The sequence below is a fragment of the Streptomyces sp. NPDC043896 genome (genome assembly GCF_056435605.1).
This window is the reverse complement of sequence record NZ_JBWKEE010000003.1, coordinates 226,520-284,190: the sequence shown is the minus strand read 5'-3', so window position 1 is coordinate 284,190 and position 57,671 is coordinate 226,520. Positions and strand designations below refer to the sequence as shown.

The window sequence follows — 57,671 nt, the reverse complement described above, 5'->3', positions numbered from 1 at the left end:
CGTCCGCCGCGCGCACCTCCCGCGCCCGCTCCGCCGTGCCGAGGCCGTCGAAGTACGGGTGGCTGTACGAGTGATTGCCCAGCCCGTGCCCCGCGTCGGCCATCGCCCGCACCGCCGCCGGACGGGCCTGCGCGAACCGGCCCGTGGGGAAGAAGGTGGCGGCCGCCCTCCGCCGGCGCAGCTCCGCCAGGACGGCGTCGAGCCCGCTCTCGTCCCACGCCGCGTTGAAGGTCAGCGCCACCACCCCGCGCGACGTGGGCAGCCTCCGGACCTCCCGCCCCAGCAGCGACGCCGGCGGCCGCGGCCCCGCCGCCCGGGCGGGCGTCGCCACCGCGCCCGCACCGGGGGCGAGCCCCGCGGCCAGCAGCGCCGCCAGCGCGGCGCGTCGTCCCACATCCACCACGGTCACTCCCTCGGACACCGCACCGCCCCGTGCGGCGCTCCCACGAGTGTGCGAGCGCACCGGGGCGGTGGCCGTGCGGCCGTGCCGGGCACCCGGGTGATCTCCGCGCGCCGCGCCGACCGGGCCCGGTGCGCCCGGGCTGACGCCGCCCGGCAGGCCCGTACAGTCCGCTGCGGGCACCTCCGCCCCCGTCACCGCGGGGCCCGCACCGGCAAGGGAGACAGCAGTGAACTCGACCGACCAGGACCACTTCCCCCCGGACCCGGCCCGCCCCCAGGACGGGGTGCTCACCGGACGGGCTTCGCTGCACGTGCTCGTCCTGTCGGGCTCCTCCCGGACCGGGTCGGTCAACGCCCGCCTGGCCGCGCTCGTCGCGAGCCTGGTCGTACGGGCCGGCGCCACCGCCGAGCCCGCCATGCTCGGCGACTTCCCCATGCCGCTGTACGACGGTGACCTGGAGGCCGACGAGGGGGTGCCGCCGGGCGCACTGGCCCTGCGCGAACGCATCGAGGCCGCCCAGGCCCTGGTGATCGCCTCGCCCGAGTACAACGCCTCCGTCCCCGGCGTCGTCAAGAACGCCGTCGACTGGGTCTCCCGCGTCCGGCCGCAGCCCTTCAAGGACAAGCAGGTGCTCCTGGTGTCGGCCTCGCCGTCGATGGTCGGCGGCAACCGGGGCCTGTGGGCGCTGCGCGTCCCGCTGGAACACCTCGGGGCGCGGGTCTACCCCGACATGTTCAGCCTGGCGATGGCCCATCAGGAGTTCACCGAGGACGGCGCGCTCACCGACCGGGGGCTCGGCGAGCGCCTGACGTCGACGGTCGACTCGTTCCTGGACCTCGCCGAGGCCGACACCCGCTACCTGTGCCTCCAGCGCCGCTGGTACGAGTTCCTCGGCGACCGGACCGACGCCCCGGTCACCGCCCGCGCCCAGGACTGAGCCCCCGCCCGGGGGGGTGTCCGGCACGGGTCACGACAGGCCCTGGGGCCTGTCGTCTCAACCTCCCGTCTGCCCCGCGCCGCCCGGCACGCCGAGAGCACGCACCGGACACCGCGGGGCCGCCCTGCGGGCTTCGGACCGCTGCGGCCGCCCAACGACGCGAACGCGTACGCATCCGCAGCGAACGGCGTGTCCGTCGGGGCGGAAGACCACTGCCGGCAGCAGCCTGACCACCCGAGCCGGCAACCCTCCCAGGGCACAGCCCTACATGTCGAAGGGTTCGTGGCGGGCGTCGTCACCGGGCCAGGCGCGGTCCATGAACGGCGCCCGGTCGAGGCCGTCGAAGCAGCGCATCAGGAAGTCGGTGAAGCTGCCACTGGTGCGGTACCACTCCGCGCACTCGCTGCCGACCACGATCTCCCACGTGCCCGGATCCGGGTCGCCGGCCAGGAAGTAGTACTCGCTGCCGTGCTCGTCGTGGCCCCAGCGGATGAGTCCACCAGGGTCGGGGTGGAAGGGGAAGGGGTAGAGGTCCTCCGACCCCCTCCGTGCTTCGCGCCAGCCCTCCAGGGACCAGAAGTCCTCGAGTTGGGCAGGTGTCATGAGACCGGTCGGCCGGTCGAGGTGGAGGTACCCGCCGAGGGTTCCGGGCCCGTACACGTCCATGAAGGCCTTGTAGTCCGCGGGCAGCGTGACACCGAGGTGCTGTTCGGAGGCCTCCCAGACCTCTCGCCGCGGCCGGCCCCACGCCTCCTCCGGCTCACCGAGCAGTGCCTGGAGGCGTTCCCATGGCGATGGCATGTCTTCCCTCGTCCCTGATGTGCGACTGTCCGGGAACATCATCAGGCCACCCTCTGACAACCCAGAGGGGCCCAGCGTCCTCGACCCGGCGAACCTTCCCGGTCCCAGCCCTAGGGCCTGTCGTCAAACTGCCGTCGTCGCCCGGAGGGCGGCCCCGCGGCGTCTGGTGCGTGCTCTCGGCGTGCCGGGCGGCAGCCCTCGTACTGGACGTACTCGGGCTTCCGCCCGGTGCGGCGAGAGCGCGTGCAAGGCGTCGCGGGGCAGACGGAAGTTTGACGACAGGCCCTAGCGCTGGGACAGCTCCGAGGGCGCTTCCTGGACCGTCCAGCCGTTGCCGTCCGGGTCGCGGAACGTCAGGAACGAGTTCCAGGTGCCGCCCTTGCCCTCCTCCCAGCCCGCCGCCCCGAGGTGGCGCACCGGGGAGACGTCCACGCCCCGCCCCACCAGTTCCGCGCGCGCGGCCTCGATGTCGCCGACGCACAGCTGGAGCCCGTGCAGCGTGCCCGGCGCCATCACGGCCGTACCGGGCGCCGGAGGCATGCCCTGGAGCAGGGCGATCGAGCACCGCGAGCCGGGCGGGGTCAGCTGGATGATGCGTACGCCCGGGGCGACCTCGTCGTCGAGGTCCACCCCGAAGCCGACCGCGTCGGCGTAGAACTGCTTGGCCCGGTCCATGTCGGTGACGGGGACGGGGACGACTTCGAGCGTCCAGTTCACGGAGAGCCTCCTCGGGAGCGCCGGGTCACCCGGCGGGACAGTGCGACCGCGGCCGAGTCTTCCGCACGGGGCGCCGCCGGGCCCGCAGGCGCGGGGTCACGGCCCGGCGCGGGGGCGCTCGCCCACCCGCGGGGGCGCGTGCACGTGCGCCGGGGGCGCGCAGGGGGGCCGGCACCACTCTTCCGGAATATTTCCGGGACCGGCTTGCACGATCGGGCGCGATTTCCGATGGGGTGGTGATGGGGGGCGCATGCCGCTCCACGGCTGCCGCACACGGGGGCGGTCAGCCGGTCACCCCACACGCCACTTGGAAGGTTCCGCGCCGAAGTGAATGTTGCCGAGATCGTCTTCCTCCCGCTGATAGACGCCACCACGGTCCGTGTTTTCTCGAGCGATGTGACACCCACCGCCCAGGAGGGCGGCGACGAGCAACGGTGGGGGAGTGCATGAGCGAAGGCGAGTTCGACCCAGCGGGGGACCAGACGGTCTCCAGTGAACTGGCGGGCGTCCTGCCCGTGGAGTTCACCGCGTTCCACTCCCAGCAGCACCGCGCGTACCTGCGCTACGCCCACCTCCAGCTGGGCAACGCCAAGGACGCCCAGGAAGTCGTCGACGACGTGTTCACCTTCCTGCTGAAGGTGTGGCGCCAGGCCCTCAAGGAGGCGAGCCTGCACGGCTTCGCCTGGGCCGTCCTCCGTGAACACGTCGAACGCCGGCTGGCGGTACTCGGCCGCCAGGTCGCCATGGTGGAGACGGCGTGGTTCTCGGCCCTGCGCCGCTCGTCGAGGGAACGGCTCGAACTGCTGGAATCCAAGCTCGGCCTCTACGCGGCCATCGCGGAGCTGTCCGAGCGGCAGTACGACGTGGTGCTGCTGGCGTTCCTGCTGGGCAACGACTCCGACACGGTCGCCCGGATGATGGGGATCTCCCCCGCGACGGTCCGTTCGCACGTACGAGGCGCACGCCGAACCCTGTCCCGCAAGCTCGGGGTGGACTGGATCCCCGGAGAGGAGAAGGACCAGTGAGCGACATGCCCGCTGACCGTGACATGCCGCTGTGCGAACTGGACGCGGCCCTGAAGAACGCCGCGGTGCTCGCGGAGGAGTACGCCGGCTACGACGAGGGCGCCGCCCGGCGCCGCATCGCCCGCCGGATCGTCGCCGACCGGGCCCGCTCGGCCATCGGCGGCACCCTCGGGACCGACCCGCCGGGGCGGGGGCAGGCAGCCCCCGCCGAGTACGACGACCTGGTTCTCGACGCCGCCTGCCACGTGCGCGCGGCCCGCGTGCTGGACGACGTCACCTGGTCCCTGGTGGAGAGCCGCGACTTCGCGGAACTCGCCCTGCACGCCGAATCCTGGCCCCACGGGGTGGACTCGGCCCTGCTGTTCGGCTGTCTGCTCCACCTGACGGAGCGCACCGAGGGCGCCCGGTTCTGGTTCCAGTACGCCGCGGGGGCGGGCTCCCGCACCGCCGCGCACTGCCTCTACCTCCACCACCTCGCCCGCGCGGAGGTCCGTACCGCCCGCCACTGGAAGCAGCAGGCCCGGGTCCTCCCCGCCGAGGAACACCTGCCGCACCTGCCGCAGATCCCGGAGGACCTCGAGGACGCCCTGGCGGCCTCCGTGATCTGGACCTCCCCGCCCATCACCACCCAGGACCTCAGCTCCCTCACCAGCGGGCCCGGCCGGGCCGCCCGGCCGCCCTACCGGCTGCCCGCCCGGCTCCGCCAGGCCGTCACGGCGCGCCCCAACAACGAGGACCCGGACCTCGGGGACGTCTTCACCCCCAGCCCGCCGGTCGCCGTCGCCGTGGCCCACCACGCCCGCCTCAACCCCCTCCACCTGACGGGCGAGGCCAACGCCTGGGCGCTGGAAGCCCTCAAGCAGCCCCACCTGACGCACGCCGCCCGCAAGAGCCCCGAAGGACAGCCGGCCCCCGCCGCACTGGCCTCCGTGCACCAGGCGCTGCGCGTCCTGGAGGTCGTCAACAGGTACTCGGGCGGGGTCAGCCTCACCCAGATCGCCCGCGAGACGAAACTGCCCCAACTGGTGATCGCCCGGGCCGTGGAACAGCTCGTCCGGGCCAACCTGGCCGCCCCCACCGGGCCGGACGCCTACGTCGCGGGCAACGCCCTGCTGCTGGCCGACGCGGCCGGCGGCGACGGGCGCGGACACCTGAAGGAGACCCTCGCCTGGGTACGGGACGCCGTCGGCGCCGCCGTGTACGTGGCCCGCTACACCGACGGCGAGGTCTCCATCACGCAGTACGCCGACGGCCCGGGCGCACCCGTCGTCGAGGAGTGGGTCGACTTCCGGTCGGCCGCCCACGCCTCCGCCGTCGGCAAGGCCCTGCTCACCCAGCTCGACTACGACGAACGGAAGGACCATCTGGACCGTCACCGGATGTCCAGGTTCACCCCGCACACCCTCGCCGAAGAGAAGGAGCTCTTCCACCAGCTCGACACGCGCAGGCCCAACGCCCCGCTGCTCGACCTCCAGGAGTACGCCCTCGGCACGGTCTGCGCGGCGGTCCCGATCACCTCGGGGCCGAACGCGGAATGTGTGGCCCTGTCCATCCCCGTCCCCGATCCCGGCCGGCTGAGGCAGGCCGCCCGCATCCTGCAGAGCGAGGCCGCCGCGGTCTTACTGGCGCTCATCGTGGCCGGCAGCGCCCAGCCCGCCCCGGGAGCGGTCCGCAGCGAACCCGCCCCCCGGGTTCCGCTGCGCTTCCTCGCCGGGGCGGCGGGAGCGGCGGCCTCCGCCGGACTGCACGCGCCCTTCCTCTCCACCACCGTCTAGCGCTCTGACCGGCCCCGCCCACGGGGCCGGCCCCCGTGCGGACCCGAACGCACCGGAGCGGGGGGGGGGGACCCCCCCCCCCCCCCCCCCCCCCTCCCACCCCCACCCCCCCCCCCCCCCCCCCCCCCCCCCCCCCCCCCATCCCCCCCCCCAACCCCCCCCCCCCCCCCCCCCCCCCCCCCCCCCTCCGCCGTGCCTCAAGCCGTCCGCCGGCCGAGACCGACCGCCACGAGCAGCCCCGCGGCGACCACGACGGCCGCGTCGATCGCCAGGACCGTCCGCACCCCGTCGAAGAGGGCGCCCTGGGTGGTCGCCAGGACCCCGAGCAGCGGGATGCCGATGGTCAGGCCGACCTGCTGGGTGGTGGTCACCAGACCGGCGGCGAGCCCCTGCTCCTCGTCCGGCACCCCGCTCGTCACGATCACCCCGTACGCGATGATCGAGCCGAGGTGGCCCATGCTGGCCACCGACACGGCGAGGGCGACGAGCAGGGCCCCCGACTCCGTGCCCATGCCAAGCAGCACGGCGGTGAAGGCGCCCTGGCCGAGCAGCGACCAGACCAGCGTGCGGCGGGCGCCGAACCGGCCGATGAAGCGGGGCGCGTAGGCGCCGGCGAGGGCGGAGGTCACGCCCTGTACGCCGAAGACCAGCCCGGTCATGAAGGAGGACAGCCGCAGCGTCTCCTGGAGGTAGAGCGTCAGGACGAAGACGACCGTCGACATCATCGAGAAGGTCACCAGTCCTCCGATGTTGCCCCAGGCCACCGTGCGCCGCTTCAGCATCGGCAGCGAGACCAGCGGGGCCGGGGACTTCGACTCCACCACCACGAACGCCGCCAGCAGGAGGAGCCCCGCCAGCAGGGTGGCGCGTACGTCCACGCCGCCGAAGCCCCGCTGGGCCGCCGTCGACAGGGCGTAGATCAGCGCGAGCAGACCGCCGGTGACGGTGACGGCCCCCGGCACGTCGAGGCGCGGGAGCTCCGGCGTGCGCGACTCGGACAGCAGACCGGGCGCGAGGAACAGGACCAGCAGCCCCGCGACCGCGAGCAGGCCCATCGTGGAACGCCAGCCCAGCGTGTCGGTCATCACCCCGCCGAGCACCATGCCGACGGTGAAGCCGAGCGACAGCAGGGTGCCGGAGATGCCGAGCGCCTTGTCGCGCAGCGGGCCCTCCGGGAACGTCGTGGTCAGCAGCGACATGCCGGTCGGCACGATGACGGCGGCGCCCAGGCCCTGGAGGGCGCGCCCGGCGAGGAAGGAGGCGGGGTCCCAGGCGAAGGTGGCGAGCAGGGAGGCCGCGGCGAAGAGCACGAGCCCGGTCACGAACAGCCGCTTGCGTCCGTACAGGTCGGCGATCCGGCTGAACAGGAGCAGGAAGCCGCCGGAGGGCAGGGTGAACGCGGTGACCGCCCACTGGAGGGCGGACTGGCCGAGGCCCAGGTCCTTGCCGAGCGCGGGCAGGGCCACGTTCAGGACGGAGAAGTCGAGCGCCACCATGAACTGGGCGGCGCAGAGCACGAAGAGGACCAGCTTGGTCCGGCCGGTGAGCCGGGTGGTGTCCTCGGGGGCCGCGGAGTGCGCCGCGGTGACCGTCGGGGTCCGGGTGTCTGTCGTCATGACCCCACCCTCACCGGGCGGGAATGCCCGTGAAGAGTGGGAACTTATCCTGTTGGTGGCACCACCAGGGTGCCGAACAGGGGGAATTCGTGGCCACGCCGATCGACCAGCACCGCCGGACGGAACTGCGGGAGTTCCTGATGAGCCGGCGTGCGCGGATCTCGCCGACGGAGGCCGGGCTGCCGGACGGCGGGGCCCGCCGCCGCACCCCCGGGCTGCGCCGTGAGGAGGTCGCCGTGCTGGCGGGGGTCGGCGTGTCCTGGTACCAGTGGCTCGAACAGGGCCGCGACATCACCGTCTCCGCGCAGGTCCTGGACGCCGTGAGCCGGGTGCTGAAACTGTCCAGCGCCGAGCGCCGGCACCTGTACGTGCTCGCCGGGCTCAACCCGCCGGCCCTGGAAGTCGCCCCGGGGGACCGGAACATGTGCGACGGCCTCACACGGCTGATCGACGCGTGGATGCCCTTCCCCGCGCACATCATGGACACCTACTGGAACACCGTGATGTACAACGACGCGGCGGCGCTGGTGTTCGGGATGCGGCCCGAGACCGTGCAGAACTGCCTGATCGCCTTCTTCACCGACCCGATCTACCGGGACCGCTCTCCGCACTGGGAGCGCAACGCGTGCGACGTCGTGGCCCAGTTCCGGGCGGCCTGCTCCGAGCACCCGAACGACGAGGGCTTCCGGGCGGTGGTCGAGCAGGCGCTGCAACTCAGCCCGGAATTCACCGCGTTGTGGGAGCGCCGCGACGTCCGGCCCGGCGGCCAGCTCCAGAAGCAGATGCGGCACCCGGTGGTGGGCGCGCTGCACGTGGAGTCGACGCAGCTGCGGGTCCCGGCGCGGCCCGACCTGTCGGTCGTGCTGCACACGCCGCTGCCGGGCACGGACACGGCCGAGAAGCTGGAGTGGCTGGCCTCTCCCGAGGGGCGGCGCGGGCTGATGTACCCGGTCGCGGGCTGACGGGGGATCAGCCGGGGTGTGAGCCGAGCGCGGCCACGGCTGCGACCATGCGGTCCCAGAACCGGTCCGCGTCCAGGGTCGTGGCGACCCGGGCGTTCACGGGGCGGCCCGTGTAGTCGTGGAGGTCCACGACGGTGGCCCCGCGGGTGTAGCGGCCCTGGAGCTCCACCACCACGTTGGCGTCGGCGCAGCCCACGACGGCCGGGTCGATGACCCGGGCCACGGCCACCGGGTCGTGCAGCGGCGGGTGGGGCATGCCCCACAGCCGGCGGTACGTGGAGGCGTAGAAGCTGAGCAGTTCCACGCAGACGGAGCCGAGTCCGGTGCCGAGGGCCTCGAAGCGGGCCAGCACCTCGGGCGTGGCCAGCGCCTGGTGGGTGACGTCGAGCCCGCACATGGTCACCGGTACGCCGCTGCCGAAGACGACGGCGGCGGCCTCCGGGTCGGTGTAGACGTTGAACTCGGCCGCCGGCGTGCGGTTGCCCGGCCCCGCGGAACCCCCCATCAGCACGATCTCGCGGATGCGGGCCGCGCTCTCGGGGTGGCGGGTCAGAAGCAGCGCGATGTTGGTCAGCGGGGCGGTGGGCACCAGCGTCACCGGCTCGGGGTGCTCCATGAGAATCCGGTGGATGAGGTCCACGGCGTGCTCGGGCACCACGTCCACCGTGGGCGGCGGGAACCGCGGTCCGTCCAGGCCCGATTCACCGTGCACGTCGGCCGCCACGCCCAGCGGCTGGAGGAGCGGCCGGTCGCATCCGGCGGCGAGGGGCACGTCCGTGACACCGGCGAGGGTCAGGACCCGGCGGGCGTTGAGGGTGGTCTTGTCGAGGGTCTGGTTCCCGGCGACGGTGGTGACGGCGAGGAGGTCGACGCCGGGGTCCCCCGCGGCGAGCATGAGTGCCAGCGCGTCGTCGTGTCCGGGGTCGCAGTCGATGATGATCGGGACGGGCACGCGCGGATCCTCCTCATGGGGCCTGGGCTGGGGCCCAGTCTGCCGCCGCGGGCCCGCGCGGGCCGCCTCTTACGAGCCAAAACGCGCGGGCCGTGGCGGACATCGCCCCCCGGCGCGGTGTGATGGTCGGATGACTGCCCCGGACGGGGGGCGCCGGCGGGGTGGCGGGGGCGGCGACTGCCGCGCCTGCGCCGAAGGCCGCGGGGAGTGTGGAACGGTTCGTGCCGATCACGCACAGCAGCGATCGGAAGGACTCCCCATGCTCAGAACGGTGTTCACTGCCGGCGCGGCCGCCGCGCTCGCCGCTGCCGCCCTCACGCCCTCCGCGGGCGCCGCCCCCGCCGGCCCGGTCCCCGCCCCGACCGGGAAGATCGCCACCGTCCCGGTCCCGGCGCCCGCCGGCCAGATCACCATCGACGTCGTCCAGGTCAACGGATCCGGCTGCCGCCCCGGCACCGCGAACGTCGCGGTGTCCCCGGACAACACGGCGTTCACGGTGACGTACAGCGAGTACCTCGCCCAGGTCGGCAAGGACGCCAAGGCGACCGACTTCCGCAAGAACTGCCAGCTCGGCCTCAGCGTGAACGTGCCCCAGGGCTACACCTACGCCATCGCCAAGGCCGACTACCGCGGATTCGCCAGCCTCGCGCCCGGGGCGAGCGCCACGCAGAACGCCACGTACTACTTCCAGGGCATGAGCCAGTCCGCCTACCGCAGCCACTCCCTGATCGGCCCCTCCGAGGGCAACTGGCAGGTGTCGGACGCCGTGCCCGTCGAGGCCCTCGTCTTCCACCCCTGCGGTGCCAAGCGCAACCTGAACATCAACACCGAGCTGCGGGCGCAGGCGGGCACCTCCGACACGGCGAACACCACCAGCTTCGTCGCGATGGACTCGACCGACGGCAGCTTCAACACGGTCTACCACTTCTCCTGGAAGACCTGCCCGCAGCGGCGCTGACGCCGGCCGGACACCACGGGGCCGGGGGGGGGGGGGGGGGGGGGGGGGGGGGGGGGGGAGAGGGGGGGGGGGGGCGGGGGGGGGGGGGGGGGGGGGGGGGGGGGGGGGGGGGGGGGGGGGGGGAGGGGGGACTAGTTGTCACCGTTCTCGTGGGAAAACCTTCTTGCGGGGGTGCGGGCTGCGGCGGGACACCGTGGGGTGGGTCGGGGGGGTTCCCCCCCGGCCCCGGCCCCGCAGTATGTCTGGATCTGATGTGAAGAGCTGTCATAGGGGGCGTTCGAGTGGGAATCTCCCACCCCGGAACCGAAAGCGGAGAGTAGTCAGTCATAACGGTCAGTGATGACTCCACGTCCAGGAGGTCCGATGAGCACGAAGAACACCGCACCGACGTACGGACTTTCCTCGGGGACCCCGCAGTGGGTGCTCGACCCCTACCGCTTCCCCGGCCTCCAGGACCTGGACGAGCCGGAAGCCTCCGCGTCGGCCGCCGGGGAGCCGGCCGACGGCTCCCGCTCCTCCGCGCGCTGAGCCCCCGCGTCCGGCGCGGTCTCCCTCTCGGACGGGGGGTGCGGCGGCCGGGGGCCCGGTAACCGCCCGGTGTGCGCGGCCCGCCCCGCCCGCCCCGGCGGGCGGGACCCGAGCTGGACCGAGAGTTCGTGCAACAGCCTGTTTCCATGGCGCAGACGTGTCACGCCCTTCGCCTTCCCGGGCCCGGGAGTGTCGGGCGTGGAGGGCGAGAGGAATGCCGCTCGACTCGTGGTCGAATTCCGGCCGCTCCGGCCTGTTGCGGCCGGAGGGATATCCCCGCACGAATGGCGGTCGCGGGCGGCCGGGGAAGTGAGGATGTGTCGGCATATGGGGGAATCCGCGTCCCCGCCCTGATCCGACACGAGGTCCACAGCCGCGACATGTGTTCCGCCCCACGCCACGAAGGCCGAGGCGGCCTCCGCGACCACCGTTTCGGGCGGAGGCAGGGCTCCCATCTGCGCTTTGTTTCCGGACCGGGTGAACGGCCCGCCGGGAACCGCCCGGTCTTGTCGACGAACCATTGGCGGGAAGGCGGCGCGGAGGCCGCACGCCCTTCGTCTCCGGTACTTCTTCCCGCCGGTGTACCCGTACGGCAGGACGCTTCGCGCCGCATCGCCCAGGGTCCCTTCCCGGCGTGCCGACGGGGCTTACGATCTCGACGGACGGTCTCCCCCTCGACCGCCGCTCCCCCCGCACCCGTGGAGGTCAACCGTGTTCCGGACGGCCGAAGGACACCGCAGTCACCGCGACGGCGGTCACCACCCCTCCCGCCGGCGCGTACGCGCCCTGGCCGGAGCCGCCGCCGCGACGGGCGTGTTCCTCGCCGTGGGCTGCTCCTCCGGCGACAGCGGCCCGGGGGAGGCCGCGGGAGGCGTGAGCGTCGTCGAGAAGGGCAAGCTGACCACCTGCACCCACCTGCCCTACCCGCCGTTCCAGTTCGAGCAGAACGGCAAGGTCGTCGGCTTCGACGTGGCCCTGATCGACCTCGTCGCGAAGAAGCTCGAAGTCGAACAGAAGATCCTCGACACGCCGTTCGAGAACTTCAAGACGGGTGCCTTCCTCAACTCCGGCCAGTGCGACCTCGCCGCGGCCGGCATGACCATCACCGACGAGCGCAAGAAGAACGTCGACTTCTCCGTCCCCTACTTCGACGCGACCCAGGCACTGCTGGTGACGAAGAAGAGCGGTCTCACCTCCCTCGCCGACGTCAAGGCCAAGGGGAGCAAACTGGGCGCGCAGGCCGAGACCACCGGCGAGAGCCACGCCAAGGCCCAGGGCTTCAACCCCGTCGCCTTCGAGAGCTCGGACGCGGTGCTCAACGGACTGCGCACCGGCCAGGTCGACGCCGTCGTCATCGACTACCCCGTCGTCCAGGGCTGGCTCAAGGACCCGAAGAACGCCTCGGAGTTCGTCCTCGGGCAGAACATCGAGACCGGGGAGAAGTACGGCTTCTCGGTGAAGAAGGGCAACACCGCCCTGCTCGCCGCGATCGACAAGGCCGTCACCGACGCGAAGGCCGACGGCACCTACAAGAAGATCTACGAACAGTGGATCGGCCCGCTGCCCCAGGCGACGCCGTGACCTCACGGCTGACCCGGCGGCAGCGGCGCCGCGTCTGGCAGGGCGTGCAGTACGCGGTCTTCGTCGCCGTGCTGGTCCTGGTCGGCGTACTCGCCGACTGGGGCCGGCTGCAGAACCAGTTCGCGCAGACGGACCTGGCCGCGAGGCTCTTCCCGGAGATCATCACGATCGCCCTGCGGAACACGGTGGTGTACACCCTCTCCGGGTTCGTCTTCGGGCTGGTCCTCGGTCTGGTCATCGCGCTGATGCGGCTCTCCTCGGTGGCCCCCTACCGCTGGGTCGCCAGCGTCTACATCGAACTCTTCCGGGGCCTGCCGGCCCTGCTGATCTTCATCTTCGTCGGCGTGGCCGTCCCCCTGGCCTTCCCCGGCACCGCCATTCCGGGCGGCGTCTACGGCAAGGTCGCGCTCGGCCTCGGCCTGGTCGCCGCCGCATACATGGCGGAGACGATCCGGGCCGGCATCCAGGCCGTGCCCAAGGGGCAGATGGAGGCGGCCCGCTCGCTGGGCTTCTCGCACGGCCGTGCCATGGTGTCCGTGATCATCCCGCAGGCGTTCCGGATCGTCATCCCCCCGCTCACCAACGAACTGGTCCTCCTCTTCAAGGACTCCTCGCTGGTGCTGTTCCTGGGCGTGACGCTGGAGGAGCGGGAACTGACCAAGTTCGGCCGGGACCTCGCCAGCGAGACCGCCAACTCCACCCCCATCCTCGTCGCGGGCCTGTGCTACCTCCTCGTCACCGTGCCGCTGAGCTTCGTGGTGCGCCGGCTAGAGGCCCGTGCCGACAAGGCCACGTGAGGAACCGATGCCACAGACGACGGGAACGGGGGACACCACGGGGGCCGCGGCCGCCGAGCACCCCGAGATCGAGATCCGGGGACTGCACAAGTCCTTCGGCGACAACCACGTCCTGCGCGGCATCGACCTGGACGTCGCCCGCGGCGAGGTGGTCTGCGTCATCGGCCCCTCCGGCTCCGGCAAGTCCACCCTGCTGCGCTGCGTCAACCTGCTGGAGGAGCCAAGCCGCGGCCGGGTGACCGTCGGCGGTACGGAGCTCACCGACCCCGACGTCGACATCGACGCCGCACGCCGCCGCATCGGCATGGTCTTCCAGCAGTTCAACCTCTTCCCGCACGTCGACGTCACCGCCAACCTCACCCTCCCGCAGCGCCGGGTCCTCGGCACCGGCAAGGAGGAGGCCGCCGCCGTCGCCCGCGCGAACCTGGAACGGGTCGGCCTCGCGGCGAAGGCGGACGCCTACCCGGCCCAGCTGTCCGGCGGCCAGCAGCAGCGCGTGGCGATCGCCCGCGCCCTGTCCATGGGCCCCGAGGTCATGCTGTTCGACGAGCCGACCTCGGCCCTCGACCCGGAACTCGTCGGCGAGGTGCTGTCCGTCATGCGCGTCCTGGCGGGGGAGGGGATGACGATGATGGTCGTCACCCACGAGATGAGCTTCGCCCGGGAGGTCGCGGACCGCGTCGTGTTCATGGACGGCGGCGTGATCGTCGAACAGGGCCCCGCGGAGCAGGTCGTCACCCGCCCCCGCCACGAACGCACCCGCAACTTCCTGAACCGGGTCCTCGATCCGGCGGCGGCCCCGCCACCGGCGGGCGAGGGGACGCCGCCGGACGCCTGACCACCCACCTCACCCGTGCGAACGCCGCACCAGATAGGCCCCGGCGGCCGACACCAGGACCGCCATGCAGGCGATGAACACCAGCCCCGCCCCCTCCAGCCCGATCGGCTCCACCAGCAGCCCCACGCCGATCACCGGCACCGAGATGCCCGTGTACGCCACCACGAAGAGGGTCGAGATCACCGCGGCCCGCCGGTCCGCCGGTGAGGCCTGCGCCACGACGGACAACGCCCCCCGGAAGGCCAGGCCCTGACCGGCGCCGCCGACGAGCGCGCTCAGCACCACCAGCACCAGCAGGTCCCAGTGCAGGGCGCTCGCCAGCAGCGCGAGCCCGGCCAGCAGCCCCGCACAGCCCAGCGGCAGCGACCGGCGCGCACCGACCCGGCCCACCGCCAGCTGCCCCGCCGTCGACGCGAAGAAGGCCAGCGCGACCACCAGCCCGCTCACGGCGTGGTCGTGCACGCCCAGCGACTGCGCCAGGAACGCCGGGCTGACCGAGGTGAACACCCCGAACAGCGCGAACCCCACGAACGAGGCGATCGCCGCCGGCCCGAACACCGCCCGCACCGGCGGTGGCAGCGCCGGCCGCTGGGGCCGTACGGTCGCCGCCGGCCGCCGCTGGCGTACTGTCTCCCCGAGCCCCAGCAGGACGAGCACCGACACCGCCACCAGCGCGAGGTGCACCTCGAACGGCAGGTACAGGGGCCGGGGGGCGTACTGCGCGAGCAGCCCCGCCAGCAGCGGACCGCAGCCCAGCCCGCCCATGTTCGCCGCGGTGGCCACGAACGTGGCGCGGCCGCCGCCGCCCGGCGGCGCCGACTCGATCACGTACGCCGTGGCCGCCCCGGTGAACAGGCCGGCCGACAGCCCTGACAGCAGCCGCCCGGCGTACAGCCACTCCAGTCCCGTGGCGAGCAGGAAGCACCCGGCGCTCGCCGCCGCGAACCCCAGCCCCGCCAGCAGCACCGGCCGCCGGCCCACGGCGTCGGACGCGTTGCCGGCCAGCAGCAGCACGCCGATGACCCCGAAGGCGTACACCGCGTACACCACGGTGACGGTCAGCTCGGAGAAGCCGAACTTCTCCTGGTACAGGCCGTAGAGCGGGGTCGGCAGCGTGGTGCCCGCCATGCACACGGCGAACACCGCCCCGCCGAGCACGCACTGCCGCCACCCCCGGCGCATCCGGTCCATGCCGCCGACCGTAGCCCCGCACACCGCCCCGCCCGCGTCCCGCGCCGCCGAATCGCCGGGGCTTCGCCCGCCCGCCCCACGCCGCGCACCGCACGGGCCCGCGCCGCGCCGCTCAGGCTTCCGGCGGGGCGTCCCCCGAGCCGAGGCCCGCGTCCCGGGCGCGGGCGACGGCCTCCGCCCGGGTGGCGACGCCGAGCTTCTCGAAGATGTGGGTGAGGTGGTTGCGTACGGTCTTCTCCGCCAGGAACAGCTCCCGCGACACGCGCCGGTTGTCGTGGCCGCGGGCGACCAGGTCGAGCACCTCGACCTCGCGCGCGGTCAGGGCGGGGAAGAGCCGCCCGGCGTCGCGCCGGCCGCCCCCGGTGGCCAGTACGGCGATCCGCGCGGCGACCTCCGGCCCGAACACCGCGCCCCCGGCGGCCACCGTGCGGACCGCGTGCAGGACCTCCTGCCGTCCGGCGCCCTTGAGCAGATAGCCGCGGGCCCCGGCGTGGAGGGCCGCCAGGAGCGTGCCGTCGTCATCGGCCATCGTCAGCACCAGCACCGACACCTCGGGATGCTCGCCGGTCAGCCGGCGGGTGGCTTCGAGCCCCGACCCGTCGGGCAGCGACAGGTCCATCACCACCACCTGCGGACACCCGGCCGCCACCGCCGCCGCCAGCTCCGCGAGCGTCTCGGCCTCGGCCACCACCTCGATGTCCTCGGCGCTCTCCAGGGCCGACCTCAGTCCCTTGCGGAACAGCGGGTGGTCCTCGACGAGCACCACGCGGACCGGGGTCTTCTCGGACTGCATGCCACCCACTATGCGCGCGAAGACCTGCGACTCCGGTCACGCGACACGCCGCCCCGGGTGACGGACGAACAGATTCCGTTCAAAACGGAATCTTGCTTCCGAAAGGGCCGACCCGCCAGCGGATGTGGCGGATCGTCACTTTACCGTCCGGATCAACGCGCTTACAGCCCGTTGCAGTTGACTCGGGCAACATACGGTTTCAGTAACCGAGACGAACTCCTGGGTAATCGACCGGCGGCTCGAGTGTTCGTATAGCTTCAGTCCGTCGCCGCCGCACCCGGGACACGGGGTCCGCGCGGGGAATCGCGGCGACAGGGATGCGACCACTCCCATGACAACAGCCACTCGAACCAGTGCCTTCCGTGTCGATGCGTACACACCGCACTGCCAGGTCATCGCAGACGAAGGCGACCACGCCGTCATCGGGATCTCCCCCGGTAACTCCTACTTCTCGGCCGGCCGGGTGCACGCACTCGCAGAGTGGGCGCTCGACAACTTCGCGCAGGCCGACCTCATCTACACGGACCTGCACGTGGCCGAGATGTACGAGGCGATGGGCTATCCCCCCGACGAGGCACGCCGCAAGACCGTCAAGAACCTGCGCGGCGTACGTGCCAAGGTGACCAACGCGGTCGCCGACATCGACCCGTCCGGCACCCGGCTCCGCGGCAGACCGATGTCCTCGCTGCGCGGCATCCCCGCGTACGACACCATGCACGCCGACCTGCTGGACCGGCTGCACACCGACCCGGCGTTCGCGCAGACCTGCAACGAACTCGTCGACATCTTCCTGTCGTCCAAGGTCCTCGGGGGCCAGCAGCCCACCGAGCACCAGCGGGCGGTCTGCCTGGACTACGTGTGCGCCGAGGCCCCGCTCTTCCTCGACACGCCCGCGATCCTCGGCGTCCCCTCGTCGCTGAACTGCTACCACCAGGCGCTGCCGATGGCGGACCTGCTCTACTCGCGCGGCGCCGGACTGCGGGCCTCCCGCAACCAGGGCCACGCCATCGTCACCCCCGCCACCGAAGGAGACCAGCTGTGACCACCCACGCGGAGCCGATCCTCGAATTCCCCTTCACGTGGGACGGAACGCACCTGCCGACCCAGGTCGACGAACTGCCCCCGGTCGTCAAGGTCCGCACCATCGCCGGGGCCGAGGCCTGGCTCGTCTCCTCCTACGAACTGGTCAAGCAGGTCCTGGAGGACGACCGCTTCAGCCTCAAGAACACCTCCGACCCGGGTGTGCCCCGCCAGTACGCGCTGACGATCCCCCCGGAGGTCGTCAACAACATGGGCAACATCACCGGCGCCGGTCTGCGCAAGGCCGTGATGAAGGCCATCAACCCCAAGTCCCCCGGCCTCCAGCAGTGGATGGACGGGTACGCCGCCGAACTGGTCGAGCGGATGCTCCAGCACGGCGCCCCCGTCGACGTGCGGGCCATGTTCACCGACCCCTTCTCCGAGGCGATGCACTGCCAGATCCTCGGCATCCCGCACGAGGCGGCCCCGCTCCTCGCGGAGTCGCTGCCGATCGCCTTCATGAACAGCCCCCGCGAGATCCCGGCCGCCCGGCTGAACTGGGACCGCGACATCGCGTACATGACCGCCCGGCTCGACGACACCGAGCAGGGCCTCATCGGCGACCTCGCGAAGCTGCGCGGCACCGAGGGCTACGAGCACGTCAGCGACGAGATGTTCGCGACCGTCGGCGTCACCCTCTTCGGCGCGGGCGTCATCTCCACCGCCGGCTTCCTCGCCATGGCGCTGGTCACCCTGCTCACCCACCCGGAGGAGGCCGACCACCTCGCCGACCACCCCGAACTGATGCCGCAGGCCGTGGACGAGCTGCTGCGCATCAACCTGTCCATCGGCGACGGCCTGCCGCGCCTGGTCATGGAGGACATGACCCTGGGCGACGTCCAGGTCAAGGCCGGCGAGCTGGTGCTCGTCCTGCCCGAGGGCGCCAACTTCGACCCCTCCGTATTCCCGGACCCGCACCGCCTCGACTTCACCCGCGCCAACTCCTCGGCGCACTTCTCCTTCGGCGGCGGCTCGCACTACTGCCCCGCCACCGCCCTCGGCAAGAAGCACGCCGAGACCGCCCTGCTCGCCCTCCTCAAGGCCATGCCCCGCATGCGGCTCGCCGTCCCGGTCGAGCAGCTCGTGTGGCGCACGGGCTTCATGAAGCGCCTGCCCGAGCGCCTGCCGGTGATGTGGTGACCGGCATCTGACCGGCCGCGCCGGCCGGCCGGACCCCCGCTCCCACGGCCCAGGCCTCACGGGAGCGGGGGTCCCGCCGTCTCCGGCCGTATCCCCGTCCTCCGGCCGCGTCGCTCAGCGCCGGCAGTGGCCGAAGGTCACCACGTACGTTCCGGCTCCGCTCGCGTTGGCCCCGGCCGGGTCGGCCGCGCCGGCCTGCGCCCAGCCGCCGAAGTCGCGCAGCGAGGGGTCGAGGATGACCGCGCGGTGACCCGGGCTGTTCATCCACCACTTGACGGCGGCGTTCGGGGTGCCCGAGCCGCCCCAGCCGTTGTAGGTGATCTCGGAGACGCCCCAGGAACGGGGGTTGGGGCAGTAGCCCGCGCCCATGATGCGGCTCTGCGGGGTGGAGCCGGTGCGCGGGTTGGTGTGCGAATCCTTCCAGGGGCCCCACCACTTGAGCTGCACGGACGCCACGGCGTGCTGCCGGGCCGCGTCGGTCAGGGACTGATGGGCCGTCAGGGCGGGCAGCCCGCGCTGGGCGCGCTGGGCGTTGATCAGGCAGAGCACGGCGTCGCGTTCCCGGACGCCGGCGCCCGGGGGCCGGGAGGCCGCCGCCGTGTCGCAGGTGACCGCCGCCGCGGAGGGCGCGGTCACGGGGACGAGTACGGCGGACAGGACCGCCGCCACGGCGAGGGAGACCGCCGTGCGGGGCGCGCGTGCCGTGCGTGAGGTGCGTGGCGTGCGTGAAGTGCGGCTCCTCATGGGCTTCCACCTCCTGCGGACTCGAACAGGGGTCGGGGAGCCTCAGCTGTGGCTGCTCCCTCCAGCCTGCCATCCGCCCCCGCTGATCGCCATCCGGCCTGCCGGACAGGGCCGTTCAACCGCCCGGCGGCCGTTCCCCGGCCTCGCCGGTGATCCGCTCCAGGTCCGTCAGCAGCGAGTCCAGCCACAGCACGGCCGCGTAGTACACCCGCGGCGCCCCCGGCGGCTCTGCCGCGAACCCGTCACGGGCCGGGTCCCGCAGCGCGGCCGGCGCCCGCGGGGTGTCGCCGCCCGGGTCCAGCCACGCCGACACCAGCAGCATCCGTCCCGCCACCCGGTCCCCGAGCCGGGTCACCTCGGCCGCCGGCTCCCGCTCCAGGGGAGGTACGAGGACCCGCGCGGGCGCCGCCAGCAGCCGTTCGGCACCCCACAGGGTGTGGTGGCCGGCCAGCAGTGCGGCCTGCCAGTCCCGCCCGCCCGCGCCCTGCGCCGGCCCGGCCCCGGCCGGCCCGTGCGGCTCGCTCTGGTACTGGGCGTACGCCGACTCGGCCAGGATCAGCGAGTGCTGGAGCGACCGGTGCCCCGGCGCACCGGCCACCGGCTCCCGCGGTCCGCCCGCCGCCAGCCGGGCCGTCGTGGCCACCACGATCTCGGCGGCGCCCCGCATCAGCACCGCCGCCGACCGCCGCAGCTCGTCCTGCGCACCCCGGGGCCAGGCCAGCAGCCCGAACACCGCGCCGATCGCGCTGCCGGTCAGCACGTCCAGCAGCCGGAACTCGGCGAGCTGCCAGGTCGCGGGTGCCAGCTGCGCGAACACCAGGGCGATGACCACCGTGAACAGCGCCTGCGCCCAGCCCACCCCCTTCACCGGGCCGAGGGTGAACGCGGCCAGCATCAGCGGCGGCAGGGCCGCCGCGTACACGACGGTGTGCGGCCCCGCCAGTGTCAGCAGCCCCGCCGCGACGAGCGCGCCGACCAGGGTCCCCGTCAGCGCGATCCGTACGGTCGAGCGGGTCTCGCGCACCGTCGTCCGGGTCAGCGTCAGCGTCGCCAGCAGCACCCAGAACCCGTGCGGCAGGCTGTCCTCCCCGGCGATCACCCGTGCCGCCGCCAGGGCGAGGCTGAGCCGCACCGCGTTCTGGAAGAACACCGACCGCCGCCCCGCGTGCCCCGCCAGCCGGTGCCACCACAGCCGCGCCGAGCCCATCCGCGCGTACCAGAACCGCCCCGGCGCCGCCCGCACCGCGGCAGCCCGGCCCCGTACCGCGAGCCCGGCCGCGGTCGACATCGCCAGCGCGGCGTCCGCCACCTCCAGCACCGCCGCCCGCCGGCGCAGCACCGCCGGCGGGCGTGCCCCGTCCGGTTCCGCCGCCAGGGCCGTACGGGCGCGCAGCAGTTCCGCGTGCGCCTCCCCGGCCGGCCCCCGGCCCCGCAGCAGGCCGGCCGCCTCGCGCGCGGTGTCCCGTACCGCGCCCAGCACCTCCAGGCCCGCCTCCCCCGGGGAGCCCGCCACCGGCGGCAGCCCGGCCAGCCGGACCAGCAGGGTGCGGGCGGCCAGCCCGGTGTGGGCCAGCGCCCGGTCCCGCAGCCCCGGCCCGGCCGGCCGCTCCGCCTCCGGCACGCGCACGGGCCGCAGCGCCGGTCCGGCTTCCCCCGCCCACGCCTCCGTCGCCCCGGACAGCGCGTACGGCGGCCCCGCCAGCTCGGCCGCGCCCCGCTCCGCGCACTCCGCGGCGCGCGCGGCCAGCTCCCGGTACGCGACGGCCGGCGGGTCGGGCAGCAGGAAGGCCTCCGCGAGGATCAGCAGCGCCAGGCCGGTCGTCGCACCGGCGAGCCGCTCGCCGAGCGAGCCGGGATCGTACGGCGGGAACGACGGCAGGATGTACATCAGCTGGAGCCCGGGCCCCGCCCCCGCCGCCCTCGGCCCGCCCACCGCGACGAACGCCAGCGCGAAGCCGGCCACCAGCATCCCCAGGACGGCGCTCCAGGTCCGCACCGACAGGTACGTGCCGACCGCGATCAGCACCCAGCAGGCCGGCACCAGCCGCAGCAGCACGGCGGCGCGCTGCCGGCCCGTACCGGGGATGTGCGACAGGCCCGCCAGCGCCACCGCGGCGAACAGCGCGTACGTCGCGGCGACGGCCGAGCCGAAGCCGTACAGGAACAGGTAGAACCCCGCGCCGCCGGCCAGCGTCACCCGCACCGAGCGCCGCGCAGCCGCCGCCCATCGGGCCGGCAGCCGCCCCCGGGGAACGCCACCCATGCCACCAGCATCACCCGCGACCGTACGCCCGGCACCCCGCGACCGTACGCCCGCCGCCCCGCGGGCATCCCTGGAGCGACCCTCCGCCGGGGCCCTAGCCGCAGTCCAGCACCGCATCGGTTCGAGCTGACACGGTTACGACCAGGACGCGGGCCGGACCGCCCCGCTCGAAGCACCCCGGTGCCCCGGCCGACGCGCAGCGAGGCCCGCACGGCGGCCGGCGGCGACCCGGGGGCCCGGAACGCAGGCACGAGCCTCGACCAGTCGAAGGCCTGCCGCCCGGAAAGGCTGAGGAGAAGGAGTTCCACCAGTGAAGACCGTTCTGATATCCGGCAGCACCCGCGGCGACTCGGTGAACACCGCCGTACTGGCCACCGTGCGCCACATCCTCGACAACCTGCCCGGCGACCACGAGAGCGTGCTGCTCCCCGTCGGCGAACTGCCCTTCTACGAGGCCGGACTGGAGCGCGCCGACGCCTCGGCCGCCGTCCGGGCCGCCAAGGAACTGGTCACCGGCGCCGACGCGCTGTTCATCAGCACCCCGTCGTACAACGGCGAGATGCCCGGCGCGCTGAAGAACGCGCTCGACTGGCTGTCCCGCGCGCAGGGCGAGGACCCCAGCCCGCTGACCGGCAAGGTCACCGCCGTGGCCAGCGCCTCCCCCGGAGCGCGCGGCGGCCTGGAGGCCCAGGCCGGGCTGGCCCGCGTACTCGGCCGCAGCGGCGCCCGCGTCGTCGAGCACGAGCCGGTGGCCGTCGCCCGCGCGGGCTCGCTCGCCACCGAGGACGGCCGCTACACCGACGAGGCGCTCGTCGCCCGGCTGGAGAGCCTGACCCGGGCCCTGATCGCCGAACTCGCCGACGCGGGGGACCGCGCGGGGGTGCTCGTCTGATGGCGGCCTCGACGCCCGGACTGTTCCGGATCATGAAGGAGGACCTGGAGGTGATCGTCGCCCGCGACCCCTCCATGCGCAACCGACGTGAGGCGCTCCTGCACGCGGCTCTCCCCGCCCTCTGGGCCCACCGCGTCGCGCACCGGCTGCACCGGCGCGGACACCGGATGACCGCGCGGATCATCGCCTGGAAGGCCCGCCGCAGCACCTCCGTCGAGATCCACCCCGGGGCCGTGCTCGGCCGCCGCGTGTTCATCGACCACGGCGCCGCCGTGGTGATCGGCGAGACCGCCGTCGTCGGGGACGACGTGACCATCTACCACCAGGTCACCCTGGGAGCCGTCGGCTGGTGGAGCGACAACAAGCGGCCCGAAGGGGACCGCCGGCACCCCGTGGTGGGCGCCCACGTCGTCCTCGGCACCAACGCGACCGTGCTCGGCCCCGTCACCATCGGGGCGCACGCCGTCATCGGCGCCCAGGCCCTCGTGAACAAGGACGTGCCCTCCGGCGCCCGGGTGCTCGCGGCCACCGCCGTGATCAAGTCCGTCGGCCAGCGGCCGCAGCCCATGGAGGACCTGTACGCGGTGACGGCCTCGGCCGGCTCCTGGTAGCCCCCGCGACCGTACCGCCCGCCCCGCCCTCAGCCCCGCACCTTCCCCGCACGACACCGCCCCGCACCCCACCCCGTGCACCGCACCGCCCCCAGCCGCGCACGCCGCGATCCGGCAGCCGCGCCGCACCACGACCGACATCCCCCCACGAAGGCCGAGCCGGGACACGGCGGACCGCGTCCGCCCGCCCGGCACCCAGCCGCACGACCCGACTTGTGAGGAACCACCTGTGGAAAGCCGTGAGACGCGCCGCATCGCAGACAGCATCGCGGACCTGGTCGGCTCTACCCCGCTGATCCGTCTGCGATTCGACGACTCCGCCCCGGGCGCCGAGGTCCTGGCCAAACTCGAGTCCGCCAACCCGATGTCCACCAGCAAGGACCGGGCCGCCCTCTACATGCTGCGCGCCGCCGAGGAGCGCGGCGATCTGATGCCCGGCAACGGCACCGTCATCGAGGCGACCTCCGGCAACACCGGCATCTCCCTGGCCGCCCTCTCCGCCGCCCGCGGCTACCGCTGCGTCATCGTGCTGCCCGACAGCGCCACCGCCGAGCGGGTCGCCCTGCTCAAGGCACTCGGCGCGGAGGTCGTCCAGACCCCCCGCGACGCGGGCTACACCGGCGCCATCGCCAAGGCCGAGGAACTGCACGCCGCGACCCCCGGCTCCTGGTTCCCCCGCCAGCACGACAACGCCGACAACGTGCGCGCCCACTACGAGACCACCGGCCCCGAGATCTGGGCCGACACGGCGGGCCGGATCGACGTACTGGTCTGCGGCGTGGGCACCGGCGGCACCCTCAGCGGGGTCGCGAAGTACCTCAAGGAGCAGAACCCGGAGATCCGGGTCATCGCGGTCGAGCCGGAGAACTCCCCGGTGCTCTCCCAGGGCGAGGGCGGCCTGCACCGGATACCGGGTCTCAACGGCGGCTTCGTCGCCCCCACCACCGACGTCTCCCTGATCGACAACGTGGTCACCGTCTCGGACGAGGACGCCATGGCCGGCGCCCGCTCGCTCGCCCGCCGCCAGGGCGTCTTCGTCGGCGTCTCCTCCGGCGCGGTCGCCCACGCCTGCGCCCGGCTGGCCGCGCACCCGGACTACATCGGCGCCTCGATCGTCACGATCCTGCCCGACACCGGCGAGCGCTACCTCAGCCTCTGGAGCGAGGCCCCCGCCCCCGCCGCCCGCTCCGGCCGGCAGCCCGCCCCGGCACCGGCACCGGCGCCCGCCCAGGTCCCCGTCACGGCCCCGGTACTGTCCACGAAGTCCTGACGGTCCGGGCCAGGGCGCCCGCGCTCCGTCCCCCCACTCCCCGAAGGAACCGGCGTGAATTTCCGTCAGCTCCATCCGAACATCAAGCTGCGGCTCGGCATCGGCTTCGTCCAGCGGATGCTCGGCATCATGCTGATGCCGCTGATGGTCATCCACCTCGCCACGCTGTACGGCGCGGCCGCGGCCGGCGTGCTGACCATGGCCGTCGCCGCCGCGGGCATCGCCAGCAACTTCGTGGGGGGCCACCTCGCCGACGTCCACGGCCGCAAGCCGCTGATGGTCGCCGGCGAGGTGGGCGCGACGCTCACCTTCGCCCTGCTCGCCCTGGCCAACTCGCCCTGGTGGCAGTCCGGAGCGGCCACGTTCGTCCTCTTCCTGCTCAACACCTGCCTCGCGAGCGCGGCCACCCCCGCCGCCGAGGCGATGATGATCGACGTCTCCACCCCCGAGAACCGGCAGCTCGTCTACACGGTCAACTACTGGTCCATCAACCTGGCGTTCACCGCCGGCGCCCTGATCGGCGGCTTCTTCTACGGGGACCACTTCGCCCTCCTCCTGGCGGGCGCGGCCGTACTCTCCCTGGCCACCGCCCTGGTCACCTGGTGGCGGATCGCCGAGAGCGCCCCCGAATCGGCCAAGGACCAGGCCTCCGGCGTCCCGGCCATGCTCCGCGGCTACCTCGCCGTCTCCCGCGACCGGGTCTTCCTCCGGCTGGTCGGAGCCGCGATCCTCACCCGCGCCGTCGAGGTCCAGATCGGCTACTACATCGCCGTCCGCCTCGCCGACGACTTCCCCGAGCAGGCACTGGCCGGCCTTGAACGCTGGTTCCCCTCCGTCGACGGCGTCGCCATGCTCGGCATCCTCCGGGCCGTCAACACCGTCCTGGTCGTCGGCCTCGCCCTCTTCGCCGGCAGCATGTTCCGCAGGCTGTCCGACCGGGTCCGCCTCTACGCGGGCATCGCGGTCTTCACCGCCGGCCACATGGTCCTCGCCGTCAGCAACGACGGCTGGATCCTGATCGCCGCCGCGGTCGTCTTCACCTTCGGGGAGATCGCGAACGTGCCGGTCAAGCAGGCCATCCTCGCCGACCTGGTGGACCCGGCCGCCCGCACCAAGTACCTCGCCGCCTACGGCCTCGTCCCCCGCATCGGCCTGCTCATCGGCTCGCTCTGCGTGACCGTCGGCGCCTTCCTCTCCCCGGCCGGCATGAGCGTCCTCTACGGCGCCTTCGGCCTCGGCGCCATCCTCGTCTACCGCTCCCTGCTGCCGCTGCGCGCATCCCGCCGCACCGCCGCGGAGCAGGAACCCGCGCCCGCCCGCCCGGCCGACGGACCGGCGAACGCGTCGGCGAACGCGCCGGCCAACGCGTCGGCGAACGCGCCGGCCCAGAACGGAGCCACGTCATGACCCCACCCCGCACGCCCGGCCGCCTCCTGATGGTGATGCCGTACGAGCAGCTCGTACGCAAGGCCGTCGAGGCCGGCTTCCAGGTCTGGTCGATCTGGGACCCGGCGCTGCGCAAGCCCGACTACCTCGACAAGGTCGCCGCGCACTCGCGGGAACTGGCCCTCGTCGACTTCGGCGACGAGGAGGCCCTGCGCGCCCTCGTCGCCCGCATGGCCCGGGAACACGCCGTCGACCACGTCCTCCACCTGGGCAGCGAGGCCACCATGGCCCCCGTCCTCGCCGAAGCCGAGGCCCTCGGCCTGTCGCCCAACACCGCCGAATCCGTCCGGCTGCTCAACGACAAGCACGCCATGCGCGGCCTGCTCAACGCCGCCGGGGTCTCCGCCGTCCGCGCCCTGCGCGCCGAGACCCTCGGCGAAGTCGAGCCGCTGCTCACCGAGTTCGGCCTGCCGGCCGTGGTCAAGCCCACCAACACCGCCGGCAGCCGCGGGATCGCCCTCGTCCGCACCGCCGCCGACCTGGAGGAATGGACCGAACGCGTCAAGGCAGGCGGCTTCGAAGGCCCCTTCATCATCGAGGAGTTCCTCGAAGGCCCCGAGTTCAGCGTCGAAACCCTGACCGCCGGCGGCACCCACCACGTCGCCGGGATCACCGCCAAGCAGACCAGCGGCCCGCCCGGATTCGTGGAGACCGGACACATCCACCCCGCCCCCCTCGACCCGGCCGACGCCGCCGCCATCCGCGACACCGTCACCGGCCTGCTCGACCTCGCCGGCTACGCCTTCGGGCCCGCCCACACCGAGGTCATCCTCACCCCGGCCGGGCCGCGCGTCGTCGAGTCCCAGGCACGCCTGGGAGGCGACCGGATCCCGCTGCTCGTGGAGGTCGCCACCGGCTACGACATCGAGGCCGCGATCTTCCGGGGCCTGGCCGGCGAGGACGTCACCGCCCCCGCACCCCACCGGTACGCCTCCATCGGCTTCTTCCAGCTCCCCGCCGGCCGCCTGGAGTCCGTCGAGGGCCTCGAAGAGCTGCGCGCCCAGGAGCACGTGCACGGCGTGCACTTCCCCTACGCGCCGGGCGACGTCCTGCCGCGCACCACCGACTCCGCCACCCGCCACGGCTACGCCGTCGTCGACGCCCCGACCCCCGCCGAGGCCGCCGGACGGATCGCCGCGGCCCACACCGCACTGCGCACCACGACCGCCCCCACCCCGAAGGAAGCACTGCGATGACCGCCCCCACCGCGCGCGCCGCGGACCGCACCCTGCTGCTCGTCGGCGCCACGGACCAGCACCTCGAACGCGCCAAGGCCCTGGGCGTCCGCGTGGTGCTCCTCCAGCACCCGGACAAGATCAACGCCTACCAGACCGGACTCGCCGACGTCCTGCTGATGGTCGACTACACCGACTGGGACACCGTACGCCCGCTCGCCGAGGCCTCCCGCGAGGTCTGGGGCTTCGACACCGTGGCCTCCCTCACCGAGGCCGGCCTCGACATGGCCGCCCGGCTCAACGCCCACTTCGGCTTCCCGGGCACCGGCCCCGAGGCCGGCCGCCGCATGCGCAACAAGTTCCTGATGCGGCAGCACCTCACCGAACAGGGCAAGCTGTCGATGCACTGGGACCGGGTCACCGACCGCGCCTCACTCGACGCCTTCGCCGCCCGCGCGGGCTACCCCTTCATCGTCAAGCCCACCGACGCCACCGCCAGCTTCGGCCTGATCCGCGTCGGCGGGCCCGGCGAACTCGACTCCGCCTGGGAGCGGATCGAGGAACTGCGGGGCCGCCGCAGCGACCGCGGCTCGACCCTCTACACCGTCAGCGAGTTCCTGATGGAGTCCTACCTCGACGGACCCGAGTTCAGCGTGGAGGCCTTCAGCTTCGCCGGCCGCCACGTGGTGATCGCCGTGACCGAAAAGCTCGTCGACGACACCCACTTCGCGGAACTCGGCCACGCCCTCCCCGCCCGCCTCGCCCCCGCGGACCACGCCCGGATCACCGCCGCCGTCGAGGAGTTCCTCGACACCATGGGCGTCACCGACGGGCCCAGCCACACCGAGCTGCGCCTCGGCACCCGCGGCCCCGTCGTCATCGAGTCCCACAACCGGGTAGGCGGCGGCCACATCAACGAACTGGTCGAGGCCGCCTACGGGATCGACCTCCTCGGCTACGGCGTCGCCTGGCCGCTCGGCCTGGTCGAGGCCCTCCCGGAGCCCCCCGAGGCCCGCGCCGGCGCCTGCACCCGCTTCGTGCTCCGCGACCCCGGAACGGTCACCGCCGTCTCCGGTGTGGAGGAACTCGCCGCCCGCGCCGACGTCCTCGCCGTGGAGGTCTCCGTACGGCCCGGCGACCCGGTGCGCCCGCTGCGCGACAACTGGGACCGGCTCGGCTTCGCCGCGGTGACGGCCGCCGACACCGACGCCGCGATCGCCCTCTGCGAGCGGCTCACCGGGCAGATCCGCATCGACGTCACCCCGGCCGAAGCGCCGGCGGACACCAAGGACCTGGAGGTCGCCGCGTGACCGCGCTCGTACTGCACCGCTTCCCGCTCGGCCCGTTCCCGTACGACCGGTGGCTGGCGGGTCTCGACGGCGGCGTCGTGGTGATCGCGGCCCGCGACCGGATCGAAGGCGCCCGCGAGCAGGTTCCGGACGGCGACGGCGGCTACCGCAGGCTGGTGGTGCTCGACGACTTCGAGGACGAGGAACTCCTCGACGGCGTCGCCCTCGAACTGGCCGAGGAGTACGGGATCACCCACGTCATCGCCCCCCACGAGGCGGACCTGATGCGGGCGGCCCGGCTGCGGGAGAAGTTCGGCCTGCCCGGACAGCTGCCCGACGAGGTGCTCCCCTTCCGCGACAAGGCCCTGATGAAGCGGCGGCTGGCGGCGGCCGGCATCGAGGTCGCCCCGCACGTCCTGCCCGGCACGGCCGAGGAGGCGCGGGAGTTCGCGCGGGAGCACGGCCTGCCGCTGGTCTTCAAGGCGCGCGACGGCTTCGGCTCCATCGGGCTGCGGATCGTGACGTCCCCGGACGAGCTGGAGCGGCACCTGGCCGGGGCCTTCGGGCCCGGCGCCCTCGGGACCGGCGACGAGCCCCGCGAGGACCTCCTGCTGGAGGCGTACGTCCCCGGCCGGATGTGCCACGTCGACGGGGTGGTCGTCGGCGGCCGCACCGTCATGGCCTGGCCGTCCCAGTACCAGTACGACCTGTCGTCCTTCCAGAGCGATCCCGGCGCCCGGGTGGACCTCACCCTGGACCCCTCGGACCCGCTGACCCCGCGCCTGCTGGAGCTGACGGACCGCGCGCTGGCAGCCCTCGGGGGCCCGGCGGACCACGCCTTCCACGCCGAGGTCTTCCACACCCCCGACGACCGCCTCGTCGTCTGCGAGGTCGCCTCCCGCCCCGCCGGAGCGCGCATCCGCGAGGTGCTCGACGCCGTCTTCGGGGTGCACCCGGTCGAGCTGGCCTCGCGCGCCCAGACGGGCCTGCGGCTGCCGGCCCTGGCCGGGCTCGGGGAGCACGGCCGGCTGGAGCCGGTCCGCATGGCCGGCCAGGTCCTGATGATGAAGCGGCCCGGCACGGTGCGCGCCATCCCGGTGACCCCGGAGGAGCCCTGGGTGGAGTTCTACGGGGTGTTCGCCGAGCCCGGCGAGGTCCTTCCCGAGGCGGCGCTCTCCTCGGACTTCCTCGCGGCGGCCGTGCTGTCGGCTCCGACCCGCGAGGAGTGCGAACGGCGACTGCGGGCGCTCGGCGCGCGCTTCGAGACGGAGATCGTCATCGACTGACCGGTGCCGGTGCCGGTGCCGGTGCCGGTGCCCCGGTCCGGGCCGGGGGCTCCTGTGCCGGGGCCCCCGTCAGGCCGGGTATCCGGAGAGGAACAGGCAGAGCCGCCGGTGCTGCTCCCTCAGGATCCCGGCCGGCACCGCGCCGGAGTACGCGGCGATGATCCCGCCGGTACGGACCACCGTGATCGGTACCGTCTCGTTCATCGCGATGCCCGGCACGGTCCAGTCGAAGGCGACCGACTCGTCCCCGGCCGCCGGCGCGGGCCGGGCACCGATCCTGATGCGGGCGTCCTGGTCGCCGTAGTGGGTGGTGTACACGAGGAAGCCGCCGCACCGCGGCACCGCCTTCCTGAGGGATCCCATCACCGCCGAGGCCTCCTCGGCGGTCCGGCTCGACAGCTCCACGGAGTGCAGCTCGCGGAAGGCGCTGAGGTCGCGCTCGCCGGAGTCCTTCCCGCGCGGCGACACCTCCGCCACCACCCTGGCCGCCGGCCGGTTCCGCAGCCCGTGCTCCATCTGGAAGTCGACGAGGGCCATGCACTCCTGCGGCATCCCCGGGGCGAGTTGGCTGGGTGAGCCGCCGGGGGAACGCGCGGGGGCCGGCCGGCGGCGCGTGACGACGTGCCCCGGCAGCTCCTGCCCGGAGGGGAGTACGGACATCAGCTCGGCCTCCGTCAGCGGCTCGGCGCGCGGCGGCCCCGGCCGGGCCCCGGACCCGCAGGCCGCGCCGGCGGCCCCGCAGAGCAGCAGCACGGCGGCCACCGCCACGGCACGCGAACGGCGCGTCACCATCCCGGTCCTCCCCCCCCCGTCCGTCGGCGCCCGTGGCGCCGGGGCCATTCTCGCCCAGCGGGTGAGTGCGCTGACCTGCGGGACTGCGCTATAGTTGATCTCGAGCCCGCCGCCGCGAAACACGGTGTACGGGACATGCGTTGGTGGTCCAAGGAAAGACACCCCACTTCCCGTGGGGGAATGCAGGTGCAAGGCCTGCCCAGCGCTCGGACAAGGCCCCGGCCTCCTCACGGAGACCGGGGCCTTTCGTCATGTGCCCACCACGCCTCCGGGGCAGCAGATTCCGCTTCCAGGCCGCGGTCAGGACGAAGCGTGCGGGTCGGTCCGGCGGTACCGGAACGGCCGAACCGGACGATCACCGCGCAGTCCCGCGCCTCCGCCTCCCAGAGCTTCGACGACCCTCCGCCGACGTACTCCCAGCGCCGCACGACGCCCTCCCCTTGTCCGTGTGGTCAGTTGACCGAACAGGAGACGGCCGCACTGACAGCGGGCCGGGGAAGGGGGACCGGGGAGACGGTTCCGGACACGCGGATGGGCCGGCCGCGGGCGTTCGTGCGCACGCCCGCGGCCGGCCCGCTCAGCAGCGGTGGCCGGGTGTCAGCTGCCCGCGGAGACGTTGCCGGAGAGGACCGGGATGTTGCTCAGGATGTGGGAGAGCGGCTCGTCGCCCTTGGCCTGGGTGGAGTTCTCGGTGCACTGCTGGTTCTGCGGGTTGGACAGGACGTTGATGTCCTGGACACCGACGTTGATCAGGGCGAGGATCGACTGCGCGTTGACCTTGACCGGCAGGCCGATGCAGGGCTTGTTCAGGGTGCCCTGGACCACGCCGAGCTGGGGGCTCATGTCGCCGGCGGTCTTCTGGTTGCCGTAGATCTGCTGGGCGCCGTTGCCGTTGACGGTGTTGATCCCGTTGTCGTTGCCGATGGCCATGGCCGGGGCGGCGACGGCGGCACCCGCGCCGACGGCGGCGGCGGTGGCTGCGGCGGTGACCATCATCTTCTTCAGCATTCGAGAACTTTCCTTCGCTGTAGCCGAAACGAGCCCCGGATCGGGGAGTCCGAGCTGGTAACGGGAGCGGGGCCGGGGACGTGGCGGTGCGTCACCCGAACGGCAGAGCGCCGGCGTGCGGACCGGCGGCCCCGTGGCGCCGACCGGGTGCCGGACCACCGGAACATCGCCACACCGGCCGCCCGCCGTCGTTGGACGGTGCGGCCCCCGTCCCGGGGTCGCCCCCCACCTCGGGGACGGCCCCTCCCGCCGGCCGCCGCCCGTCCTGCCCCCGCCACCCCGGCGCACAGCCCCCGACCGGAGCCGCCCATGACCTCAGTCGCCCTCACCCGGCGGGCCCCGGCCGTCGTACCGCTCACCCTCCGGGCCGCGTCGGTCGCGACCGGCTGCGCGCTGCCGCTGTACGCCGTCTGGGCGGCCGTCCTCGCCACCGGCGGCGGAGACCTCGCCGCCCAGACGGCCTGGGCGGAGTTCGCCGCCCGCCACCCGGGCTCCGCGTACAACCTCGCCTGGCACGGCGGGCTGCACACCGCCGCCTACAGCCTCGTGTCCCCCTACGCCATGGCCGTCTTCGGCGTGGTCCCCGTCACCGTGGCGGGCGGGCTGACCGCCACCTGGCTCGCCGGCCTCATCTGCGCGCGCGGCGGGGTCCGGTCGCCCGAACGGCCCGCGCTGGCGGCGGCCCTCGCCCTGTGGTGCCAGGTGGCCTCCGGCCGCACGACCTTCGTCCTGGGCGTCGCGTTCGGGCTCGCGGCGCTGCTGGGCGCCCTGCCCGGGCGGCCCGGCGGCCGGGCGGGCCGGCTCACCGCCACCGCGCTCTGCGCGGCCCTCACCGCCATGGCCAGCCCCGTCGCCGGACTCTTCCTCGCCCTGGCCGGCACGGCACTCCTGCCCGCCCGCCGCCGGACCGCCGAAGCCGCCGTCCTGCTCCTGCCGCCCTGCGCCGTGATCGCCCTGACGGCCCGCCTCTTCCCCTTCCGCGGCGAGCAGCCCATGCCGTCCGAGCGGATCTGGCCCCCGCTGCTCGTCTCGCTGGCCGTCCTCGCGGCCGCGCCCCACGCCTGGCGGTGGGTCAGGCGCGCCGCCGCTCTGTACGCGGCGGCCGTCGTGCTCACCTACGCCGTCCCCTCCCCGATGGGCACGAACGTCGAGCGGCTCGCCGACCTCGCCGCACCCGCCCTCCTGCTCGCCGCCGCCGCGACGGCGACCGGCCGCGTACGCCGCGCCGCGGCCGGGGCCGGACTCGCCCTCTGCCTGCTCTGGGCGGGCGGGAACACCACCGCCCACCTCGGCGACACCGTCGAGGTCCCCGCCTGGGCCGCCGACGCCGACGGGGTGCGCGCGGAGCTCGGCCGGCTCGGCGCCGGCCGCACCCGGGTGGAGGCCGTCATGGCGCGCAGCCACCGCGAGGCCGCCGTCCTCGCCCCGTACGTCAGCCTGGCGCGCGGCTGGAACCGGCAGGCGGACGTGGAACGCGGCCGCCTCTTCTACGGGGACGGGCCCCTCACCCCCGCCGCCTACCGGGCCTGGCTCGACCGGTGGGCCGTGGGCCTCGTGGTGCTCCACGACGGCCCGCCCGACGCCGCCTCCGAAGCCGAACGCGCCCTGGTCGAGGCCGGACCCGCGTACCTGGAGCCGGTGTGGCGGGACCGGAACTGGCGGATCTACCGCGTCCGGGACGCCGTGCCCCTCGTGGACCCGCCGGCCCGCGTACGGAGTTCCGACGCGGCCGGCGTCACCGTGCGCGTGCCCCGCCCCGGCACGGTGACCGTGCGGATCGCCGACTCGCCCTGGCTGACCGCCGACACCGGATGCCTCGAACCCCTGCGCACGGGGCGCGGCGACGGCTTCGTACGGCTGACCGTGGAGCGGCCCGGCGACGTCACCATCGGCTCCGGCTACCTCACCGCAGGCCGCCGATGCGCCCCCTGAGCACGGTGCCGGCCCGCCTCGCCCTGGTCTGCGTACGCCGGCACGTGCTCGTCCTGCTGCTGTGGCTGGCGCTCCTCGGCGCCGGAGCGGCCGCCGCCGGACCGGTCATGGACGGCCTGGACCGGCGGCCCTGGAGCGTGGCCGCCCACGAGTCGGTGCGCGGCAACCGGCTGCTGGACGGCGTCCGCGCGTACGGCGGCCAGACCGACGCGGTGGTGTCCGGCGCGCCGGTGACCGACCCCGCCCTCCGGCGGGAACTCGCCGCCGCACGCCGCGACCTGGCCGCGATCCCCGGCGTACACGACGTCACCCCCCTCACCGCAGGGGCGTACGCCGCCGACCACCGCGCGGCCCTGCTCTCCGTACGGCTGGACCGGGACCTGGCCGGGGAGGACCGCCGGCGCTGCGAACGGGCCGTGGAAGCCCGGCTGCGCGCGGTGCACCGGGCCCTGCCCGGGGTCACGGTGACCCTCGGCGGCAGCGACCGGGCCCGCGCCGAGGTGGCCCGGCGGACGCTGGCCGACACCCGGCGCGCCGAGCTGATCACCCTCCCGGTGACCCTGCTGGTGGTGTACCTCCTCTTCGGAGGCCTCGTGGCGGCCGCCGTACCCCTGGTCGCGGCCGTGAGCACGGTCGCCACCGGGATGCTGTGGCTCCTGCTGCTGTCGCGCTGGTACGACCTCACCTCCCCGGTGCTGTCCACGACCACGATGGTGGGGCTGGGCCTGGCCGTCGACTACTCGCTGCTCACAGTCGGACGGTTCCGCGAGGAACGCGCCGCCGGCCACGAGGTCCCGGACGCGGTCGTCCGCACCATGGGCAGCGCCGGCCGTTCGGTGCTGTTCGCGGCGCTGGTCATCGCCGCCGCCCTCAGCGGACTGGCCGCCTTCCCGAGCGACTTCTACGCCTCCGTCGGCCTGGCTGCCGCGGGCACCGTCCTGCTGTCGCTGGCCGCCGCCGTCACCCTGACCCCGGCGCTGCTCGTGGCGTGTGGGAAGCGGATCGGGGCCCGCGCCTGCCAGGAGGCCGACGAGGGCGCCTTCGCCGCGCTGGCCCGCTGGACCCGCCGCCGGGCCCCGGCCGTCGCCCTCGGTACCGGGGTGCTGCTGCTGGCCGCCGCCGCTCCCTTCCTGCGGGTCCACCTCGTCAGCCCGGTCGGCGAACTGCAACTGCCCCCGGGCACCGAGGCCCGGCGCTTCGCCGACCTGGTCACCGAGAGGTTCCCCCAGCACCGGCCCGACGCCGTCGTGGTGGTCGCCCGCACCGGCCCGGCCCGGCTGGGCGCGTGGGCGGAGCGCTTCGCGGACGTCCCGCAGGTGCAGCGGATCGAACCGGCGGCCGCCGCGGGCCCGGCGGTCGCCGTCGTCCGCCTGGTACCGGTGCCCGACGAGGACGCCGCCACCGCCACCCGCCTCGTGGAACGGCTCCGGGCCGACCGCCCGCCCGACTTCCCCGTCTGGGTGACCGGACGGGCCGCGCTCGACGCCGACTTCAGGGCGGAGGTCGTCGAACACGCCCCGCGCGCCGCCGCCCTGATCGCCCTGACGAGCTACGTCCTGCTGCTGGCGATGACCGGCTCGGTACTGCTGCCGCTCAAGGCGATCGTGATGAACACCCTGTCCCTGGGCGCCTCGTTCGGCGCGCTCGTCCTGGTGTTCCAGGACGGCTGGTGCGCCGGGGTCCTGGGCGTGCACACCCTGGGCGGCCTGGGCTACTGGCTGCCGGTGGTGGTCTTCGCCCTGGCCTTCGGCCTGTCCATGGACTACGAGGTGTTCCTGCTGTCCCGCATCCAGGAGCTGTACCGCGCCGGGGCCGGAAACGACCTCGCCGTGGAAGCGGGAGTGCAGCGTTCCGCCCGCATCATCAGCTCCTCGGCGCTGCTGATGTGCATCGTCTTCGCAGGCTTCGCCACCGGGGAGGTGCTGGTGATGAAACAGCTGGCCACCGCACTGGCCCTCGTCGTCGTGGTGGACGCCACCCTGGTCCGCTGCCTCCTGGTCCCCGCCACCATGACCCTCCTGGGCCGCGCCAACTGGTGGTCCCCCCGCCCCCTCCGCCGCCCCCGCCCGGGGGAGGCGGGCGCGCCCACGGCGCCGAGGGAGGAGGCGGCCGTCCGCTGACGACGTCCCGGCGCGCGAGCCCGGCGGACGGCAAGCGCCTCACGCCCCCCCGCCCGCCCGGTCAGCCCCCGGACGCTCCGCCCCACCGGGCGAGGGCCGTCAGGGCCAGCAGCAGACCGGCGGCCGCCGCCGCCAGGGCCGGGGCCGGGCCCCACAGGGTCCAGGCCGCCCCGAACAGCAGCGAGCCCGCCAGCCGGGCCAGGGCCTGGGCGGTCTGGAGCGCCGCGAGGCCGGTGGTGCGCAGCTCCGCGGGGAGCAGCGGGCCGGCAGCGGCCATGAGGACGCCGTCGGTGGCCGCGTAGAACAGGCCCAGCGCCACGAGCACCCCCGCCACCAGCAGCCACGGAGGCAGCGGGGCGAGCAGCAGCAGGCAGGCGCCGGCCAGCGGGAGGTGCCCGCAGAGGAACACCCGCCGCCGGCCCAGCCGGTCGGCGAGCCGGCCCGCGGGCAGCGCCGCGAGCAGGAACACCGCCGCCGTCCCCACCGGCAGCAGCGGGAAGTACGCCGTCGACAGTCCGGTCCGGCGCTGGAGCAGCAGGTAGAAGAAGGCGTCGCCGACGGTGAACAGCCCCAGCGCGGCGGCCGTCGCGCACAGCCGCGCCAGGCCGGGGACCCGTACGAGGGACCGCAGGGGCGGCAGCGGCCGGCGGGCCGCCGCGGGCGCCGGGGCCTCCCGTACGAACAGCACCAGCAGCACCACCCCCAGCATCGCGACGCAGGCGCTCACGGTGAACACCGCCTCGTACCCGTCCACCGCCACCCACAGCACCCCGAACGCGGCCACCGGCCCCAGCAGGGCGCCCGCCGTGTCCAGTGCGCGGTGCACCCCGAAGGCCCGGCCCTGCTCACCGGGCGGGCAGGACAGGGAGATCAGCGCGTCGCGCGGGGCGGTGCGCAGGCCCTTGCCGGTCCGGTCGGCGGCGAGCACCGCCGCCACCGACCAGGGGGTGGTAGCGGCGAGCAGCGCTGCCTTGCACCCGGCGGAGAGCGCGTAGCCGACGCCCGCCACCAGCTTGCGGCGGCGCGTGCGGTCCGCGAAACGGCCGCCCGCCAGGCGCAGCAGCGCGGTGGCGCCCTGGTGGAGCCCGTCCAGGGCGCCGAACGCGAGCGGGGACATCCCGAGCCCGGCCACCAGGTACAGCGGCAGGACGGCGGTGACCATCTCCGCCGAGACGTCCGTGACCAGGCTGACCAGGCCGAGCGCGAACACCGTGCCGGGGACGGCCCTCAGCGGGCCCTTGCGGAGCGGGGCGGCGGCCGGGGTGCCCCCGGCCCGGTCCGCGGCACGGCCGGCCGACAGGTACACGGACGCCTCCCTCAGAACCAGGTGACGGTGAGCGGGAAGGCTGCGGTGACGGTGGTGCCCGTGGCGTCGGTCGCGGTCGCGGTGACCTGGACCGTGCCGCTGCCCCACGGCTTGCCGCTGATCCGTCCCGTGCCGGCGTCCACGGCCAGCCCCCAGGGCAGGCCGGTGGCCGCGTAGCGGACGGGGGCCTGGCCGCCGGTTGCGCTGAGCTGGATGGTGCAGGACTGGTTGAACTTGCAGGTCCGCGGGCCCGGGTCGGCCAGCTTCAGCCCGCCCTGCGTGGGCGTGGGGGTCGGCGTCGGTGTCGGAGTGGGCGTGGGAGTGGGTGTGGGTGTCGGCGTCGGGGTGGTGGAGGCGGTGAACACGTCCGTGATCGGCTGGACGTTGGCCGCGTTCCCGGCGTGCGTGGCCGTGCCGAACAGGTCCTCGAAGGTCCGCAGCAGATGGTGGTGGTTGAACGCGCCCGCGTACGTGCCCGTCTTCACGTGCGCCCCGTAGAAGACCGTGGCGATCTGGTTCGATCCCAGGTAGTTGTCCTCGTCCCAGGTCAGCACCAGCAGGCTGTTGTTGGCCTTCGCCCACTGCGCGTAGGCGTCGATGTTGTTCTTCGTCCAGGTGTCACCGGTGCCGACCGGGCACGAGTGCATGTCGTTGCACTGGTTGGGGACGACGAACGACAGGTCCGGCAGCGAGGCGAAGTCGTTCCGCGGGAACTGCGCCCAGGTCTTCCCCGTGTTCAGCGGCACGTTCTTGAAGGCGAACCACGGGTTGTGCTTCTGCGCGTACTGGCCGCTCGTGCAGACCGTGGAACCCTCCGACGGCAGGTCCTCGTTGTAGCTGGCGAAGGTCTTGCCCGCCGCGATCAGCTCCTGGCCGAGGTTCGGCGCCGTCATCGACTGCGGGGTGTAGCAGCCGTCCCCGGTGATGCCCTGCGTGGAGCCGGAGAAGAGGTTGAAGTAGTTCGGCTGGCTCGGGTGGGTCAGGGCCTTCATCCCGGTCAGGCTCGCGCCGCCGGCGGCCAGCTGGTTGATGTACGGGGCGTTCGCGCTGCCGATGATCTCCCCGTACTGCTTGTTCTCGTACACGACGACCACCACGTGGTCGTACGACGGCAGCCCGGCGGCCGCCGCCGGAGCGGCGGCGACGCCCTCGGCCGCCTGGGAGCCGGCGACGCCGAAGGCGCCGAGCAGGCCGAGCGCGCTGAACGCGGCCAGCGCGGCCATGGTGACGGGACGCCGGGATCCCGGCGGGGGAAGTGGCATGGGTACTCCTCCTCGATGCTGGTGGAACGGGGGCCGGACGGTCATTCTTCGCGCCGGGCGGCCCCGGCCACGGCGATGTTCAGGAAGCGCGGCACGGGCCGCCCGCGGCCGCGGAAGTCCTCCGCGACCGCCGCCCGCACCGCGGGCAGCCGGGACCCGGGCAGCAGGACGAGCACGCTCCGCCCCGGCTGCCCGCCGGGCGGCCAGGCGCTCAGGGCACCCGCCCGGCGGGCGAGGGCGACGGTCCGGGTCAGCTCGCCCGGCCGGTCCGCCGGCTCCCCGCGTACGGCGACCAGCACCAGGCGGGCCCGCGAGACGGCCGGGTCGAAGCCGACGTACCGCGGCCCCCGCCCGGGCCCCGCGCCGAGCAGCAGCGCCTCACCGGGCCGGGCGAAGAGCACCGCCCGGCGCAGCGCGTCGTCCCCGTCCGGCAGCGCCCCGGCGAGCAGCCGGGCCAGCCGCTCCCGGTCGGGCTCCCCGCCCGGCGGGCCGTGTACGCCGGCCACGGCGAGCGCCACCGCGCACTCGGCCGGCTCCGCCGTGGCCAGCCCGGCGGCGGCCGTCAGGGAGCCCTGGACGTGCAGGTCCGTCCCGCCGGCGCCGTAGCCCGCCCGGGCCAGCGCCCGCAGCACGGCGTACGGCCGCACGGCCCAGGCGGGCACCGCGGGCGGCGGTCCGGACGGCGCGAGCGGCAGGTCGCAGCCGTCGGCGGGGTGGCCGAGGGAGCTGAGCCGCACCAGCCCGTCGGAGCGCGGGGCCGCCGCGGCGGCCACGGGCCAGCCGGCCGCCGCCACCAGCCCGGGGGAGCCCAGGTGGAAGGCGTGGGGCGCGCTCCAGACGGCGGCCGGGGGCCGGCCGTGCGCGGCTTCGAGGGCGTAGGCCACCAGCCGGAACAGCGGATCGGCGGTGGCCCGCCGGGCCAGGTCGCCGGCGGCCGGGGCCGCGCGGACGCCCGGCGCGGGGGCGGCGGGGGCGGCCGCGGGGGCGGAGACAGCGGCGGAGGAGGCGGTAGCGTAGGCGGCCGGTCCGCCGGGTCCGGAGGCGCCCGCCCGGGCAGCCGCCGTCACGGCGCGTCCTTGCGGGCCAGCATCCGGTAGGCGTTCCCGCCGTCCGTGTACCGGGCCGCCGCCGTGCGCAGCGCGTCGAGGACCGCCGCCGCACCGAAGCACGGCACGGCCGCCACCCTCACCGCACCGGCCAGGGCCCGCGCCCGCGCGGTGGCCGGCGGCCCCCACGGCCGGTCCGGATCGGGGGCCAGCCGGGCCGCCGTCAGCGCCACCGCCCCGAAGAAGTCGTTGCCCTGGTGGGCCGGGCCGTGCTCCTCCGCGAGCACCGTGAACCCCCGGTCGGCCAGCGCCTCCCGCAGGTTCGCGGCCGGGATCAGGTGCTGGTGCTGCGGCTGGAACCAGGGCAGCCACGCCGGCCCGAGCAGCCGGGCCATCCGCGACTCCGGGTCGGGCAGTTCGACGGTCAGGAAGCCGCCGGACGGCAGGACCGCGGCCGCCGCGTCGAGTTCCGCCAGCGGATCCCGGGTGTGCTCCAGATAGTGGTACATGCTGACCACCTCGTAGCGGCCCGCCAGCTTCGGGGCGAACTCCGGGAACTGGCCCCGGTGGCCGGTCTCCACCCAGCCCCGCCGCTCCGCCCCGCAGACCCCGTCGCCCATGTCCAGCCCGTCGAACCGGGTCCGCGGCCAGACCTCCCGCGCCGCGTTGCAGAAGTGCCCGTGCCCGGTGCCCACGTCCAGCCAGGACTCGGGGACGGTGTGGGGCAGGAGCATCTCGGCCCGGCGCCGGTAGGAGCCGCCGAGCCGGCCGAAGACCGTGCCGGCGCCCTCGCCGCCCCGCCCGTCGTAGAAGTCCCGGTAGTAGAACTCCAGCCCCTCGGGCGTCAGCCGCGGGTTCTGGAAGACGTGCCCGCAGGCCCGGCACTCCTCCAGGGTGAACCGGCCCGGCTTGCCCTGGAGCAGGTCGGGCACCCGCACCCGCACGGACAGCGGCCCCGCACCGCACCAGGGGCAGTCGGCGCGCCGCTCCTCGAAGAACCGGCCGGTGCCCCCGGCCAGCTCGGCCCGGTACGCCCCGGCCGCCGCCGGATCCGCGCCCCGGGAACCGCCCGCGGCCGCCACGGCGGTACGCAGGGCGGCGCCGGCGGAGAGCACCGGCCGGGCGGCGGTCGCCCGCGCCAGACCGGCGGGGCGCAGCGGGGAGCCGGGCCCGCCCAGCGCCAGGTACGGCTGGAGCCAGTACAGCCCGGCAGCGGCGGCCCCCCACCGCCCCTGGCGCAGCGCGACGGCGGCCAGCAGCGCCAGCCCGGACAGCTGGGCGGCGGCCAGGGCCCCCGCCGGCAGCCCCTGCGCCCGCAGCTCGGCGGCCCGCTCGGCACCGCTGCCGCCGCTCCCGGCCCGGGACCCGCAGCTCAGCTCCGGGGCGATGGCCAGCCCCGTCGCCCCGACGGCGTACTCCTTCAAACGCCGGGTGAGCGCCAGGAGTTCCGCCGGGCCGGCGTCCGGGCCCGGCCCGCCCGGATCCACCCCGGCCCGCTCCAGCACCTCCTCGGCGACGAGCACCGCGAACCCGGCCCCGCGTCCTTCCCCGAGCCGGTCGCCCCGGTACCGGGCCGGGTCCACCAGCCTCAGCAGCCCCAGCGCCCGCTCGGCCGGCAGGTCCCCGGGCAGCAGGTCCAGCACCCGCAGCCCCTCCCGGTCCGCGTAGGCGCAGGCGGCGAGGAAGGAGCCCGCACCGGGCTCCACGCCGCGCGCGGTGAGCAGCCGCCACCCGGCGGCCCCCGGTACCCCGGCCGACACGGGCGGGGCGGCCGGCAGTACCGGGACCGCCCGCAGCCTGCGGCCGGCCCGTACGGTGCCCGCGCCCAGCGCGGCCAGCAGCACCGCGGAGGTCCAGCGGACCCGGGAGAGCGGAGGTGGCGTCATGTCAGCTTCTCCAACCGGTCGGCCGCGGCGGCCGCCCCGCCCGCCGCGGCGAATGAGGCCTGGATCCGCCGGGCGGCCCGGCGCGGGCCGGGATCGACCAGCACGGCCGTGAGCGCGTCCCGCAGTTCCTCGGCACCGGTCCGGCCGAACCGCACCCGGACCCCGGCGCCCGCCTCGGCGACCTGCCGGGCCACGATCGGCTGGTCGTCGCGGATCGGGGCGACCACCAGCGGCAGCCCGTGCGCGAGGGCCTCGCAGACCGTGTTGTGGCCGCCGTGGCAGACCACCGCGTCCAGGTGCGGCAGCAGCTCCAGCTGCGGGACGCGCGGCCGGAGCAGTACGTGCCCGGGCACCTCCCCGACCAGCTCGGGGGGCGCCGCCAGCACCAGCTGCACCTCCCCGGCGAGCCGCTCGGCCGCGCCCAGCACCGCCCGGTAGAAGCGGGTGCCCGCCTCCTGGTTGAGGGTGCCCAGGGACACCAGCACCCGCCGCCGCTCCGGATCGAGCCGTCGCCAGGGGAAGGCGGGCGCGGCCGGCCGAGCCCCGAAGGCCGGGCCGACGAAGGCGTGGTGCGGGGCGGGCACGACGCACGGGCCGAGGAGCTCCGGCGTCGAGAACACCAGCACCAGCAGCTCGGAGAAGCGGGGGTCCCAGTCCCCGTCGCCGTCCCCGAACTCCGCGAGCAGCCCCGCGATCCGGCCGGCCACCCACTCCCCGACCCTGGGGAAGCCGGTGAAGGGGCCGGTGAACTCGGCCGAGGTACTGGCCGAGGTCACCCACGGCACCCCCAGCCGCCGGGCGGCCAGCGGCCCGGCCAGCGCCTGCTGGTCGCAGACCACGACGTCCGGGCCGAAGTCCCGCACCGCCCGCACCACCCCGGGCACCATCGCCCGGGCCAGCGGGATAAGGGCCTCCTCCCACAGGAACCGCAGCGCGCCCACCCCGCGCAGGTCCCGCCAGCGCCCGTGCAGCGCGGCGTAGCCGCCGCCGTCCGGGTCTTCCCCGGCGGGCAGGACCCGGGCCGACGGGGGCAGCAGCCCGGCCAGCGCCGAGGCCGGACCGGTCCAGGCGACCTCGTGGCCCCGCGCGGCCAGTTCGGCCCCCACGGCCACCGTCGGATTGACGTGCCCCGCCAGCGGCGGGACCGTGAACAGCACCCTCACCGGACCAGAGCTCCCGCCCGCGGCCGCCCGGCCGCCGCCGCGGACGCGACCGTCGCCGTCGCCGTCGCGCCGAGATGGGCCACCACGGCCTCCCGCAGCACCCCGCCGCTCTCCTTGAGGACGTCGTGCCCCAGGCCCGGCAGGATCCGCAAGGCCGCCCCCGGCGCGTGCCGGACCAGCTCCCGCGCCCCCGGCACCAGTTCGGAATGCTCCCCGCAGACGACCAGGGCAGGGCAGCGCAGCCGGGCGTAGTCGGCCGGGGTGAAGGTGCGGCTCCCGGCGATGTCGTCGATCAGGGACGTGCGGTTGAGCAGGTCGTCGGCGATGGCGGTGAGGTGGGCGGCCTTGCGCAGCCGCAGGGACAGCAGCTCCGCCGGCACCGTGCTGTCCTCCAGGCTCAGCGCCGCCGCCGACAGGGTGTCCACCATGTTCTCCACCCACGCCCCGCTGAGCGGCGGTTCGAGGAGGGTGAGCCCGGTGACCAGGTCGGGCCGGGCCAACGCGGCGTGCAGGGCCAGGGTCCCGCCGTGGCTGTTGCCGACCAGGTGCAGGCGGCGCCGGCCCAGGCCCAGGGCGCCGAGCAGCCCGAAGAGGTCCCGTACGGCCGAGCGGCTGTCGTACCCGCCGGCCGGACGCTCGCTGCGGCCGTGGCCGCGCAGGTCGTAGAGCAGCACCTCGTGGCCGGCCCGGGCGGCCGGCAGGGCCAACGGGCAGTAGAAGGAGGACAGGTTGTCGACGACCAGGCCGTGGAGGAAGACGGCCAGGGGCCGGCCGGAACCGTCGGCCCCGGCGGCCGGGAGCCGCTGGACGTGGAAGCGCAGGGAGCCCGCGCGGACGAAGGCCACGGCGGGCTCAGCCGGCCGCACGGGCCGGGGAGGCACCGCTGCCCGACGCGCCCCGGGCGAGGGAGGCGTGCGTGACCCGCCCGATGTGGGTGACGAGTTCACCGACGGACATGGCCAGGATGGCGTCCATGTCCTTCTCCGCCAGGAAGCCCATCAGGTCCACCCCGGAGCCGTAGCGCTGGTGCAGCGCCTCGGCGAGGGCGACGAACTCGATGCTCTCCAGGGCGAGGTCCTCGTTGAACGTCGTCTTCATCGTGACCTCGTCCGCGAGCAGGTACTCGTCGCCGACGATCTCCACCAGCATGCCGGTGATCTCGGCGAGGATGTCATTTCCCATGGCGTGTCTCCGTGAGGTGGAAGGGGACGGTGGACGGTGTGCCGTTGCCGTTGCCGTTGCCGTTGCCGTTGCCGTTGCCGGTCCAGGCCACGACGTGGCCGGGCGGGGCGGACCCCGTCAGCGTGGTGCGCACCGGGTACGGGAGCCCGTCAGGAGAGCGGACCAGCAGCCCGTCCGCGCCGTCCGGGCCGGCGGACACCCGCCAGTCCCGGGGCCGGCCGCCGAGCCCGCCGCCGTGCGCCTTGGCGGCGGCCTCCTTGGCGCACCACAGGGCGGTCAGCGCCTCCGGCAGACCTCCCTCCCGGGGGCCGGCCAGCGCCTCGGCGAGGCGGAGTTCGTCCGGCCCGAGGGCGATCCGGACCAGCGCGTCCGGGTCGGCGGTGACCGGCTCCACGTCGATGCCCACCGCCCGGTCCGGGTGGGCGAGGGCGACGGCGATCCGGTCCTTGTGGGCGATCGTCAGCCGGAACCCGGCGGTGAGGGCGCCCAGGGCCAGCGGGCGGCCCGCCGCGTCGTTCCCGACGGGCACCTCCGCCGGGAACACCGGCCCGGCACCGCCGTCCCACAGCAGCTGCCGCAACGCGTCCTTGGCCGCGATCCGGCCGAGCAGCCAGGGCGCGCGGGCGCGCGGCGACAGCCGCTCGTACGCCGCCCGTTCGGCGGCACCCAGGTAGCGGCGCATCACCAGCTCCTGCGAGGCCGGATCGCTCCAGCGCCTGCGGGCCAGGCACCACCCGCCGGGCTGCGGTTCGCCGATGCCGCACACCTCGGGGGTGAACTTCATCGGCCAGACCCGTTCGTCTGCGCCGAACCGGCGGTACGTCCACCCCTCGATCCGGGCCCACACCGCGCCGCCCGCCCGCCGCAGTTCGAGGTCGCCGCGCACGGTGACGTCGCGGACCTCACGGACCCGGGCCGTGGCCCCGACGAGTTCGTCCGGCGCCGGCGGCGGGCCGCAGAACCGCACGCGGTCCACGGTGGCCGGGAACACCAGCCGGTCCACCGGCAGGCTCAGCTGCATCCAGTGCCCGAACAGCTGGCCCGCCGCGTCCAGCAGCGCGCCCGGGTCGGGCAGGGCCCGCAGGACCCCCTCGATGCCGTCCGAGCCGACGGTGCGCACCTCGTGCACGGCGGCGAAGCGCGGGCCGTGGAACATCCACCGGTCCCGGTAGAGGGCGGCCGCGCTGACGGGGGCGGGGCGGGGGTCACGCAGCGGGGTCGTGTCGGGGGCGGGCGGGGGCGCGTGGCGCTCGCCGAGGAGGACGACCACGGAGGCGTACGCGCCGACCGCCACCCGGTACCGGCCGGGCCCCTCGCGGCGGACCAGGACCTCGACGTCCAGGGCCGGTTCCACGGGCAGCCACCGCAGGGCACGGACGTCCTCGTAGCCGGTGACGGCCAGACCGGCCGGCGCGTACCGCCGGGCGGCGTCGGCGGCCAGTTCCAGCATGGTGGTCATGGGCACGACCGGGAACCGGTCGGAGTCCTCGGGCCAGCCGTCGGGCTGGAGGTACACGCAGTGGTCCCGTACGTAGGGCAGCGCGGCGAGCGAGAACCGCAGGGTGTGCTTCCCCGTGGCCCTCCCCCCGCCCTGCGCCCCGGCCCCGGTCCCGGGCTCGGACCCGGCCCCGGCTGCGGCCCCGGGCTCTGACCCGGCCCCGGTTCCGGCTCCGGCAGCGGGCCCAGATCCGGATGCGGCCCTGGACCCGGCAGCGGGCCCAGATCCGGTGTCGGACCCGGCCCCTGACCAGGGTTCCGCGCCCGGTCCCTTCGCGTGCTCCGGGTCCCGCTTCCGGGCCGGGCCCGTCCGAGCCACGGGGGCGAGGCCGCCCTGGCGAGGCGGGTGCGCGGCCGTCCACGCCTCGGTGACGCTCCGCGCGGCGGAACGGGTGTCGTCGAGCACCGCGTCGAGCGCGGACAGCAGGACCGGCCGGCCCGGAGGTACGGCGGCCGCACGGTCGGGCTCGCCCGGGAGGGGGGCCGTGGTGAGGAGCCCGCTCAGGGAGGCCCGGGCGGCTTCGCCGAGCCGGACCAGCGGTGAGCCGAGGTCCAGGCGCATACCGCCGGCGCCCGCCGGGCCTGCGGATCCGGGCCGTGACCCCGAGCTCCCGGCGGCCGCGCCGGGGAGTCCAGCCGGGCGGACGGCGGACGAGGCGGCCGCGCCCGGCGGGACCGGCGTGCCGGCTCCGGCCTGCTCCTGTACGGCCGTCGGGGCCGGTGTGCCGGCTTCGGCCTGTTCCTGTGCGGCCGTTGGGACCGGTGTGCCGGCTCCGGCCCGTTCCTGCCCGCCCACCCGGACCGGCGTGCCGGCTCCGGCGTTCCCCTCCGCGCCCCCCGGGAGGGGCGCGGTGGCTTCGGCCCCGTGCGGTGCGTCCACCGGCAGGGGCGTTCCGGTCCCGGTCCGCGCGTCCGGCGGGGCCTGGGGCCGGGGACGTCGCCGGGGCGGGGTCTGGGCGCGGTCCGGCGACAGGAGGTCCCAGCGGGGGGCGTGGCCCTCCGCCCAGAGCGCGGCGCAGGTGCGGGTCAGGGCGGCCAGGCCCGGCAGGCGTGCCGAGGAGGCGGGGACCGACAGGTGGGGCCGGTCGCGCAGGGTGTCCTCGACGAAGCCCGGCAGGCTGCCGGGGCCCAGCGTCACGAAGCTGCGGACGTCCTGCTCCTCGTACAGCCGCAGCGTCAGCTCGCGGAAGCGGACCGGCTCCAGGAGGTGGCGCACCACCAGCTCCCGCACGTCCTCCGGGGCCTCGGGGAAGGGCGCGCACGTGGTGGCCGACCACACCGGGACGGAGCCGGGCTCCAGCGGAAGCCGCCCGAAGGCGGCGCGGACCTGGCCGAGGTAGGGCTCCCACATCGGGGTGTGGAAGCCGGAGCGGAAGGGCAGTTCCTGTCCCAGGACCCCCTCGCCGCGCAGCCGGGCGACCGCCGCCGCGACCTGCTCCGGGTCGCCGCAGACCACCGACTGGTGCGGGCAGTTGTCGTGGCTGACCACCACCGCGTCCAGCCCGTGCAGCGCCGCCCGCGCCCGCCCGGCCCCGCAGCCCAGCGCCGCGTACACCAGGTCCGGGACCCTCAGCGAGCCCGGCCGCAGCGAGTCGAGGAAGGCGTCGGCCGCGTCCTCGGGGTACATGCCGGCGGCCACCATCGCCGCCCACTCGCCCAGGCTGTGCCCCGCCAGTACGTCGGCCCCGATGCCGAGGGCCGGCAGCACCCGGGCGTGGAAGCGGCCCGTCGCGATGGCGTCCAGGGCCCGCTCGACCAGCGAACCGCCCCGGGTCAGGCGCGGCCGCTCCATGCCCAGCCGGTCCGCGACGTCGTCCAGCACCGGGGCGAACTCCGGCTCCAGGCCCGGGAAGAGGAACGCGACCCTGCCGCCCAGCGGCTCGGGGCTGAACCACACGTCCCCCCGCCCCCGCCAGGCCCGGCCCCGTGCCACCGCCTTCGCGGCCAGCGCGAGCCGCTGCGGCGTGGGCCCGGCCACCGCGACCCGGCAGGGCCCGTCCCCGCCGGACACCGGCGAGGGCGTGGCCAGCAGGGCCGCCAGCTCCGCCGGGGTGTCCGCCGCCAGCAGCAGTACGCCGCCCCCCGCGCCCGCCCCCACGGGCGCGGCCCCGCCGCCCAGCGGGACGAACCGGCGCACCGGGGGAGCCGCCCGCCCGGCGGCCGGAGCCTCCTCCAGCACCACGTGCGCGTTGATCCCGCCGAAGCCGAAGGCGTTGACCCCGGCCCGGCGCGGGGCCGGCCCCCGCTCCCAGGGCTCGGCGGCCGTCACGGGCCGCATCCGGGTCCCGGCCAGCGCCGGGTGGGGGTCCTCCAGGTGCAGGGTCGGCGGCAGCACCCCCTCGTGCACCGCCAGCGCGGCCTTGATCAGCCCGGCCATGCCGGAGGCCTGCATGGTGTGGCCGAGCGCCGACTTGACCGACCCGAAGCCGATCCCCGGGCCGGCCGCCGCGCCGGGCGGCCCGAACACCCGGGCCAGGGTGTCCAGTTCGGCCGCGTCCCCGACCGGGGTCCCGGTACCGTGGGCCTCCAGCAGCCCCAGCGCCCCCGGCGCCCCGGGATCCAGCCCGGCCTCCCGCCAGGCCCGCTCCAGCGCCCGTACCTGGCCCGCGACCAGGGGGCTCATCAGGCTCGCCGCCCGGCCGTCCCCGGCCACCCCCGTCCCGCGGACCACCGCGTACACCCGGTCCCCGTCGCGCTGCGCGTCCGCGAGCCGCTTCAGCAGCACCACCCCGGTGCCCTCGGACAGCAGCGTCCCGTCCGCCCGCCGGTCGAAGGGCCGGATCCGCTCGCTCGGACTCAGGGCCCGCAGCTGCGTGAACACGCTCCACAGGGTGGCGATGTGGCAGTGGTGCACCGCCCCCGCCACCACCGCGTCGCAGCGTCCGGCCGCCAGCAGCCCGACCGCCTGGTCCACGGCCAGCAGCGAGGAGGCGCAGGCCGCGTCCAGGGTGTAGGCGGGGCCCCGGAAGTCCATCCGGTTCGCGGTCCGGGCCGCGGTGAAACTCGGCACCAGACCGATCGAGGCGTCCGGCCGCTCCGGGCCCAGCGCCTCCTGGAAGGCCGTCCGTACCCGCGCGATCCGCCGCTCGCCCAGTTCCGGCGCCAGCTCCCGCAGCGTCTGCGCCAACTGGTGTGCCGTCCGCACCCGCTGGTCCAGCCGGGCGGTGGCCACCCCCATGAACCCGCCGCGCCCCAGCACCACCCCGATCCGCGACCGGTCGGCCGGCAGCCGTTCCTCGCCGCCCGCGTCCGCGACCGCCTCGGCCGTCGCCCGCAGCGCCAGCAGCTGGTCCGGTTCGGCCCCCTCCACCGCCGCCGGCATGATCCCGAACCGCGTCGGGTCGAAGCCCGCCAGGCCGTCGACGAAGCCCCCGCGCCGGCAGTAGAACCGGTCACCGGCCGCCGGACCGGACGCCGCGTCCGGGTCGTAGTACACCTCGGGGTCCCAGCGCTCCGGCGGGACCTCGCCGATGCAGTCGGTCCCCGCGAACAGGTTCCGCCGGTACACCGCCAGGTCACCGGCGCCGGGGAACACCGCGCCCATCCCCACGATCGCCGCGTCGGTCGGGCGCGGACCGTGCCCCGGCCGCTCACTCATCGCCGCGCCCTTCCTCCGGGGCGGCCGTGAGGACCACCTGTACGTCGTCCCCGTGCGCGAGTTCGGCGAGGAACGCGGCGGCCCCCGCCTCCGGCGCGATCAGCGGGATCCCCCGCCGGGCGTACGCGCGCTCCAGCTCGGGGGTGACCATCCCGCCCGCCTCCGCGGCCCAGGGCCCCCAGTCCACCGACAGCACCCGGCCCGGGAAGGACTCCGCCCAGGCGTGCGCGAGGGTGTCGAGGGCGTCGTTCGCGGCGGCGTAGTCGCTCTGGCCGCGGTTGCCGTACACCCCGGCGACGCTCCCGAACAGGGCCAGGAACCGGGGTGCGGGCCCCGCCCCGTGCTCGGCGGCCGCGGCCGCCAGGTTCCGGGCGCCGGCCACCTTGACGGCGAACACCTCCGCGAAGTCCGCCGGCCGCTTCTCGCGCAGCAGCCCGTCCCGCAGCACGCCCGCCCCGTGCACGATCCCGTCGAGCCGCCCGTGCCGGGCGCGCACGTCCGCCACGACGGCCCGTACGGCCGCCTCGTCCGTGACGTCCGCGCGGTGGTAGCGGACGGAGGCCGCCGCCCCGGCGAGGGCGTCCAGGGCGGCCCGCACCTCGCGCGCGGCGAGGATCCGCGAGGCCGCCGCCTCGATCTCGGCCGGGGTGCGCAGCCCCGAGGCGATGAGCGCGGCGCGGAGCGCGACCCGGTCCCGGGCCTGCCCGAACGCGTCCGCCCCGGTCGGCGGTTCGGGCGTACGGCCGACCAGCTCGACGTGGCAACCGGTGGCGCGGGCCAGCGCGAGGGCGGTCCGGGCGGTGATCCCGCGCGCCCCGCCGGTGAGCAGGACCACCGAGTCCGGGCCGAGCGGCGCCGCGTCCCCGGCCGCCGCGGGCGGGGCCGCCGGTACCGGCAGGCGGGCGAACCGGGTCCCGTCCGGGGCGTACCCGACGGAGGCGCACTCCTCGGACGCCTCACCGGCCAGTTCGGCGAGGAGCAGCCGGGCGGTCCGCTCGGGGTCCTCCTTGGGGTGGACCTCCACGGCGCGGACCAGCGTGCCGGGGAACTCCAGCGCGGCGCCGCGGGCGAACCCGTGCAGCCCGGCCCCCGCCGTCCCGGGAGCGGGCGCGGTGACCAGCAGCAGCCGGCCGGTCCCGCCGGCCAGGGCCTGCCGCAGCCCCTCGAACGCCGCCGGCAGCACCGGTTCGGCCCCGGCCCGCAGCGCGGACAGGTCGACCAGCCCGTCGCACCCGGCCTCCGCCCCGGCGAGGAGCCGCACCTCCGCCCCGTGCTCGCGCAGCGCCCCGCCGAGGGCCGCCGCGAGACCCTGGCCGTCCTCGACGACCCCGATCCGCAGGCCCCGCAGGGCCTCCGGGTCCCCGGCGGCCACCGCCACCGGGACCGCCTCGACCCGCAGCCGGGTGAGCGGGGCCGGTGCCGGCGCCGGTTCCCGTCCCGCTTCCGGGGAGGGGCCCGCGCCGGCGGAGCGGGAGACGATCCAGTCGACGATCCCGCGCAGCGTCTTGATCCGCGACAGCTCCTCCACCGCCGACTCGGTGGATCCGCCCGGCTCCCGCGGGAGCCCGACGCGGTCGGCCAGGGCGCCGATGATCTCCACGCGTTTGATCGAGTCGACGGACAGGTCCGCCTCCAGGTCGAGTTCGGGGTCGAGCATGTCCCGGGGGTAGCCGGTCCGGGCGTGGACGACCTCCAGCACCGCGTCCATCACCTCCTCGGCCGTACGCGGCGCCCGGGCCCCGTCCGCCGCGGCCGCCGGCTCCGGTACCGGCGCCGCCGCCGGCACGGGCGGGGTGCCGGTCAGGTCGAAGGGCCCGCCCGCCGCCCCGCCCCGCCCGGCGCCCGCCGCCGGCCGCTCGGGCGCCGCCGCGCCCAGGTACCCCAGCAGCACCGCCCGCTGGGCCTCCACCAGCTCGCGCGTCCCGCGCAGGTACTCCAGCACCGCCTCCTCGCGCCGGTCCCCGCCCCCGGAAGGAGCCGCGTCCCCCGAAGCCCGCGCCCCGGCGGGCGGTTCCACCCGCCGGGCCGGACGCAGCCCCCCGGCCACCGGCGCCCCGTCGGCCGTACGCACCAGGTGCCCGTCCACCAGCCAGCCCGGACGGCCCGGCGCCCGCTCCGGCAGCCGCCGCGTCCGGCCCCGGAACAGCGCCTCCGGCTCCACCGGCACGCCCGCCGCGGCCAGTTCCGCCAGCGCGGTGACCAGCCGGACCAGGCCGTGCTCGCCCGGCACGTCCAGCGGCACGGCCGTGTGCGGCCGGTCCCCGAGGATCAGGCCGACCAGCCCCGACAGCACCCGCCCGGGCCCGGCCTCCACGAAGGTCCGCACCCCGGCCGCGTACATGGCCTCCACCTGCTCCACGAACCGCACCGGCTCCGCCAGCTGCCGCGCCAGGAGCTCCCGTACGGCCCCGGCGTCCGCCGGGTACGGCCCGGCCGTGGTGTTCGACCAGACCGGTACGGCGGCGTCGGCCACCTCCGTACCGGCCAGCTCGGCCGCGAGCGCCCCGGCCGCCGCCGAGACCACCCCGCTGTGGAACGCGCACGCCACCGGGAGCGGCTCCGCCGTCAGGCCCGCCTCCCGGAGCGCGTCCAGGGCAGCGGAGACGGCCGCCGTCGGACCGGAGACCACGCACTGCCGGGGCGCGTTGTGGTTCGCCACCACGCAGCCGGCGCGCTCCGCGATCTCCCGCACCTCCTCCGGGGCCGCCCGCACCGCCGCCATCGATCCCGGATCCGCCCCGGCGGCGGCCAGGATGGCCTCGGCGCGGCGCGCGCTCAGCCGCAGCAGCGCGGGCGTGTCGTACACCCCGGCCGCCCACAGCGCGGTGAGCTCACCGTACGAGTGCCCCGCCACGCAGTCCGGCCGTACGCCGACCCGGCCGAGCAGCAGGTGCGCGGCCGCCCCCGCCAGCCCCAGGGCCGGCTGGGCCACGCGCGTGCCGGTGACCGCGGCCCGCTGGGCCGCCCGCCCGCCGGCGTCGAAGGCCGCCGGCGGGAACATCGCCGAGACCACCGCCCCCGGAGCCGCGTCCAGCAGCCCGCGCAGCGCGGGGAACGCCGTGAACAGCTCGCCCAGCATCCCCGGCCGCTGGCTGCCCTGCCCGGGGAAGACGAACGCCACCAGCCCCGGATCCGCGGACTCCGCCCGTACGTGGACCCCCGCGCCCGGCGCGAACGCCCGGGCCCGCTCCAGCCGGACGGCCAGCTCCTCCGTGTCGCCGGCCACCACGGCGACCCGCACCGGGCCCGTCCCCGAGGCGGCGGCCTCCGCCGCCAGGTCCCGCAGGCTCCACGGCCGCCCGGCCGCGTCGTTCTCCTCCAGCCGGGCCGCGAGCCGCGCCATCGCCCGGCCCGCCGCGCGCCGGTCCTCGCCCCGGAAGCAGAACAGCTCGGCCGGCCACTCCTCCAGCCCGTGCGCGGGCTCGTCCGCCCCGGCGTAACCGGCCAGCACCGCGTGGTAGTTGGTGCCCCCGAAGCCGAAGGCGCTCACCCCGGCGACGCGCCGGGGCGCGGGGACCGGCCAGGGCCGGGCCCGCTCGTCGAAGAAGAACGGACTGCTGCCCTCCCGCCAGGCCGGGTTGGGCGTCTCGATGTGCAGGGTGGGCGGCCGCACGCCCGAGTGCACGGCCCGCGCCGCCTTGATCAGCCCGGCCAGCCCGGCCGCGCACTTGGTGTGCCCGAGCTGCGATTTCACCGAGCCCAGCGCACAGGACCCGGGCGCGGCGCCCGACGCGGTGAACAGCTCCGTCAGCACCGCCAGTTCGGTGCTGTCGCCGACCACCGTGCCGGTTCCGTGCGCCTCCACGAGCCCCACTTCGGCCGGGGAGACCCCGGCCCGGGCGTAGGCCCGTTCCAGCGCCCGGCGCTGGCCCTCGGGGCGGGGCGCGGTCAGGCCCAGCGACCGGCCGTCGCTGGCCGCGCCGACCGCCTTCACCACCGCGTACACCCGGTCGCCGTCCCGTTCGGCGTCCGCGAGCCGCTTGAGGACCAGCACGCCCACCCCCTCGCCGAGCGCGATCCCGTCGGCGGCCGAGTCGAAGGGCCGGCAGCGGCCGCCGGGGGACAGGGCGCGGACCGAGGAGAACATCAGGTAGTCGTTGATCCCGTTGTGCACGTCCGCGCCCCCGCACAGCACCATGTCGCTGTCCCCGTCGCGCAGTTGCCGGCAGGCCAGGTCCAGGGCGGCCAGCGAGGAGGCGCAGGCGGCGTCGACCGTGCAGTTCGCGCCGCCCAGGTCCAGCCGGTTGGCGACGCGGCCCGCGATGACGTTGGCCAGGACCCCCGGGAAGGAGTCCTCGGTCAGCCGGGGCAGCTGCTCGTCCAGGCCCTCGGGGACGCCGCCCAGGTAGCCGGGGAGCAGGGACCGCAGCCCGTAGGCGCCGGCCAGCTCGGTACCGGCCTCCGCCCCGAACACCACCGAGGTCCGCGACCGGTCGAACTCCCGCTCCCGGCCGTAGCCCGCGTCCCCCAGGGCCCGGGCGGAGATCTCCAGGGCCAGCAGCTGGACCGGCTCGATCCCGGCCAGCGAGGCGGGCGGGATCCCGTGGGCGAGGGCGTCGAAGGGCACCGGGCCGAGGAAGCCGCCCCAGCGGGAGGGGGTGCGTTCACCCGCGCGGGCCGGGTCGGGGTCGTAGTACAGCGCCGGGTCCCAGCGCTCGGCGGGGACCTCGGTGACCGCGTCGGTGCCGTCGAGGACCCGCGCCCAGTAGCCGGCCAGATCGGGGGAGCCGGGGTAGGCGCAGGCCATGCCGACGATGGCGACGTCCAGCGGATCCGCGTCCTCCCCGGCGGGTGCGGGCGGCACCGCGAGCTCCGCGGCCCGCCGCTCCAGGAGCCGGGTCGCCCCCTCGGTCACCTGCGCGTGCAGCGCGGCCACCGTCGTGGCCCCCGAGCGCAGGGTGGCGGCCTGGCCGAGCATGAACAGCCCCTCCGCGTACTGCTGTTCCTCGGCGACCGGCTCCAGGCCGGGGGTGTCCGGCGTCCGGCGCAGCCCCTTGGCGGCGATCCGCAGCCGGCCCAGGTTCAGCCGCTCCAGCTCCTCCCATTTCTCGCGCGGCGGCGTACCGTCCCGCTCCAGCCGCCGCCGCGCGGCCTCGAAGGCCTCGGCGTACGGCGTCGCCGCGCAGCGCGTGGCGTGCCCGGGCGCGGTGTGCAGCAGCACGGTGTCCGCGCACTCCACCGCCGTCCGCTGGAAGACCGGGAGCACCGCACCGCACGCCACCGCCTCCTCCGTGAACAGGTAGGCGGTGCCCATCAGTACGCCGGTCCGCGCGCCCCGCGCGGCCAGCGGTGCGGCGGCCGCCACGGCCATGGCGGCGGAGCGCGCGTCGTGGATGCCGCCGGCGAACAGCACGTCCAGGGCCTGCGGATCGGGGCAGGCCAGCAGCCGTTCGATCTGCTCCTCCCACAGCGGGAACGAGGCGCGCGGCCCGACGTGCCCGCCGCACTCCATCCCCTCGAGGACGAACCGCCGCGCCCCCTCGGCGAGGTACCGCTCCAGCAGCCCCGGCGACGGCACGTGCAGGTGCGTCCGGATCCCGGCCGCCTCCAAGGGGGCCGCCTGCGCCGGGGTGCCGCCGGCGATGACGGCCCACGGCGGGCGGGCCTCGGCCACCGCCGCCAGCTGCTCCCGCCGCAGCTCCTCCGGGGCGAAGCCGAGCAGGCCCACCCCCCAGGGGCGGTCCCCGAGCCGCGCGGCCGTCGCGGCCAGGAGCCGGCGGACGTCCGGAGCCTCCATCACCGAGAGCGCCAGGTAGGGCACCCCGCCCGCGGCGGCCACCGCCTCCGCGAAGCCGGGCTGATCGCTGACCCGGGTCATCGGCCCCTGGGCGACGGCGGGTGCCCGCTCCAGTGGCCGGGCCCGTACGGCGGCCTCCAGGTGCCCGGTGACGGCCGCCCGCACGGCCCGCACCACCCCGCCGGTGCTCCGGTGGCGGGCCGCCAGCCGGGCAGCCGTCGCCCCGTCCTGGCCGACGGGCAGCAACCGCGCCCGCAGGCCGCGGGCGCCCAGCAGGGCGGGCACCGGCCCGTCGGGGACGGGCAGGTCCGGACGGGCGTACACCCGGTGCCCGTCCACCAGCCGGGTCTCCGAACCGTCCATCGCCCTTAGCGCGGCGGCGACTTCGCCGGGCAGCGACTCCTCGCCCTCGGTGGTCAGGGCGAGCTGTACGTCGAGCACCACCCCGGCGGCCCCGCCCGCGACGGCCGCGGCCGCCGTGTGCGGCCCGATCCCGCCCAGGGCCAGGACGGGCACCCCGGGCCCGGGGTCCGCGAGGAGCTGCTGGAGCAGGACGAAGGTGGTGGCCCCGCCCACCCGGCCGCCCGCCTCGTGACCCTTGGCGACCAGCGCGACCACCCCGGCGGACACGGCGGCCGCGGCTTCGGCCCGGCTGGTGACCTCGGCCCAGACGCGCGGCCGGCCGGGTGCGGCGGCCCAGGCGGCCACCCGCTCCGGGGTGTGCGCGGCGGGGTCCGCCAGCAGCACGGTGTCCACCTCGGGCGGCAGCTCGCCGGGCCCGGCCGGGCACCCCGGGGGCACCCGCACCCCGTACCGCCCGCCGCTGCCGCTGCCGCTGCCGCCGGGGCCGCCGTCGCCGAGCCGGCGGGCCAGTTCGGCGAAGGCGCGCCGCGCCGCGTCCGGGTCGCGGCCGAGGTCGAGCAGGCCGAGCGCCCCGGCACGTGCGGCCGCGGTCACGATCCTCGGGTTCGGCTCCTCGAACGGGCTGACCGCGACGACCAGTTCACGGGGGGAGGCGGACTGCTGGGGCGGGAGGGTCACGAGCGCTCCTCTTCCAGTGCTGTGTGACATGGCGCAGTACGGGGCGGAAGAACGGGGGCGAGCGATGAGGTGAGTGCTGCGCTGATCGCGGAGCGGCGCCGGGCGCCACCCCGGCCGCAGGCCGGCGCGACAGGGCTTGAAACCGTGGTCAAACGCCCGGACGCCGCGATGCATCGTGCGGGGGGCGCCGCACACTGTCAACAGACATACGGAATACGGTCCTTCGCCCCGGTGCGAAACCGGCCGCGCCCGGCGCCCGGGCCTCCCGCACCGGCCGCCCGCCCCCGCCACACCGCTGGCCTGCGGCTTTCCCCGGCCGGGCCGCCCGGCCCCGCGCACGGGCCGGCGTACGGCGTCCGCCGGGGCTCATGCCGCCCGTGCATGTCTTGCCGCCGAGCCGGTATGGAGCCGTCCCGGGGGCCGACGGCAGTTGTTCATCCACCGGCCCTTACAGGTCCATGCCCACGCCGTTACCGTCCGCTCATGACCCCCACGCTCGCGCAGCTCCGCTACCTCGTCGCCGTCGCCGACTGCCGGTCCATCACCGGCGCGGCCGCCTCGGTCTTCGTCGCGCAGTCCGCCCTGTCACGGGCGGTCCAGGCCATGGAAAGGGACCTCGGAGTCGAACTCCTCGCACGCCGGGGAAGGGGGGTGGACCTCACACCGGAAGGGGCCCGGGTCGTCCGGCTGGCCCGTACCGTGCTCAACGCGGTCGACGCCATCGACGACATCGGCACCCCGCACGGCAAGGACTCCCGGGCCGCCTTCACCCTCGTCACCACCCCCACCCTCGCGCTCGACCTGGCCACCGACCTGATCGCCGGCTTCACCGGACGCCACCCCGGCGTGGACATCCGCCTCCAGCAGCACGGCAGCCGCGAGGCCCTGGTCGAGGAACTCACCCGGGGGCGGGCCGAACTGGCCCTCGTCGACCTGCCCGTCGACAAGGAACTGTCCACCCACTTCATCCAGGAACGCGAGGTGGTGCTGATCTCACCGATCGGCACCCGGCTGCCGCACCCCGTCCCCCTGCGGATGCTCGACGGCCTCCCCATGGTGCTGCCCACCCCCGGCACCGGCCGCCGCACCGAGATGGAAGCCATGTTCAGCTGCATGGGCGTACGCCCCGTGCCCTCCCTGGAGGTCGACGAACGCCTCGCCTGGGTGACGGGCGTGACCGATGGACGCGGCTCCCTCATCTGGTACCGCGACGTGGTCTCCAGAGCCTTCGGGACCCGGGCCGAGATCCGCTCCTTCACTCCGGCCCTGCTGCGCCCGGTGGGCATCGCGCACCCCCGGCGGCCGCTGAGCCGCGCGGCCCGCGCCTTCATCGCCCACGCCGGGCACAAGGCGCCGGTACGCGAGCCCGAGCGCTGAACCGCCGGCCGGGGGCCCGGAAACGCCCGACCGGGGCGCCCGGCCCGGAGCCGGACCCCGGCCCGGAGCCGGACCCCGGCGCGCGGCAGGCCCGGCGGCGCTATGCCGGTCCGGCATTGAACGATGCTCGAACGGGAGGCCCCCGGGGCTGGCGCCGCCGGCCGGCACCGCCTCACATGGTCCGCATGCCCCGACTCCTGACACCCCCCATGGCCGCGGCCCTCGCGACCGCGGCCCTCGCCACGCTCCTGTCGGCCGTGGCCCGGACGGCGGACGCCACCGCCTCCCCGGCCCCCGCGCCCCGGGCCGTCGCCGCCGCCCCGGCCCCCGGGAAGAAGTGCACCCTGCCCGGCGGGATGACCGAGATCAGCGGGCTCGCGATGAGCCGCAGACACCCCGGCGTCTTCTACGCCGTCAACGACAGCGGCAACACCAACCAGGTCTTCGCCATCGACTGCACTGGCGCCACCGGCGTGCTCAAGGCCACCCTCACGGTCGCGGGCGTCCCCAACACCGACTGGGAGGGCCTGGCGATCGGCAAGGACGCCACGGGAGCCCCGGCCGTCCTCGTCGGAGACATCGGGGACAACTTCGGCAGCCGCGCGGAGATCGCCGTCCACGGCTTCCCCGAACCGGAACGGCTCACCAGCGCCACGGTCACCCCGGTGACGTACCGCTTCGCCTACGCGGACGGCCGGCACGACGCCGAGTCCCTGCTCGCCGACCCGCTCACCGGCCGGATCCACATCGCGAGCAAACGGATCGGAGCGGCCGGACAGCTGTACCAGGCCCCGCTCCCGCCGGTGACCGGGCAGGTCAACACCCTGACCGCCGTCCGCCCCGGCCCGGTCTTCGCCACGGACGGGGCCTACTCCCCGACGGGCGCCTCGTACGCGCTCCGCAGCGGCGGCCCGCTGGGCGCCGACACCGCCTCGGTGTACGACGCGTCGGGCACCAGACTCGCGGACGTGGCCCTCCCCGCGCAGTCGCAGGGCGAGACGGTCACGTACGCCGACTGCGCGCACCTCCTGGTCGGCTCGGAGAACGACCCCCAGATCTGGCAGGTCCCCCTCCCCCCGGAAGCCACCCCCGGCTGCGGCACCACCCCCACCCCCACGCCGACCCCGACCCCTACCCCCACGCCCACGCCGACGACGCCCACCCCGACCCCCACGCCCACCCCGGCCGACCTGAGGCTCGCCGACCCCGGGCCCCGGACGTGCCGGTTCAACCAGCCCTGCACCCTCCAGCTCACCGCCACCGGCGGCCGACAGCCCCTCCGCTTCGCCGCGGCCGGCCTGCCCTGGGGCCTCACCCTCGACCCCGCCTCGGGCCGCGTCACCGGCAGACCGTGGAGCAGCGGCACCACCCAGGTCACCGCCACCGTGACCGACTCCGCCGGGGCGAGCGCGGGCACGGCCTTCGCACTCACCGTCAACTGGTTCTGAGCGCCGCTACAGGTACGTCTTCCAGGGCATCGGCCCCTCGCCGAGGTAGTGCCCGTGCCCGAGCTCCGCCGGCGAGTACGGCCGGAACCCCTCCACCGTCCGGGGATCGCCCGCCAGGAAGGCCCGTACGATCCGTCCGGCCCGGCGGGCGGGGTCCTCGTCGCCGACGGTGGTCGTCCCGCCGAACTCCTCGGCCCGCCGGTACC

At 75.5% G+C, this 57,671-nt stretch carries 43 protein-coding genes (2 of these 43 running past the window's edge); 22 read left to right on the top strand and 21 right to left on the bottom strand.

The genetic code is table 11. The features are described 5' to 3' along the window. Positions 1 to 400, bottom strand: partial view of a polysaccharide deacetylase family protein gene (locus AC069X_RS05960; protein WP_478725550.1) — the 5' portion only. 353 nt of this gene lie to the left of the window's left edge; the window shows 400 of its 753 coding nt (coding positions 1-400); its start codon is at positions 398 to 400; its stop codon lies off the left edge, out of view. A 307-nt stretch (positions 401 to 707) separates the two neighbouring features. Between AC069X_RS05960 and AC069X_RS05955 the strand changes: the two genes are divergently transcribed. Then, entirely contained in the window at positions 708 to 1,340 is a 633-nt protein-coding gene (locus AC069X_RS05955; RefSeq protein WP_478725776.1) for an NADPH-dependent FMN reductase, read from the top strand. A 264-nt stretch (positions 1,341 to 1,604) separates the two neighbouring features. Here the strand turns inward: AC069X_RS05955 and AC069X_RS05950 are convergent, their stop codons facing one another. Together AC069X_RS05950 and AC069X_RS05945 are read right to left on the bottom strand one after the other, a co-directional pair. After that, positions 1,605 to 2,141 carry an SMI1/KNR4 family protein gene (locus AC069X_RS05950; protein WP_478725548.1) on the bottom strand — a complete coding sequence of 179 codons (537 nt, stop codon included), beginning with the start codon at positions 2,139 to 2,141 and terminating at the stop codon, positions 1,605 to 1,607. A gap of 285 nt (positions 2,142 to 2,426) precedes the next feature. After that, positions 2,427 to 2,858, bottom strand: coding sequence for a VOC family protein (locus AC069X_RS05945; protein WP_478725546.1), 432 nt, complete (start codon positions 2,856 to 2,858; stop codon positions 2,427 to 2,429). A 446-nt stretch (positions 2,859 to 3,304) separates the two neighbouring features. Here AC069X_RS05945 and AC069X_RS05940 point away from each other — a divergent pair, with 446 nt between their 5' ends. Beyond that, positions 3,305 to 3,883, top strand: coding sequence for an RNA polymerase sigma factor (locus AC069X_RS05940; protein WP_385768031.1), 579 nt, complete (start codon positions 3,305 to 3,307; stop codon positions 3,881 to 3,883). A gap of 5 nt (positions 3,884 to 3,888) precedes the next feature. Beyond that, positions 3,889 to 5,658: an IclR family transcriptional regulator gene (locus AC069X_RS05935; RefSeq protein WP_478725544.1), complete on the top strand. Its 1,770-nt coding sequence runs from the start codon at positions 3,889 to 3,891 to the stop codon at positions 5,656 to 5,658. Between the two features lie 197 nt (positions 5,659 to 5,855). On the opposite strand, the gene AC069X_RS05930 is transcribed toward AC069X_RS05935, so the two are convergent. Continuing rightward, positions 5,856 to 7,274 carry an MFS transporter gene (locus tag AC069X_RS05930; RefSeq protein WP_478725542.1) on the bottom strand — a complete coding sequence of 473 codons (1,419 nt, stop codon included), beginning with the start codon at positions 7,272 to 7,274 and terminating at the stop codon, positions 5,856 to 5,858. Between the two features lie 140 nt (positions 7,275 to 7,414). Between AC069X_RS05930 and AC069X_RS05925 the strand changes: the two genes are divergently transcribed. Further along, positions 7,415 to 8,236 carry a helix-turn-helix transcriptional regulator gene (locus AC069X_RS05925; protein ID WP_478725774.1) on the top strand — a complete coding sequence of 274 codons (822 nt, stop codon included), beginning with the start codon at positions 7,415 to 7,417 and terminating at the stop codon, positions 8,234 to 8,236. 7 nt (positions 8,237 to 8,243) lie between these two features. Here the strand turns inward: AC069X_RS05925 and AC069X_RS05920 are convergent, their stop codons facing one another. Further along, positions 8,244 to 9,188 carry a nucleoside hydrolase gene (locus AC069X_RS05920; RefSeq protein ID WP_478725540.1) on the bottom strand — a complete coding sequence of 315 codons (945 nt, stop codon included), beginning with the start codon at positions 9,186 to 9,188 and terminating at the stop codon, positions 8,244 to 8,246. A gap of 259 nt (positions 9,189 to 9,447) precedes the next feature. On the opposite strand from AC069X_RS05920, the gene AC069X_RS05915 reads away from it, so the two are divergent. From AC069X_RS05915 to AC069X_RS05895, 5 genes are all read left to right on the top strand, one after another. Next, positions 9,448 to 10,146, top strand: coding sequence for a DUF4360 domain-containing protein (locus AC069X_RS05915; RefSeq protein WP_478725538.1), 699 nt, complete (start codon positions 9,448 to 9,450; stop codon positions 10,144 to 10,146). Between the two features lie 363 nt (positions 10,147 to 10,509). Further along, positions 10,510 to 10,674 carry a hypothetical protein gene (locus AC069X_RS05910; protein ID WP_478725536.1) on the top strand — a complete coding sequence of 55 codons (165 nt, stop codon included), beginning with the start codon at positions 10,510 to 10,512 and terminating at the stop codon, positions 10,672 to 10,674. Between the two features lie 711 nt (positions 10,675 to 11,385). Beyond that, on the top strand, positions 11,386 to 12,255 hold the full coding sequence (locus AC069X_RS05905; protein ID WP_478725534.1) for an ABC transporter substrate-binding protein: 870 nt from the start codon (positions 11,386 to 11,388) through the stop codon (positions 12,253 to 12,255). Continuing rightward, positions 12,252 to 13,052, top strand: coding sequence for an amino acid ABC transporter permease (locus AC069X_RS05900; RefSeq protein ID WP_478725532.1), 801 nt, complete (start codon positions 12,252 to 12,254; stop codon positions 13,050 to 13,052). Before AC069X_RS05905 ends, AC069X_RS05900 begins: the two co-directional genes overlap by 4 nt. 7 nt (positions 13,053 to 13,059) lie before the next feature. Continuing rightward, on the top strand, positions 13,060 to 13,890 hold the full coding sequence (locus AC069X_RS05895) for an amino acid ABC transporter ATP-binding protein (protein WP_478725530.1): 831 nt from the start codon (positions 13,060 to 13,062) through the stop codon (positions 13,888 to 13,890). A gap of 9 nt (positions 13,891 to 13,899) precedes the next feature. Here AC069X_RS05895 and AC069X_RS05890 read toward each other — a convergent pair whose 3' ends face one another. Beyond that, positions 13,900 to 15,081, bottom strand: a complete 1,182-nt coding sequence (locus AC069X_RS05890; protein WP_478725528.1) for an MFS transporter — start codon at positions 15,079 to 15,081, stop codon at positions 13,900 to 13,902. A gap of 112 nt (positions 15,082 to 15,193) precedes the next feature. Next, a complete protein-coding gene (locus AC069X_RS05885; protein WP_478725526.1) occupies positions 15,194 to 15,874 on the bottom strand; it encodes a response regulator in 681 nt (226 codons plus the stop codon). 331 nt (positions 15,875 to 16,205) lie between these two features. Here AC069X_RS05885 and AC069X_RS05880 point away from each other — a divergent pair, with 331 nt between their 5' ends. Further along, positions 16,206 to 16,916 (top strand): cyclodityrosine synthase, encoded by a 711-nt coding sequence (locus AC069X_RS05880; RefSeq protein ID WP_478725524.1) that lies wholly within the window; start codon positions 16,206 to 16,208, stop codon positions 16,914 to 16,916. Further along, positions 16,913 to 18,094: a cytochrome P450 gene (locus AC069X_RS05875; protein WP_478725522.1), complete on the top strand. Its 1,182-nt coding sequence runs from the start codon at positions 16,913 to 16,915 to the stop codon at positions 18,092 to 18,094. The genes AC069X_RS05880 and AC069X_RS05875 overlap by 4 nt, the downstream gene beginning before the upstream one ends. Positions 18,095 to 18,208: 114 nt before the next feature. Here AC069X_RS05875 and AC069X_RS05870 read toward each other — a convergent pair whose 3' ends face one another. Beyond that, the gene (locus AC069X_RS05870) at positions 18,209 to 18,838 is read right to left on the bottom strand and encodes a CAP domain-containing protein (RefSeq protein WP_478725520.1); all 630 of its coding nucleotides are present in this window, start codon (positions 18,836 to 18,838) and stop codon (positions 18,209 to 18,211) included. Positions 18,839 to 18,953: 115 nt separating this feature from the next. Beyond that, positions 18,954 to 21,101 (bottom strand): FUSC family protein, encoded by a 2,148-nt coding sequence (locus tag AC069X_RS05865; RefSeq protein WP_478725518.1) that lies wholly within the window; start codon positions 21,099 to 21,101, stop codon positions 18,954 to 18,956. A gap of 310 nt (positions 21,102 to 21,411) precedes the next feature. Between AC069X_RS05865 and AC069X_RS05860 the strand changes: the two genes are divergently transcribed. The 7 genes from AC069X_RS05860 (at position 21,412) to AC069X_RS05830 (ending at position 29,070) form a co-directional block, all read left to right on the top strand. After that, entirely contained in the window at positions 21,412 to 21,993 is a 582-nt protein-coding gene (locus AC069X_RS05860; RefSeq protein WP_478725516.1) for an NADPH-dependent FMN reductase, read from the top strand. Then, the gene (epsC, locus tag AC069X_RS05855) at positions 21,993 to 22,604 is read left to right on the top strand and encodes a serine O-acetyltransferase EpsC (protein ID WP_478725514.1); all 612 of its coding nucleotides are present in this window, start codon (positions 21,993 to 21,995) and stop codon (positions 22,602 to 22,604) included. The genes AC069X_RS05860 and epsC overlap by 1 nt, the downstream gene beginning before the upstream one ends. Positions 22,605 to 22,833: 229 nt before the next feature. Then, entirely contained in the window at positions 22,834 to 23,874 is a 1,041-nt protein-coding gene (locus tag AC069X_RS05850) for a PLP-dependent cysteine synthase family protein (RefSeq protein ID WP_478725512.1), read from the top strand. A gap of 54 nt (positions 23,875 to 23,928) precedes the next feature. Then, positions 23,929 to 25,281, top strand: a complete 1,353-nt coding sequence (locus AC069X_RS05845; protein WP_478725510.1) for an MFS transporter — start codon at positions 23,929 to 23,931, stop codon at positions 25,279 to 25,281. Beyond that, a complete protein-coding gene (locus AC069X_RS05840) occupies positions 25,278 to 26,516 on the top strand; it encodes an ATP-grasp domain-containing protein (protein WP_478725508.1) in 1,239 nt (412 codons plus the stop codon). Before AC069X_RS05845 ends, AC069X_RS05840 begins: the two co-directional genes overlap by 4 nt. Beyond that, the gene (locus AC069X_RS05835; RefSeq protein ID WP_478725506.1) at positions 26,513 to 27,805 is read left to right on the top strand and encodes an ATP-grasp domain-containing protein; all 1,293 of its coding nucleotides are present in this window, start codon (positions 26,513 to 26,515) and stop codon (positions 27,803 to 27,805) included. Before AC069X_RS05840 ends, AC069X_RS05835 begins: the two co-directional genes overlap by 4 nt. Beyond that, positions 27,802 to 29,070, top strand: a complete 1,269-nt coding sequence (locus AC069X_RS05830) for an ATP-binding protein (RefSeq protein WP_478725504.1) — start codon at positions 27,802 to 27,804, stop codon at positions 29,068 to 29,070. Before AC069X_RS05835 ends, AC069X_RS05830 begins: the two co-directional genes overlap by 4 nt. Before the next feature lie 69 nt (positions 29,071 to 29,139). Here the strand turns inward: AC069X_RS05830 and AC069X_RS05825 are convergent, their stop codons facing one another. Together AC069X_RS05825 and AC069X_RS05820 are read right to left on the bottom strand one after the other, a co-directional pair. Further along, the gene (locus AC069X_RS05825) at positions 29,140 to 29,862 is read right to left on the bottom strand and encodes a hypothetical protein (protein WP_478725502.1); all 723 of its coding nucleotides are present in this window, start codon (positions 29,860 to 29,862) and stop codon (positions 29,140 to 29,142) included. A 597-nt stretch (positions 29,863 to 30,459) separates the two neighbouring features. Next, positions 30,460 to 30,870 (bottom strand): rodlin, encoded by a 411-nt coding sequence (locus AC069X_RS05820; protein WP_478725500.1) that lies wholly within the window; start codon positions 30,868 to 30,870, stop codon positions 30,460 to 30,462. A 309-nt stretch (positions 30,871 to 31,179) separates the two neighbouring features. On the opposite strand from AC069X_RS05820, the gene AC069X_RS05815 reads away from it, so the two are divergent. Both AC069X_RS05815 and AC069X_RS05810 read left to right on the top strand, forming a co-directional pair. Then, positions 31,180 to 32,802 carry a hypothetical protein gene (locus tag AC069X_RS05815; RefSeq protein WP_478725498.1) on the top strand — a complete coding sequence of 541 codons (1,623 nt, stop codon included), beginning with the start codon at positions 31,180 to 31,182 and terminating at the stop codon, positions 32,800 to 32,802. Continuing rightward, positions 32,790 to 34,922, top strand: coding sequence for an MMPL family transporter (locus tag AC069X_RS05810; RefSeq protein ID WP_478725496.1), 2,133 nt, complete (start codon positions 32,790 to 32,792; stop codon positions 34,920 to 34,922). The genes AC069X_RS05815 and AC069X_RS05810 overlap by 13 nt, the downstream gene beginning before the upstream one ends. A gap of 61 nt (positions 34,923 to 34,983) precedes the next feature. Here the strand turns inward: AC069X_RS05810 and AC069X_RS05805 are convergent, their stop codons facing one another. The 9 genes from AC069X_RS05805 to AC069X_RS05765 are packed head-to-tail and all read right to left on the bottom strand — an operon-like array spanning position 34,984 to position 54,640. Beyond that, a complete protein-coding gene (locus AC069X_RS05805) occupies positions 34,984 to 36,228 on the bottom strand; it encodes an MFS transporter (protein ID WP_478725494.1) in 1,245 nt (414 codons plus the stop codon). Positions 36,229 to 36,239: 11 nt separating this feature from the next. Then, positions 36,240 to 37,490 (bottom strand): alkaline phosphatase family protein, encoded by a 1,251-nt coding sequence (locus AC069X_RS05800; protein ID WP_478725492.1) that lies wholly within the window; start codon positions 37,488 to 37,490, stop codon positions 36,240 to 36,242. Positions 37,491 to 37,531: 41 nt separating this feature from the next. Beyond that, positions 37,532 to 38,557 (bottom strand): galactokinase, encoded by a 1,026-nt coding sequence (locus AC069X_RS05795; protein WP_478725490.1) that lies wholly within the window; start codon positions 38,555 to 38,557, stop codon positions 37,532 to 37,534. Next, positions 38,554 to 40,422: a class I SAM-dependent methyltransferase gene (locus AC069X_RS05790; RefSeq protein WP_478725488.1), complete on the bottom strand. Its 1,869-nt coding sequence runs from the start codon at positions 40,420 to 40,422 to the stop codon at positions 38,554 to 38,556. The genes AC069X_RS05795 and AC069X_RS05790 overlap by 4 nt, the downstream gene beginning before the upstream one ends. Continuing rightward, the gene (locus AC069X_RS05785) at positions 40,419 to 41,579 is read right to left on the bottom strand and encodes a glycosyltransferase (RefSeq protein ID WP_478725772.1); all 1,161 of its coding nucleotides are present in this window, start codon (positions 41,577 to 41,579) and stop codon (positions 40,419 to 40,421) included. Before AC069X_RS05785 ends, AC069X_RS05790 begins: the two co-directional genes overlap by 4 nt. 2 nt (positions 41,580 to 41,581) lie before the next feature. Further along, positions 41,582 to 42,430 (bottom strand): alpha/beta fold hydrolase, encoded by an 849-nt coding sequence (locus AC069X_RS05780; protein ID WP_478725486.1) that lies wholly within the window; start codon positions 42,428 to 42,430, stop codon positions 41,582 to 41,584. Positions 42,431 to 42,437: 7 nt separating this feature from the next. After that, the gene (locus tag AC069X_RS05775) at positions 42,438 to 42,767 is read right to left on the bottom strand and encodes an acyl carrier protein (RefSeq protein ID WP_478725484.1); all 330 of its coding nucleotides are present in this window, start codon (positions 42,765 to 42,767) and stop codon (positions 42,438 to 42,440) included. After that, positions 42,757 to 47,862, bottom strand: coding sequence for a type I polyketide synthase (locus AC069X_RS05770; protein ID WP_478725482.1), 5,106 nt, complete (start codon positions 47,860 to 47,862; stop codon positions 42,757 to 42,759). The genes AC069X_RS05775 and AC069X_RS05770 overlap by 11 nt, the downstream gene beginning before the upstream one ends. Then, a complete protein-coding gene (locus AC069X_RS05765; protein ID WP_478725480.1) occupies positions 47,855 to 54,640 on the bottom strand; it encodes an SDR family NAD(P)-dependent oxidoreductase in 6,786 nt (2,261 codons plus the stop codon). Before AC069X_RS05765 ends, AC069X_RS05770 begins: the two co-directional genes overlap by 8 nt. A gap of 483 nt (positions 54,641 to 55,123) precedes the next feature. On the opposite strand from AC069X_RS05765, the gene AC069X_RS05760 reads away from it, so the two are divergent. Beyond that, the gene (locus AC069X_RS05760; RefSeq protein WP_478725478.1) at positions 55,124 to 56,017 is read left to right on the top strand and encodes a LysR family transcriptional regulator; all 894 of its coding nucleotides are present in this window, start codon (positions 55,124 to 55,126) and stop codon (positions 56,015 to 56,017) included. A gap of 185 nt (positions 56,018 to 56,202) precedes the next feature. Then, on the top strand, positions 56,203 to 57,465 hold the full coding sequence (locus tag AC069X_RS05755; protein WP_478725476.1) for an Ig domain-containing protein: 1,263 nt from the start codon (positions 56,203 to 56,205) through the stop codon (positions 57,463 to 57,465). A 6-nt stretch (positions 57,466 to 57,471) separates the two neighbouring features. Here the strand turns inward: AC069X_RS05755 and AC069X_RS05750 are convergent, their stop codons facing one another. Then, positions 57,472 to 57,671, bottom strand: partial view of a hypothetical protein gene (locus tag AC069X_RS05750; RefSeq protein ID WP_478725474.1) — the 3' portion only. Its footprint extends 562 nt past the window's final position; only the last 200 of its 762 coding nucleotides appear in the window; the start codon falls outside the window, past its right edge; it ends in the stop codon at positions 57,472 to 57,474.

Bases quoted from the DNA above. Each gene is read 5' to 3' on its own strand.
- AC069X_RS05915 (WP_478725538.1), top strand. From the start codon at position 9,448: ATGCTCAGAACGGTGTTCACTGCCGGCGCGGCCGCCGCGCTCGCCGCT.
- AC069X_RS05790 (WP_478725488.1), bottom strand. From the start codon at position 40,422: ATGACGCCACCTCCGCTCTCCCGGGTCCGCTGGACCTCCGCGGTGCTG.
- AC069X_RS05870 (WP_478725520.1), bottom strand. From the start codon at position 18,838: ATGAGGAGCCGCACTTCACGCACGCCACGCACCTCACGCACGGCACGC.
- AC069X_RS05815 (WP_478725498.1), top strand. From the start codon at position 31,180: ATGACCTCAGTCGCCCTCACCCGGCGGGCCCCGGCCGTCGTACCGCTC.
- AC069X_RS05835 (WP_478725506.1), top strand. From the start codon at position 26,513: ATGACCGCCCCCACCGCGCGCGCCGCGGACCGCACCCTGCTGCTCGTC.
- AC069X_RS05950 (WP_478725548.1), bottom strand. From the start codon at position 2,141: ATGCCATCGCCATGGGAACGCCTCCAGGCACTGCTCGGTGAGCCGGAG.
- AC069X_RS05940 (WP_385768031.1), top strand. From the start codon at position 3,305: ATGAGCGAAGGCGAGTTCGACCCAGCGGGGGACCAGACGGTCTCCAGT.
- epsC (WP_478725514.1), top strand. From the start codon at position 21,993: ATGGCGGCCTCGACGCCCGGACTGTTCCGGATCATGAAGGAGGACCTG.
- AC069X_RS05840 (WP_478725508.1), top strand. From the start codon at position 25,278: ATGACCCCACCCCGCACGCCCGGCCGCCTCCTGATGGTGATGCCGTAC.
- AC069X_RS05935 (WP_478725544.1), top strand. From the start codon at position 3,889: ATGCCCGCTGACCGTGACATGCCGCTGTGCGAACTGGACGCGGCCCTG.
- AC069X_RS05800 (WP_478725492.1), bottom strand. From the start codon at position 37,490: ATGCCACTTCCCCCGCCGGGATCCCGGCGTCCCGTCACCATGGCCGCG.
- AC069X_RS05865 (WP_478725518.1), bottom strand. From the start codon at position 21,101: ATGGGTGGCGTTCCCCGGGGGCGGCTGCCGGCCCGATGGGCGGCGGCT.
- AC069X_RS05810 (WP_478725496.1), top strand. From the start codon at position 32,790: ATGCGCCCCCTGAGCACGGTGCCGGCCCGCCTCGCCCTGGTCTGCGTA.
- AC069X_RS05770 (WP_478725482.1), bottom strand. From the start codon at position 47,862: ATGAGTGAGCGGCCGGGGCACGGTCCGCGCCCGACCGACGCGGCGATC.
- AC069X_RS05825 (WP_478725502.1), bottom strand. From the start codon at position 29,862: ATGGTGACGCGCCGTTCGCGTGCCGTGGCGGTGGCCGCCGTGCTGCTG.
- AC069X_RS05910 (WP_478725536.1), top strand. From the start codon at position 10,510: ATGAGCACGAAGAACACCGCACCGACGTACGGACTTTCCTCGGGGACC.
- AC069X_RS05755 (WP_478725476.1), top strand. From the start codon at position 56,203: ATGCCCCGACTCCTGACACCCCCCATGGCCGCGGCCCTCGCGACCGCG.
- AC069X_RS05760 (WP_478725478.1), top strand. From the start codon at position 55,124: ATGACCCCCACGCTCGCGCAGCTCCGCTACCTCGTCGCCGTCGCCGAC.
- AC069X_RS05895 (WP_478725530.1), top strand. From the start codon at position 13,060: ATGCCACAGACGACGGGAACGGGGGACACCACGGGGGCCGCGGCCGCC.
- AC069X_RS05775 (WP_478725484.1), bottom strand. From the start codon at position 42,767: ATGGGAAATGACATCCTCGCCGAGATCACCGGCATGCTGGTGGAGATC.
- AC069X_RS05925 (WP_478725774.1), top strand. From the start codon at position 7,415: ATGAGCCGGCGTGCGCGGATCTCGCCGACGGAGGCCGGGCTGCCGGAC.
- AC069X_RS05820 (WP_478725500.1), bottom strand. From the start codon at position 30,870: ATGCTGAAGAAGATGATGGTCACCGCCGCAGCCACCGCCGCCGCCGTC.
- AC069X_RS05930 (WP_478725542.1), bottom strand. From the start codon at position 7,274: ATGACGACAGACACCCGGACCCCGACGGTCACCGCGGCGCACTCCGCG.
- AC069X_RS05885 (WP_478725526.1), bottom strand. From the start codon at position 15,874: ATGCAGTCCGAGAAGACCCCGGTCCGCGTGGTGCTCGTCGAGGACCAC.
- AC069X_RS05890 (WP_478725528.1), bottom strand. From the start codon at position 15,081: ATGGACCGGATGCGCCGGGGGTGGCGGCAGTGCGTGCTCGGCGGGGCG.
- AC069X_RS05880 (WP_478725524.1), top strand. From the start codon at position 16,206: ATGACAACAGCCACTCGAACCAGTGCCTTCCGTGTCGATGCGTACACA.